This window comes from Thermoanaerobacter ethanolicus JW 200 (assembly GCF_003722315.1).
Taxonomy (GTDB): domain Bacteria; phylum Bacillota; class Thermoanaerobacteria; order Thermoanaerobacterales; family Thermoanaerobacteraceae; genus Thermoanaerobacter; species Thermoanaerobacter ethanolicus.
Genome location: NZ_CP033580.1, coordinates 2804346 through 2862016, shown reverse-complemented (window position 1 = coordinate 2862016; position 57671 = coordinate 2804346). Strand labels below are relative to the sequence as shown.

The following is a 57671-nucleotide window of genomic DNA, read 5'->3' as shown; positions in this document are numbered from 1 at the left end:
TGGGAGGTTAGCCAAGGCATCAATTACCTTATCTATATTTGCCCCTTCTGGTACTACAATCTCAGGAGTTTTATTTATGGTAAGATAAATACTTTTTTTGATATTTTCTGTATCATTATTATCCTTTTTTTCTTTTATATCAATATTTATAGATGTGCCAACATTTATTGTAATAGGTTTATTGTTGAGCTCTTTAGGGAAAAGATGTGTGCCGCCAAATGTTTTAATTAATTCATTTATTTTGTCAACATTAAGTTTAAACTCTAATCCATCACCCTTTGATACATATATATGGTTAATTTCAAAATTTTCGTCAGTTGGCAGCTTAAATTTATAATCTACATCGGACTTTAGTTTGTCAATTTCATTTATTGAAACTTCATATCCTTCATAACTTCCAGACCTTAATATTTCACCATATTCTTTTAAGTCAATGTTCTTTATGTTTCTATTATAGAACTCATTTTGAATTTGTGTAATGTCATCAGGTGTAATAGTTATAATCTGCATTTTGTTAAGTCTCAATAAATTTAGAATTTTAGCCTCTGCATTTTTAAGGGGCGGGAAAAGCATTGAGGAAACTACAAATGCCACTACGACTAAGGCGGCAATTGACTTTTTGTACTTTGTAAACATGGCAAACATTCCTCCTTTATTATTATTTTTGCTCAATTTTTCATTTAGAGTAGCCCAAGCTTCATTTAAATCTATATTGCTTGCTTTTAAAGCTTTTGAAGTGAATTCATTTATGGATTTTAGTTGTTCAAGTTTTTCTCTACATACATCGCAAGTTTTTAAATGTTCTTCTACATTTTTTGCAGTGATTTCATCCAGTTCACTGTCTAGATATGCTTGAAGAGTTCCTTCATCGTAGCACATACTTACACCTCCTTTTCATATAATTCTTTAAACTTTTTTTGTGCTCTTGCTATGGTTGTGCCGACGGAGGTTTTCTTAATTCCCAATGATATTGCTATTTCTTCGTAACTATATCCTGAATGTTTAAGTATTAGACACATCATATCTCTTTTACTCATTTTTAGGAGGACTTCTTTCACTTTAGCTCTTTCAAACCTTTTAATTGCTATTTCTTCAGGGTCTTCAAAAAATTCCTCTTGCGTGTTTTTAAAAACTTCCAGTTCTCTTGTTTTTGTGTTTTTTTCACTGCGGATATAATTTAAGGCATGATTTATTGCTACTTTGGATAACCAACCTCCTATATTTTCATTGTGACGGGGAGGATTTTTAAAATACTTTATAAAAACTTCTTGAGTAATGTCTTCCGCTTTGAATTCGTCTTTTATCATCCAAGAAATTTGATTTAAAACTTTTGGATAATATTTTTCAAAGATATCTTTGAAACTTTCCTCTATTTTGAACACCTCCCCTATGTCTTTTCACTAATAATAACACATCTAAAACCAATTTTGTGACAAAAACTTTTCAGACGAAGGGGACGGTTCCTCTTGTCTGAATTTTTCAGATGAAAAGAACCGTCCCCTTCGTCTGGTCCCCTTCGTCTGGATTTTATTTTTTGTGGGAAGTGCTATATAATTATATCGGTGTTTTTAAAAAGGTGCGGGGGTGTTAAATTTGGAGAGGATAAAGAGTTATTATCCTTATTTAGCAGGAATAGGAATGGCATCAATTTTTGGATTTTCTTTTATGTTTACCTCTATGGGGCTTGATGTAGCTTCTCCTATGGAGCTTATAGCCTATCGTTTTTTACTTGCAGCATTTATGATTACTCTTTTGTGGGTATTTGGAATTATTAAACTTAATTATAGAGGGAAAAATCTGTGGCCATTGTTTTTATTGTCTCTATCAGAGCCTGTTGTGTATTTTATATTTGAAACATATGGTGTAAAATATACATCCTCTTCTCTTTCTGGTTTGATGATAGCTTTAATTCCTGTTGCTGTTACCGCTTTGGCGGCGGTATTTTTAAAGGAAAGGCCTTCTTTGTATCAGCTTTTCTTTATTCTTTTGTCTGTTACAGGAGTTGCTTTTATAATTTTTATGACAGGTGTTGAAAGCCGTAATACGTCAATTATAGGTTTTGTATATCTTTTAGTAGCAGTCTTATCTGCAGCTTTTTACAGTATTTTAGCAAGAAAGTCTTCTTTAGAATTTTCACCTATTGAGATAACCTTTGTCATGATGTGGTTTGCCGCAATTTCTTTCAATTTTTTAAATTTAATTGATAGATTAGCAAAAGGCTATCCTATTTCTGACTATTTCAGGGATTTAACTGATTACAGAGTACTTATTCCTGTGCTATATCTAGGTGTTTTATCTTCTGTTGTAGCGTATTTTTTAAACAATTACGCTCTTTCAAAATTGCCTGCATCTCAAGCTTCAGTTTTTGCAAATTTGACCACAGTAATTTCGGTAATAGCGGGGATCACCATACGACGTGAAGCTTTTTATTGGTATCATATAATAGGAGCTATTATGATATTGATAGGAGTATGGGGGACAAATTATTTTGGAAAAGTGTCTCAACCGATTATTTCTTCAGAAGAAACACACTGAAATTCTGTATTTACATTACATAGAGAATGTGATATACTTTTAACGTAACCCTATACCATACGGGGGCATATATTAGTCCAAAAAGGATGCGGTATAAAAATACCGCATTTATTATAGAGGAGTGATTTTATTAGTACTTTAATTAGTATAGCATGTTTTTGCGTTTTATTAAAGTACAAAAAGAGAGATAATAAATATAAAAAGTTTTTGAGGTGAAACTATGGAGAGAGATGTAAAAGAAGCTGTGGAAATGTTAGGCAGAGGAAGTGGAAAAGCTCTTGATATTGGTACAGGACGGGGACGAATGGCAGCCGCTTTGGCTGAATACGGATATCAAGTCGTGTCTATTGATGAGAGTAAAGATGCTTTAAAAAGAGCAGAAGACCTTTTGAAAGAAAGTGTAACTTTGGAAAATATTTTGCTACTTCAGGGAGATGCTCACAATCTTCCATTTTTAGATGAAACCTTTGAGGTTGTGGCTACATACAATGCCATGCATCACATGAGGGATTATAAAAAGGTACTGGATGAGATGGTGAGGGTCTGTAAAAAAGGCGGTAGTATTCTTATATCCGAATTAAACGAATATGGGAGGAAAGTTGTTGCTGAAAGACACAAAGAAAGAGGAAGCTATCATGAAGCAAATATAAGCATTGAAGATATTGCAAAGTATTTAGAAGTCGAATATGCTTTAATAGGAGAAATAAAAAAGTCAGAAAGGACAGATATTTTTATATCCAAAAAATGACAATTATTAAGGAAAAATTTATCGTTGACAAGACATGAAAATATGATAAAATAAGTAATGTCTTTTGTGGCCCCGTGGTCAAGAGGTTAAGACACCGCCCTTTCACGGCGGCAACACGGGTTCGAATCCCGTCGGGGTCACCATTTAAGTTAAGAAATAAAATGTCGCACAAAGGTGCGACATTACAGTTTGTTGACAAAGTTAAAAAATATTCAAAGGAGATATTTTGCATCGTCGCTCCGATGTTCCAAAACGACAAAACTAAAGCTCGACCTTCGGGTTCCGGCAGGGTACCGGGCACAATCGGCATCCATGCCTTAAGGTACCCGCCTCCGCCATCCATGGCTTCGGCCCTGCCTCCACCCTCGGTCTTGCTAAGTTTTGTTACCGCTTTGTAACAAGTCGCTCCTTATGCAAAATATCTCCTTTACGAAAGTTTGTCTACAGTCTAAAATGTCGCACAAAGGTGCGACATTATTTTTTATGTCGAAAGAAAAATTACATATATAGCAAAAATTAACAAATAAAACCATCACCATGATGCTATAATTTAGAAAAAAACAAGAGGTGGTGGTTTTTTTATGCAAAATATAAATATTTTACCTTATAAAAGAGTTATAAAAACTCCCTTGACAGAAAATACTCAAAAAAATCTTTCTAAAAACATTCAACAGATTATATTATTGTCAGTTATAAGCTTTTTTATAGGGCGAGCTGTTATTTTCAATAGTCTTTTGCCTTTCGGCATTGCTTTTTTTGCAACTCTTTTAATGTATAAAAAGCGATATCTTTTAACAGGAATAGGAGTATGGTTGGGAATATTAACTTTACCCAATGTCAATAGTTTTAAATACCTTTTAGCGCTTGTTTTGATCTTTTCATTAGAAGGGCTTCTAAAAATTAAACCTCAAAATATTATTAAAACCTCTTTCATTACTTTTATTTCTCTTTTTAGCGCAGATCTTATATTCAGCTATATTTATGGCTTTTTGCTTTTTGACATTATGATGAGCCTATATGAGTCTGTCACTGCAATGTTAATGGTTTTTATTTTTAACCACGCTGTTTCATTTATTTTGAATATAAACAGAAAAATTGTTTCCAATGAAGAGTTGATATCTTTGAGTATATTTATAGGGCTATTTATTCTAGGAATGAATCATTTGAATGTGTGGAAATTTACTCTCAATGGGATATTAGGGATATTTATAATACTTTTAGCCTCTTATATAGGTGGGGCTGGAGTAGGAGCAAGTATCGGCACAACTATGGGGCTTCTTGGAAGCTTATCTTTTTTCCAAATGCCAGTCTCCATAGGGCTTTTTGGATTTGCAGGCTTGTTGGCCGGTAGTTTGAAAAAATTGCATAGAATTGGAGTTATTATAGGCTTTTTAACTGCCATTTTTATTATTACATTTTATGTAACTTCAACTGTGGATATGCTTGTAAATCCTTATGATATTGTGTTAGCTTCTTTAATGTTTGTAGCACTTCCTAAGAAGTACATAGTAAAGGCGGAGGAAATAGTAAAGGGTAATAAAAATTTAAACAACAGAAATTACAATGAAAAATTAAAAGAAGTAGTGACAGGCAAACTTAAAGAGTATTCTCAAGTATTTGAAGAGCTCTCTAAAAGTTTTAAACAAGTAAATGAAAAAGTATTAGACCACAAAGATATTTCTTATTTGTTTGAGGAAATTGCCAATAAGACCTGTACTCAATGTGTCATGTATAAAACTTGTTGGGACAAGGAGTTTTACAATACTTATAAAAGCATGTTTGAGTTGATAGAACATCTTGAAAAAAATAGTAGTATTGAGGACAATAAACTGTATAGAAAATGTATAAGATTTTCTGAACTTATGAGTACAACTAAATATTACTTAGGCATTTACAAAATAAGCATGCAGTGGAGAGAAAGGCTAAAAGATGCTAAAGGACTTATTGCTACTCAGTTAAAAGGAGTTGCTGATGCAATATCTAATATGGCTAGTGATATTAGCATGAATGTCACTTTTAAAGATGAATTAGAACAAATAATGATGGTGGAATTGGACAAAAAGGGCATACCTGTGGAAGATGTGCTAATTTATGACACAGGAGACGAAAATGTTAACGTAAAAATATATAAAAAGGCATGTTTTGCTAAGGAATGTGACAAAAAGATTGTCCCTATTGTATCTGAAATTATGGGGGAAAGATATGAGAGAAAAAGTAGGTTATGCTCTATAGACCACAATGGAAGATGTGTACTTACTCTTACAAAAGCAGAGAGCTTGCAAGTCTTAACGGGTATAAGCAGAGTTAGTAAGTCAAAAGCCAAGATTTCTGGAGATACTTATTCTTTTATGGACTTAGAAGATGGAAAATATATGGCAGCTTTAAGCGATGGAATGGGGATTGGATATAAAGCGGCTGCAGAGAGCACTACTACCATTTCTTTGCTGGAGAAATTTATAGAGGCAGGCTTTGATAAACATTTAGTTATTCAAACATTAAACTCTATTTTGGCTTTGCGGTCTGCAGAAGAAATGTTTTCTACTGTGGATATAATGTTTCTGGACAAGTTCACTGGAGAAGCAGAATTTATAAAAATTGGCTCTTGTGCTACCTTTATAAAAAGAGGGAATGAGGTTGAGATTATAGAATCCAGTTCTTTGCCCATTGGCATTTTGGAAGATATAGAGGCAGATATACATGAAAGAAAATTAAAAGATGGAGATTTTGTGATTTTAGTCACTGATGGAGTGTTGGAGTGTTTTGAGAAGGATAAAGAAGTAGAATTTTCAAGGTTAATTAGTGAAATCAACACGAGGAATCCTCAGGATATGGCAGATGCGTTAATGAAAAAATGTTTGGAATTGTGTAATAATACTCCAAAGGACGATATGACAATTTTGGTTTCAAAGGTATGGAAGAAAATATAAAAGTTAATAAATTGGAATAACCCTTCCACAATGTGGAGACAATATATCGAGGCGATTAAAGGAATACTTTTGTGGAGGGGTTTTTGTGTCTATAATTTTAAAAGAAATGGTCATTATTACTGACGGCGATATAACTGATTTGTCAGCAAAATGGGAGCAAATTATAGAGATGATGAGAAAAAGAGGTGTGATTGTAAATGTCATAAGTTTATTAGAAAAGGAAAGCTTTAATGAGAAGATGATGGAGACAATTGAAAAATTAGGGGGAATAAGATGTTATACATCTATTCAGCTTTTAGATAAAACTTTGTCCAAAGTGGTAGAAGAATCTGTGAAATTGACTTTAAAAAATGTTATTGACCAGAGTATAAAAAATATTAGTGGCAAAAGTTTAGAAAAAATGCATCCTTATATAAAAGTGCAAATTATAAATTATGTCGCAAATTTAAGTGAGTATGTAGATCTAAAACTTGCTCTTTTGTTAGAAATAAGCAAAGGAGAGGTAAATTATGTTATAAATAATAAAAGAAAACTTTTTAAATATCTTAACAAAAGAAAAGGTAAAATTGATTTGTACGTAGCTTATGCAAAAACGCTAATGGACTTTGAAATGGAAAAACTTATTCTTTTCTTTGAAGAAAAAGAGATAAATGCCGAAAATATAGTAGGAATATAAAAAGAGGTTTGATTTAAAAAGGAGGATATTATATAATCATTATATAACATGAGTATATATCGCTATAAGGGGTTAAGAAATGATTGATAAGGTTATTTCAACAATTAAAAGGTATAAAATGATTGAGGCAAATGATAAAATTGTAATGGGGGTTTCCGGCGGACCTGATTCTTTGTGTATGCTGGATATTTTATACAATTTAAAAGATTTATTTAATCTTAAGTTGTATGTAGTACATGTTAATCATATGATAAGAGGAGAAGAAGCTAAAAGGGATGCGCAATTTGTTGAAGATATGTGCCGCAAACTGAAACTCCCATTTTTTTTATTTGAAAAAGATGTAAAAAAAATAGCCAAAGAAATGGGATATTCGGAAGAAGAGGCTGGACGATATGTGAGGTATCAGGCTTTTGAGGAAGTATTAAGAGAAGTTAAGGGTAATAAAATAGCAGTAGCCCATAATAAGAACGACGTAGTGGAAACAGTTTTTTTAAATTTAATAAGAGGTTCTGGAATGGCTGGCCTCATTGGAATAAAACCGGTAAATGGAAATATAATAAGGCCTCTCATTGAAATAGAAAGGGAAGAAATAGAGAATTACATCAAGGAAAAAGATTTAAAGCCGATAATAGATTTTACAAATTATGAAGATTTATATAAGAGAAATAAAGTAAGACTTAAATTAATTCCCTATATAAATGAAACTTTTGAAGTAGATATAATAGAAAATATCTACAGGATGGCAAAAATTATTTTAGAGGAGAATGACTATTTAGAAAAAGAGTGTGAAAAGATTTTTAATGAGGTTTGCTATTTTAATCAAGAGGAAATTTTTGCTGATATAAAAAAACTGAGGGCACAGCATCCAGCTATTCAGCGACGCTTAGTTAGGCTTATGTACCAAAAATTAAAAGGAGATATTTATGGATTAGAATACATCCATGTAGAGGATGTTTTAAGCCTTTTAGACAAACCAACTTCCTCAAAAATTGATTTACCCTTTGAAATTGAGGCTTTAAAAAGCTATAATAATCTTATAATGAGAAAAGTAAAAGAAAAAGAGGCCAAGACTTTTTGGGCAAAATTAAATATTCCTGGAATTACTAAGATATGTGGTGTTGGGCAATTTAAAACTAGTGTTTTAGGGATTGAAGAAATAAAAAAACTTAACATAGGAAAATACACGAAATTTTTTGACTATGATAAAATACAGGAAGATGTGGTAGTTAGAAATAGGCAAGCAGGGGATATTTTTTCTCCTCTTAACCTGGGGGGGAGTAAAAAATTAAAAGAATTTTTTATTGACGAGAAAATACCCCGCGAAATAAGAGATAGCATTCCTTTATTAGCCATAGACAATGAAATTGTGTGGGTTGTAGGTTATAGAATGAGTGATAAATTTAAAGTAGATGAAAATACAAAAAATGTCCTTGTGATAGAGTATACCAAAGGATAAAATAAAAAAAGAGGAGGTTAAATTTATGTCGAGTCCAACACAAGATATACAGGAGATTTTGATTACGGAAGAGCAATTAAAAGAAAAAGTGAAAGAGTTAGGACAAATAATTACAAAAGACTACCAAGGGAAAGACCTTGTCCTCCTTGGGGTTTTAAAAGGAGCAATAATGTTTATGGCAGACTTATCTCGTGCGATAGATTTACCTTTATCAATAGATTTTATGGCAGTCTCCAGTTATGGTTCTTCTACTCAGTCTTCTGGAATAGTAAAAATAATTAAAGACCATGACATAAACATTGAAGGGAAAGATGTGCTCATAGTTGAGGATATTATAGATAGCGGTTTAACACTTTCTTATTTAAGAAAGACTTTATTAGAAAGAAAACCTAGAAGTTTAAAAATTTGCACTATTTTAGATAAACCTGAAAGAAGAGAAGCAGACGTTAAAGTAGATTATTGTGGATTTAAAATTCCTGACAAATTTGTAGTTGGTTATGGATTAGATTTTGATGAAAAATACAGAAATCTCCCATTTATAGGGGTTTTAAAGCCAGAGCTGTATAAATGATTTGGTTTTTTAAAGGAGATATGATATTATAGATTAAAGGTAGTTGGACTTGTTTGAAGGAGGGGCCTTATTTGAACGATAATAACAAGATAATTAGAAGCATGGTGCTCTATTTGCTAATCTTTATAGCTATTTATGCTATGGTACAGTTGTACTCTCAAAGTACACCACCGCTAGCAAATATAGATTATGGAGAGTTAATTAGGTATATTAACTCTAACCAAGTAAAAAGCATCACTCTTGCGGGAAATGAAGTTAAAGGAACTTTAAAAAATGGGACAGAGTTTAAGAGCAGTATTCCGGATGTGACAAATTTTATGAATTTTGTAAATCCATATATTTTAGAGGGAAAATTAGACTTTAAAAATGAACCGCAAGTAGGTCCACCTTGGTGGGTTCAGATGCTTCCTTCCTTGTTTTTGATTATTGTTTTGGTTATATTTTGGTATATTTTTATGCAACAGGCACAAGGTGGGGGAGGAAGCAAAGTGATGTCTTTTGGTAAAAGTAGAGCAAGGATGGTTACTGATAAAGACAAAAGAGTTACTTTTAATGATGTGGCAGGAGCGGATGAAGAAAAAGAAGAATTACAAGAAATTGTTGAATTTTTAAAATACCCTAAAAAATTTATTGAGTTAGGAGCCAGAATACCTAAAGGGGTTCTTTTAGTAGGGCCTCCAGGTACAGGAAAAACCCTTCTCGCAAAAGCTGTAGCAGGAGAAGCGGGGGTTCCATTTTTTAGCATAAGCGGTTCTGATTTTGTAGAAATGTTTGTTGGTGTAGGTGCTGCAAGAGTAAGAGATTTATTTGATCAAGCCAAAAAGAATGCGCCTTGTATTGTTTTTATTGATGAAATAGATGCAGTGGGAAGACAAAGAGGTGCAGGTTTAGGTGGCGGACATGATGAAAGAGAACAGACACTGAACCAATTGTTAGTTGAAATGGATGGTTTCAGTGTCAACGAAGGTATAATTGTGATTGCCGCAACAAACAGGCCAGATATATTAGACCCTGCTCTTTTAAGACCAGGAAGATTTGACAGGCATATTACTGTTGGTATTCCTGATATAAAAGGAAGAGAAGAAATTTTAAAAATACACGCGAGGAATAAGCCATTGGCTCCTGATGTATCTTTGCAAGTGCTAGCGAGAAGAACTCCAGGATTTACTGGAGCAGACCTTGAGAATCTCATGAATGAAGCAGCTTTATTGGCGGCGAGAAGAGGACTTAAGCAGATAACTATGGCAGAGCTGGAGGAGGCCATAACAAGAGTTATAGCAGGGCCTGAAAAAAGAAGTAGGATTATGTCTGAGAAAGACAAAAAATTGGTGGCATACCATGAGGCAGGCCATGCAGTTGTCGCTAAGCTTTTACCTAATACCCCACCTGTTCACGAGGTTACAATAATTCCAAGAGGAAGAGCTGGAGGATATACTATGCTTCTTCCGGAAGAAGATAAATACTATATGTCAAAGTCCGAGATGATGGATGAGATAGTTCACCTTTTAGGTGGGCGTGTGGCAGAGAGTTTAGTGCTAAATGATATAAGCACAGGAGCACAAAATGACATTGAGAGAGCTACAAATATTGCGAGAAAGATGGTTACAGAGTATGGCATGAGTGAAAGATTAGGGCCTATGACTTTTGGTACGAGAAGTGAAGAAGTATTTTTAGGGCGTGATTTAGGAAGAACGAGAAATTACAGTGAAGAAGTTGCTGCCGAGATAGATAGAGAAATAAAAAGGATAATTGAGGAGGCATATAAAAGAGCAGAAACCCTTTTAAAAGACAATATGGATAAGCTCCATAGAGTTGCAAAGGCTTTGATTGAGAAAGAGAAACTTAATGCAGAAGAGTTTGAAAAAGTTTTTCATGGAGAAGAGATAAATGGGGTGCAGTTTGCATAATAATGTATAAGTCGTAAGACTTATACATTATTTTTTTACAAAAGTTTTAGTTAACAATAAAAAAATTATTGAAAAGAAGAAGGATTTTTATAACTTTGTGTCTAATATATTAGTAAAAGGAAATTTTTAAACAAAAGATAAGGGAGAAAAAGGGGGGATACCGTGAAGTTATACAAACCTTCTGATTCTAGCAAAAATCCGTTGCAATGGATATGTAATCTTTTGGATAATGCCCATGATTTTTTTATATTGAAAGATTTAAGTGGCAAAGTGGTCTACATAAATAAGAGGCTTCTTGAGATATTGGGGTATAGTGTTGATGATGTAGAAAATTATGATTATTTTTTTTACCATATCTTAAAGTATAAGGAAATAGGGCCCTATGAGGATGGGCTTATTATAGAGCTTACAGCAAAATATAACATAAAAATGTCATTTAGCATAAGGTTGAGTTCTATAACTAACACTGCAGGGGATAAAATAGCCTATTTAGGTTTTGTAAAATTGAGAAATTATTTTAAAATAGAACCAGGACATTATTTTAATTTGTTTAAAAGTCCTACAGATGTTATGGATATTACAGAAGAAGGAGTTATAGTAGTTGACGGCAAATTCAACGTAGTTTATATAAATAACAAGGCTTGTGAATTATTTGGTATAAAATATACGAGATTTGTAAATGAAAAATTTTTCGAAATTATAAAAAAATACGATCTCAATGCATCAGAAGAAGGATTAGTCAAAGGTGAGAAAATTGTAATTCCTTCCAAAAATAATATTGAAGAAAGAGTGCTTTTACTAAAGTATGGTAAGCTAAATAATGACCATTGGAAAGTTATCACTGTAAAGAATATAACTGAGGATTTAAAATATAAAAAATTGATTGAGCAAACTGAGAAATACACAATTGCTGGGGAATTTGCGGCAACAACTATTCATGAGATAAAAAATTCTCTAACTTCTATAAAAGGTTTTATACAGCTTTTACAGGCTAAGCATCCAGATAGTTCTACTTATTATGAGACTATTTTAGATGAGGTAAATAGAGTATTGGGCTTAATAAAAAATTACCTTGGCATAGTGAGAAACAGTGAAGAAGAAGGGGAAGCTGAAATAGACATAAATACTGTTATAAATCAGTATTTGCTTCTTTTTGAAGCGGAAGCTACCAAAAAAGGGGTTAAAATAGAAAAGCGTTTTGGCGATGTTCCACTTGTGAAAATGAACAAAAATCATCTTAAACAGCTTATTTTAAATATTGTACAAAATTCCCTTCACGCTATTGAAGAGAATGGTAAAATAATATTGAATACAAAATATAATCATCACACAAAAAAGATAATAATAAGGGTTGCGGATAATGGAGGTGGTATAGAGAAAAAATATCTTAAACGAGTTCTTGAGCCACTTTTTACAACTAAGAAAGAAGGAACAGGATTAGGACTTGCGATTTGCAGAAGCATAGCAGAGATGTACAATGGAGATATTAAAATTTTTAGTAAAAAAGGTAAAGGTACACTTGTAAAAATAATTTTAGGTGATAAATGAAAAGCTGGAGGGGAAAATATGAAAACTGATATTGAAATAGCTCAAGAAGCGAAAATGCTTCATATAAGGGATGTTGCAAAAAAGTTAGACATTGATGAAGATTACTTAGAATACTACGGCAAGTATAAAGCAAAAATTTCTCCTGCGTTATGGGAGAAAATAAAGGACAGAAAAGATGGCAAGCTTATTCTTGTCACAGCGATAACTCCCACCCCTGCAGGCGAGGGTAAGACTACACTTACTGTAGGATTAGGACAGGCTCTTGCCAAAATAGGTAAAAAAGCCATGATAGCCTTGAGGGAGCCCTCATTAGGACCTTCTATGGGAATAAAAGGTGGAGCGGCTGGGGGAGGATATTCTCAAGTTGTACCTATGGAGGACATAAATTTACACTTTACAGGAGATTTACATGCGATTACTGCTGCTCATAATCTACTAGCTGCTATGATTGACAATCACATCCATCATGGAAATGAACTTAATATTGACATAAGGACTATTACATGGAAAAGAGCTATGGACATGAATGATAGGGCTTTAAGAGAAGTAATAGTAGGACTTGGAGGAAAAGCAAATGGATATCCAAGACAAGATGGTTTTATAATAACTGTGGCGTCGGAAATAATGGCAATTTTGTGTTTAGCTCGAGACCTGATGGATTTAAAAAGAAGAATTGGCGACATAATTGTAGCATATGATAAAGATGGCAATCCTGTAACTGCAAGAGACTTAAAGGCCGATGGAGCTATGACAGTCTTATTAAAAGATGCTATAAAGCCTAATTTAGTGCAGACGATTGAAAACGTTCCAGCATTTGTTCATGGAGGGCCTTTTGCAAATATTGCTCATGGATGTAATAGCTTAATTGCCACTAAATATGGTTTGAAATTGGCGGATTATCTTGTAACAGAGGCAGGCTTTGGTGCTGATTTAGGGGCTGAAAAATTCTTTGACATAAAGTCAAGGTTTGGAGGACTAACACCCAATGCAGCCGTCATAGTAGCGACTGTAAGAGCTTTAAAGATGCATGGAGGAGTTAAGAAGGAAGACTTACAAAAAGAAGATGTGGAAGCAGTAAGAAGAGGAATAGAAAATCTTGAAAAGCAAGTTGAAAATGTGAGGAAATTTGGGGTACCAGTGGTTGTAGCTCTCAACAGGTTTGTTTTTGATACTGAAAGGGAAATTGAAGAGGTAAGAAAGGCCTGCGAAGAAATGGGAGTAGATATGGCAGCAGCGGAAGTTTGGGAAAAAGGAGGAGAAGGCGGAATAGAGTTAGCTGAAAAAGTTGTGAAAGCTTGTGAGACACCTTCCAACTTCCACGTTTTGTATGATGAAACACTTCCAATTAAAGATAAATTGCACATAATTGCAACAGAAATATATGGAGCTGATGGAGTAGAATATACTGCTTCTGCTCTTAAAGATATAGCAAACCTTGAAAGACTAGGCTTTGACAAGATGCCAATAGTTGTGGCAAAAACTCAATATTCTCTTTCTGATGACCCTAAACTTTTAGGCCGTCCAAGAGGATTTAAGATAACAGTAAGAGAATTGAGAGTTTCAAGGGGTGCAGGATTTGTTGTGGTTTTCACAGGAGATATAATGACAATGCCAGGCCTTCCAAAGCATCCTGCAGCAGAAAACATAGACATTGATGAAAACGGAAGAATAACAGGACTGTTTTAAGGGAGTGTAGATGAAAGTAGATGAAAAAAGAAATATTAGATATACAAAATTTGTCACAGGCGAAAAAGGAACTTAGCCAAATAAAAGCTGAAGAAATTTCTGTAGATATTATGGCACCAAAAGCCGTTTTCAGGGTTGTCAAGCTCTTTGATGTACATCCAGCAGCTGCTAACATAATAAAACAGGAGATGCTAGCTATAGGAGGAGAAGCAGCTGTAGCAAGAGGTTGCGTAAATATGAGTGTTGAAAAATCTGACGTTATTATAATGGGAACATTAAGACAATATCAAAGGCTTTTGGCAAAACTTAAGATGCAAAAGGGCTATTTTGGGCTTAATGAAGTTGTAGAAGAATTAAAAAGTGTTATTGAGGAAATGTCTAGATAGGCGGCGAAGAGGTCTTCTCTTTGGCCGCTTTTTTGCTAAAAAAGAAACTTCTAATGAAAAGGTAAACATTTGTTAAAAATTTGTGTTATAATGTTAAGGGGAAAATTAAAGGAGGGTTTTTTATGGTTGACAAGGAAGAATTAGAAAAAATTAAGCGCAAGAAAGAAGAATGGGAAGTCAATCAAAGGCAAAAGGTGTTAACTAAGTTTCCTGAGAGGAAAAAGGAGTTCAAGACCTCGTCTGGGATAGAGATTAAGGAGATTTACACACCTTACGACATAAGTGATATAGATTATCTCGAAAAGATTGGTTTTCCAGGAGAATATCCTTATACAAGAGGCGTACAGCCTACTATGTATAGAGGCAAATTTTGGACTATGAGGCAATATGCAGGATTTGGAACTGCAGAAGAGTCGAATAAAAGGTTTAAATATCTTTTGTCTCAAGGGCAGACAGGTTTGAGCGTAGCTTTTGACTTACCTACACAGATAGGCTATGATTCTGACCATCCAATGGCTGAAGGAGAAGTTGGTAAAGTCGGTGTAGCCATAGATTCACTTTACGACATGGAAATTCTCTTTGACGGCATTCCTCTCGACAAAGTCAGTACTTCTATGACGATTAATGCACCTGCTGCAATACTTCTTGCAATGTACATTGCAGTTGCAGAAAAGCAAGGGGTATCTCCAGATAAGTTGAATGGGACTATTCAAAACGATATTTTAAAAGAATATGTGGCTCGTGGAACTTATATTTTCCCAACAGGTCCTTCTATGAGGCTTATCACTAACATTTTTGAGTATTGTTCCAAGTATGTTCCTAAGTGGAATACCATAAGTATAAGCGGTTATCACATAAGAGAAGCAGGAGCAACAGCAGTACAGGAAGTGGCCTTCACTTTGGCAAATGGGATAGCTTATGTAGAGGCAGCCATAAAAGCAGGTCTTGATGTGGATGAGTTTGCTCCAAGATTGTCCTTTTTCTTCAATGCCCACAACGACCTTTTCGAAGAAGTCGCTAAATTTAGGGCAGCAAGAAGAATGTGGGCAAAGATAATGAAAGAAAGATTTAACGCCAAAGACCCAAGGTCAATGATGATGAGATTCCACACACAAACGGCAGGTTCCACTCTTACTGCGCAACAACCAGACAACAATATTGTCAGAGTTACTATTCAAGCTTTGGCTGCGGTTTTAGGAGGTACTCAGTCACTACATACAAACAGTAGAGATGAAGCTCTTGCTCTTCCAACAGAAGATTCAGTGAGAATTGCCTTAAGGACGCAGCAGATTATTGCTTATGAAAGTGGTGTTTGTGAGACTCCAGATCCATTGGCCGGAAGTTACTATGTTGAAAAATTGACGGATGAAATTGAAAAGAGGGCTTTTGAATATATAAAGAAAATTGATGAATTAGGAGGAGCGGCAAGAGCTATTGATTTGGGATATATACAAAAAGAAATACAAGAAAGTGCATATAGATATCAAAAAGAAATAGAATCTGGTGAAAGAGTAATAGTAGGGCTTAACAAATTCCAAATTGAAGAGGAGCCGCCAAAAGGGCTTTTAAAAGTAGACCCTGCTGTAGAAGAATTGCAAAAACAAAAAATCGCTAAAGTAAAAGAAATGAGAAACAATGCCAGTGTGAAAAAGACTTTAGAGGCCTTGAAAAAAGCTGCAGAAGGAGACGACAACTTGATGCCTTGGATATTAGATGCAGTAAGGGAATATGCGACATTAGGTGAAATTACAGATGTGCTGCGTTCTGTTTTTGGAGAATATCAGCAGCAGATTATACTGTAAAGGAGGATAAATATGGACAGACCTATAAGAGTATTAGTGGCAAAGCCGGGATTAGACGGTCACGACAGGGGAGCAAAAGTAATTGCAAGAGCTTTAAGAGATGCGGGAATGGAAGTGATATACACAGGGCTTAGGCAAACTCCTGAGCAAATTGCAGAAGCTGCCATACAAGAAGACGTAGATGTTGTAGCTTTAAGCATTTTGTCAGGAGCTCACAACACTTTATTTCCCAAGATAACCAAGCTTTTAAAAGAAAGAGGAGCAGATGACATACTAGTAATAGGAGGAGGAATCATTCCCGAAGAAGACATACCTTTTTTGAAAGAGAATGGAATAGCGGAAATTTTTACACCCGGTACGCCTACCTCTGCAGTGATTGAATATATAAAACAACATGTCAATAGGGCGGTATAAAAATGGAGAACTTAGAAGAACTTTTGATAAAAGGGGATAAAAGGGCTATTGCCAGAACTATAACTTATGCGGAAAACTATGAGGATAAAGCCAAAGAGATAATAAAAAAGCTTTATGAAAGGTCTGGTAATGCTTATATTATAGGCATTACCGGGCCGCCGGGTGTTGGTAAGAGCACATTGACAGACAAATTAATTAAAAATTTAGTTGATGTAGGTAAAAAAATAGGAGTAATAGCAGTAGACCCCACTAGCCCTTTTACAGGGGGTTCACTTTTAGGAGACAGGATAAGAATGCAGGATTTATCTCAGCATCCTAATGTTTACATAAGGAGCATGGGCACAAGAGGTCATCTTGGTGGTCTTTCCAAAGGGACATATATGGCAGCGAGAATTTTAGATATAGCCGGCATGGATTACATTTTTATAGAGACAGTGGGAGTAGGCCAGTCAGAGATTGACATAGTAAAAATTGCCGATACAGTAGTGATGGTTTTAGCCCCAGGCTTGGGGGACGATGTACAAGCTATAAAAGCTGGAATCATGGAAATAGGGGATATTTTTGTCGTAAACAAATGTGACAAAGAGGGAGCAGACAAAACTGTAGTTGAACTTAATATGATGTTGGATTTGGATGAAAAAAAAGATTGGAGACCACCGGTAGTAAAAGTGGCTGCGCAAGAAAATAAAGGGATTGATGAACTTATTGATAAAATTGATGACCATAAAAGTTATTTGATAGAAAGTGGAACTTTTCAAGAAAGGAGAATTGAAAGATTAAAAATGGAAATAATTGAAAGCATAAAAAATAAATTGATGAAGAATATCTTTGACAAAATTCAAGAAAAGGAATTTTCATCTAGGCTGCAACAGGTGATAGATAAAAAAATAGACCCTTACACTTTTGCAGATGAATTGTACAAAGATGTTTTTAATTAGATTTTATGAGGAGGTATTAAAATGATAAAAAAAATTGACCACATAGGTATTGCGGTTAAAAGTATTGAAGAAGCATCAAAATTTTATAAAGATGTATTAGGTCTTGAAATAACAGGGGTAGAAGTAGTAGAAGAGCAAAAGGTAAAGACAGCTTTTATTCCAGTAGGAGATAGTGAGATAGAGCTTTTGGAGTCTACTTCCGATGATGGCCCTATAGCAAAGTTTATAGAAAAAAGGGGAGAGGGTATACAGCACATTGCCCTTCAAGTAGATGATATTGAAAAGACTTTGGAAGAATTAAAACAAAAGGGAATTAAACTTATAGATGAGGTACCGAGATATGGAGCTGGAGGTGCTAAAATAGCTTTTGTACATCCTAAAAGTACAAATGGAGTTCTTTTAGAGCTTTGCCAGAGGGATTAAATTTATTGTGTATTTGGAATGTATGTGGTATATTATTTTGGGAGGTACTAATAATAACTGCTACTATTAAGTTGCAGTAAGGCTATAAGGAGGAAATTGTATGAGCGTCCATGATATGATAGAAGAACTTAAAAGAAGGAAAGAAAAAGTTTTAGAAGGTGGAGGAGCTAAGAGAATAGCTGTTCAGCACGAAAAGGGAAAATTGACTGCAAGAGAGAGAATATATAAGCTTCTTGACAAGGACAGTTTTGTAGAAATAGACCCTTTTGTAGAGCATCGGTGTTATGACTTTGGGATGGAAAAGCAAAAATATCCTGGAGAAGGAGTTGTAACAGGTTACGGTACGATAGACGGAAGATTGGTATATGTATATGCGCAGGACTTTACTGTATTAGGTGGTTCATTAGGAGAATATCATGCAAAAAAAATAACTAAAGTGATGGACATGGCAATGAAGATGGGAGCACCTATAATAGGTCTTAACGACTCAGGAGGTGCTCGCATACAAGAGGGAGTAGATGCTCTTTCAGGTTATGGAAACATATTTTACAGAAATACCTTAGCCTCCGGCGTTATACCTCAAATTTCAGTGATAATGGGTCCAAGTGCGGGAGGGGCCGTCTATTCACCGGCATTGACAGATTTTATTTTTATGGTAGACAAAACTAGTCAAATGTTTATAACAGGTCCACAAGTTATAAAAGCTGTAACTGGAGAAGAAGTTACTCCTGAAGAATTGGGAGGATCAATAACTCACAATAGATTAAGCGGTGTTGCTCATTTTAGGGGTCCAAATGATGAAGAAGTTCTTAAGATGGTGAGGAATTTATTGAGTTATTTACCTTCTAACAACTTAGAAGACCCACCACAATACGAGACAGGGGATAATCCCAATAGAGTTTCTCAAAGACTTATGGAGATAATTCCAGACAATCCTAATAAGCCTTATGACATGAAAGAATTATTAAGAGAAATAGTCGACAATGGAGAATTTTTAGAGTCACAAGAGATGTACGCAGAAAATATCATCACAGCTTTTGCAAGACTTAATGGAAAGACAATAGGAATTGTGGCAAATCAACCAAGAGTATTAGCAGGAGTGCTTGACATAAACGCCTCTGATAAAGCAGCAAGATTTATTCGTTTTTGTGATGCTTTTAACATTCCCATACTAAGCATAGTTGACGTACCTGGATTTTTGCCTGGGACAAATCAGGAATATGGCGGGATAATAAGACATGGGGCAAAAATGCTTTACGCTTATTCTGAGGCTACTGTACCAAAAGTGACTTTAATTGTGAGAAAAGCTTATGGTGGTGCTTATCTTGCAATGTGCAGCAAAGACTTAGGGGCTGACATAGTATTTGCATGGCCTACGGCAGAGATTGCGGTTATGGGTCCAGAAGGAGCAGCAAACATTGTATTTAAAAATGAAATCAATGAGGCAGAAAATCCTGCAGAAGTGAGGCAGCAAAAGATAAATGAATACAGAGATAATTTTGCAAATCCATACAGGGCTGCAGCTCGTGGCTATGTAGATGATGTAATTATTCCTTCTGAGACAAGGCCAAGGCTTATATCAGCTTTTGATATGCTCTCTAGCAAAAGAGAGAGTCGTCTTCCTAAGAAACATGGCAATATACCTCTATAAGGTGGTGCTTTTATGGAAGGTTTTTTGGAGTTTTTAAAAAAAGTCTTTAGTGATGAGGAAAAAGAAGAAGTAAAAAGTATTGATAAGGAAGTAAATGAGGGAAAAGAAGAAGATACAGAGCTTATCGCTGCAATTACAGCGGCAATAGCTTTGTATCTACAAGCTGATACAAGTACTTTTTATGTAAAGTCTATAGTAAGATTTCCAGAGACTGCTCCAGTCTGGGCTAGAGTGGGGCGGCAGGAGCAAATGAGAACAAGATTGTAACTGAAGGAGGAATTTTTGTGAAGAAATTTAAAGTGACAGTAAATGGCAAAGTATATGAAGTTGAAGTAGAGGAGATAAAAGAGAAGGATGAAGTTTCTAACATAACACAAATGGCAACTGTTTCACAGCCTAAAGTAACTCAAACTCAGACGACTCTAGAGCCAGTTTCAAAAGCTGAAGCTCCTTCTCCGGCAGCTAAAGGCTCTAAAGTAATTTCTGCGCCTATGCCAGGCACAATTCTTGATGTAAAAGTTAAAGAAGGTGACAGGGTAAAGCGGGGAGATGTCGTAGTAATTTTAGAGGCTATGAAGATGGAAAATGAAATAATGGCGCCTGAAGAAGGAGTTATAGCAAGCATACATGTTTCTAAAGGCTCTTCCGTAAACACAGGAGATATTTTAGTGACTATGAATTAAAAAATTATTGATGAGTAAGACTTTTTTTGGTAAAATAGAGTTGCGGGTATTGTCTTCGAACCTGACAACCGATAAAAATTTAATATTGTTGGGCGTTCGGAACGGTATCCTGAAAAGGAACCGGAACGGGGGTGAGTAGGTTGCAAATTAAAGCAGTTAGAGAAAAGGAAAAAGGCAAGTTAACGAAGATTTCTTTAAGGCAGATCACTGTAGCAGGGATGTTGGCTGCAATATCTATTGTTTTATCTACCACTATTTTGGGCTACATTCCATTAGGGATTGCTAATGCTACTACAATGCATATCCCGGCAATTATAGGTGGAGTATTAGAAGGCCCTATTGTAGGAGCTTTTATAGGCTTGATTTTTGGCCTTACCAGCTTTATAAGGCAAAATACACCTCTTTTTGCTGACCCTATAATTGCCATATTGCCTAGAATTTTTATAGGAGTGGTAGCTTATTATACTTACAAATTAACTAAAAATGTTGGTATTGCAGCAGCATTAGGTACTTTAACAAATACCATCGGTGTTTTGGGTTTAGCAGTGCTTCTAAAATATATGCCACTTAAGGTTGCATTATTTGTAGCTTTAAAAAATGGCATATTTGAGATTATTGTAGCTGTGATATTGACAACAATGATAGTAAAGTCTTTGAAAAAAGTGTATAATAAATAACAAGCAGGCTTATGCCTGCTTAATTTTAATAAGAAGGTGATGGATTTGCTTTTAGCTTTTGATGTAGGAAATACAAATATTGTAATGGGGATTTTTAAAGGGAAGAAACTCTTGCATTCTTTTAGAATATCTACAGACAAGAATAAAACTTCTGACGAATATGGGATGTTGATAAATCAGCTTTTTGAATACAATGGTTTAAAGCTTAGAGATGTAGATGCAGTTATAATTTCTTCTGTTGTACCTCCTATTATGCACACACTTGAATCAATGACTATAAAATACTGCAATACCAAGCCTTTAATCGTGGGTCCTGGGATAAGGACAGGAATAAACATAAAATATGATAATCCAAAAGAAGTAGGGGCAGATAGGATTGTAAATGCTGTAGCTGCTTATGAAATATATGGAGGCCCTGTGATAGTAATAGATTTTGGTACAGCTACTACTTTTTGTGCAATTTCTAAAAATTGTGAGTATTTAGGTGGAATAATTGCTCCTGGATTGGCAATATCTGCTGATGCACTTTTTCAAAGAACTGCTAAACTTCCTAAAATTGAACTTACAAAACCGCCTACTGTTATTTGCAAAAATACAGTGGCCAGCATGCAATCAGGCATCATATATGGACATGTTGGAATGGTGGATTATATAGTAAGTAGAATGAAAGAAGAATTTGCACCAGATGCATATGTAGTAGCAACAGGCGGTTTTGCAAAAATGATTGCAGAGGAGTCAAAAACTATTAATACAGTAAATGATATGCTGACTTTAGAAGGGTTAAGAATAATATATGAGAGGAATGTAGACTAATTCCTCTCATTTTATTTTTCTAATTTTTGCGATTATATAAAGAAGTATAGGGAAAAACACTTCAAACCAAAAGACCTCAAAGGGAAAACATCTTTGAAAATAAGTGTACAATCCATCTAAACTTTCAGACACATTTTCGGAAAGTGGGATTAACAAAGTAGCAAGTGGCAGCAAAATAAAGCGGTAATCTGGGGATTTTATCGTTTCAGCCAATCCTTTTGCGAAGAGATAAGTAAATATTACAATTTTAAGATAAATTCCCATTAACCACATTGCCATTACCAATGAATCAAATCGCTGTATGTAATCGCTAATTCTTATATTTCTCACCATTTCCAAAGCTGTAAATTGGAAATTCGCTGCAGTTTTTGCTCCAAATATTCCTATTGCTAAAACTCCCAACATCATGCTAAGAGCTAATATTCCAAGGCTTAATATCCCTCCTTTTAAAGCCTTTTCTTTTTCTGAGATATGAGGGAATATAAGAAGTATTATTACCGTTTCAAGCATGAAGGAAGTAATGAGGATTGAACCTATTATTGGCGGTTTTATGCCGTCTTCAAGTATTGGGAGAAAATTTGTCATATCAACTTTTGGAAGGTCCAAAGTGATTACAAATGCCAATAGGAGCATTCCAAAAGGAAATAAAAACTCATTTAGTTTGACAATTGCTAAAAAACCTTTTGAGACGGTGTACATTACTGATATCATCAAGACTACATAGAAAACTATTGGGGGGGTGTGAGGCATAAAAGCATTGACCATGATCTCTATTAATTCTCTCATTACTAAAGAAATACCGTGTAAAATAAACAATAAATAAAGGAAAGCTATTATTTTGCCTATAAATTTTCCAACTATCTTGTCCACATAAGAAAAAAGTATTTCCTCTTTAAAGAGCATTGCTAGTTTATAATAAAAGACAAAGACAATACTGGAGGTTACAAAAGATATTAAGACTGAAATCCAAGAGTCTTGTTTTGCAGCTAATGCCACAAAAGAAGGCAAAAAAACGTCTGCTGTTGAGATCACAGTTGTGACCAATAAAAATATCATTTGTTTTGTAGAAATTTTCTTTTCTGAAGTCTTTTCATATTGTTCCATTCTTTTAAACATAACCGACTCCCAAACCCATTTTTTTTTATTATTTGTCCGACACTAACATAATATTCTAAAAAAAACTTGAAATAATAATATTTGGAGGTGTATAAAATGCCCCATAAATTGCCTGATCCACAGTATGTAAAAGAAAATTATCAATACATGACTCTTAGCAAAGAATTAGAAGAAAATATATATATATTTCAAGTGCTTTTAAAAGGGAATAATGACATGGTTTTTAGGCAAATTAGCATAGGAGATAAAAAAGTTAAAGCTTTTTTAGTATATGTAGATGGAATGGTAGATAAGTTGTTAATTACTCGAAATATTTTAGAGCCAATAATGATAGAGACAAGAAAGTTGAATAAAATCATATACACTAATGACCAACTCTTTAATTATATAAATGAATATTTTATAACAACTTCAGAAGTAAATGTAAAAGATAAAATTGGAGATATAATAGACGACTTACTTTCTGGAGAGACAATACTTTTAATTGATGGAGTGGAAAAAGCATTAATCATTTCTACAAAGGGATGGGAAGGAAGAAATATAGCTGAGTCTACTACAGAATCCTATGTAAGAGGTCCTAAAGAGGCTTTTGTAGAAACTTTAAGAATAAATACTTCTATGCTTAGAAGGAGAATAAAACACCCTGATTTTGTAATTGAAAATATGAAAATAGGTAAATATTCTAAAACTGATGTTTCTATTGCTTATATAAAGAGTATTGCAGAGGATAAAGTAGTTCAAGAAGTGAAAAAAAGATTAAAAAAAGTTCAAATTGATGGAGTAATTGACAGTGGCTATTTAGAAGAATTTATAGAAGATAATCCTTTTTCTCCTTTTCCCCAAATAGCTCATTCTGAAAAGCCGGATAGAGTAAGTGCAGAAATTTTAGAAGGGAAAGTAGCAATATTGGTAGATGGTTCACCTTTTGTGCTTACAGTTCCTGCAATTTTTGTACAATTTTTTCAAGCAGGGGAAGATTATTATGAGAGATATTTTTTATCTTCAGCTCTTAGAGTTTTGAGGATTATAGCTATGCTGACGGCTTTGTTATTTCCTTCAATATACATTGCAGAGACTACTTTTCATCAAGAAATGATACCTACGCAACTGGCTATTTCTGTAGCTGCACAGCGGGAGGGAGTACCTTTTCCTGCTCTTTTAGAGGCTTTATTCATGGAAGTCACTTTTGAAATACTTAGAGAAGCAGGAATTAGGCTTCCTATGCAAGTAGGTCAGGCTGTGAGCATTGTTGGAGGTCTTGTAATAGGACAAGCAGCTGTGCAAGCAGGACTTGTATCGCCTGCAATGGTTATTGTGGTGGCATTGACGGGAATAGCTTCCTTTGCAATTCCGGCTTTTAATATAGCCATAACTTTTAGGCTTTTAAGATTTATCATAATGATTGCGGCTGGGACTTTAGGGTTTTTTGGGATAATAATGGTGGTTATGATGATACTAGCTCATATGGCATCACTAGAATCTTTTGGAGTGCCATATCTTGCACCTATGGCACCAAGTAAGACTCAAGAGTTGTCTGATGTGCTTATAAGGATACCATGGTGGGCAAAGATATTAAGACCTCGAACTATACAGAGAAAAAATATTGTAAGGCAGGAGGATACAAGAGGATAGTGTGAAAGTAAAATAGTTAAATTTGGGCATGACAAAAAGGGCACCAAATAAAGCTGCCCAAAGCCAAATAATGGTAATATATAATGTTAAGTAATTTTTGGAGGGATAATAGTACAACCTTCTTTTTCTAAAAGTTTAATAGCTTTCTTAATATATTGTTGCTTATGCTTTTGATAAAGTTTTTCTGGCATATTAGTATAATCGGCGTCAGAAGGATTAAAAGGTTCCCTTTTCAAAAGCATATGATAGAGACAAGTGAGGATCATACGAGCAATAGCAACAATTGCCCGTTTATGACCGCGGCGCTTTTTAATACGTTCATATTTAAGCCTAAAATAAGGATTCTTTTTATCCCTAATTGCTGCATTGGCACACTGTATTAAGAGAGGTTTTAAATAAACACCTGCTCTTGAGACATGGACAGATTTTTTCTTACCTGCACTTTCGTTGTTTTGAGGAGTAAGACCAGCCCAAGAGCAAAGGTGCTTGTCAGATTTAAAAACTGTCATATCCGTGCCAATTTCAGCGATGATATAAGTTGCCGATTTTTCGGTTATGCCAGGAAGGGTAACAGAGATATCAATCAAGTCTTGATAAGGTTTGGCCAATTGAGAAATGGCTTTATCCAACTCAGAAACACAAAGATTGATAAAGTCATAGTGTTTTCTGCAAACCTTCATCTTGACTGATTGATCAACCCTCAATTCGTATCCAATAATCGACTGAATGACTTCGTCAGCCTTTTTATAAAGACTTTTGTGTAAAAGTGACTTGCAGTATTCAGGGTCAAAAGTATCGCAAGTTAAAATATATTCAATGATAGAAGAAGCAGATTTACCGAAAGAATCACTCACGACGGAGGCTAAAGCGATGTTGGATACGGTGGGGGCATTTTGAAGCCTGTTTTTTTTCACTGGAACGATGTCCAATAAGTTTAGAACGATAGCGAACAAGTTCACGTAACATGCGGATATCCTTAGGAGGGACGAAACTAGAAGGGACGATATCGAATTTAAATAAATCGGCAATCCAGGTAGCATCCTTATCATCGGTTTTTTGTCCTTTAATGGCACGGAGATACTTAGGATTAGCAATAACAACATGACAGGATTTTTCAAGGACATTAAAGATTGGAATCCAATACTTACCAGTGGATTCCATGCAGACTTCGAAACAATTGTAACTAAGAAGCCAATCCCTTAACTTAATAAGGTCAGAGTTAAAGGTAGAAAAGCGTCTTTTAACGTAAGTAGTAACATTATTAGAATCAGTAATAGCAATAGCAGCAACTAGGAATTTTTTGTGGACATCTATGCCGCAGCAGATAGGGTGAACAATTTTTAACATAAACAACCCTCCAAAAGAGATAAAAATTAAAATATATAGACATTGACTGAATATCCAGCACATGAACACTAAGGAATTGCTTATACAATGATTAGTGTACGTGATCAAAGTCACACTTATTTGTGCTTGAGAAGATATTCTACACATGTTAATATGCGGACTTGAGTCCAATGAGTGGTAGAAATAATTCCACTCCCTCCTCCGTGCTTTGTAGTATATCTATATATTTTAAAGAAATTATATCAAAAATATCGCTCAATAACACACTTTCATTACAATTTGTGCTTGAGCAAAGCGAAAGGATGTGGGTTAATATGAAAAGATTTATAATATTAATTTTGACAATTGCCATTTTACTGACGGGTTGCTGGGACAAGAGAGAAATAAATCAATTAGCATTTGTCCAGGGATTAGGTATTGAAAGAGGAAAAGACGACATGATACATCTCATTGTAGAAATTTTAAGACCGGGCCTTCTTACAGCAGGTGGAGGCGGTACCGGTGGGACTGGAGGAGGAAGTGCAGCTGGCAAACCTTATGCTGTCTTCCAAGCCAGTGGTGTAGATTTTGCGAAAGCTTTTGCTAATTTAAATGATGAGTTGCCAAGGAGCCTTTTTATGCAATATAACGAAATAATATTTTTAGATGAAAAATTTGCGCGCTCAGGGATATATCAAACTTTAGACTTTATGACGAGAAATCCTGAGTTTAGGAGGACTGCCTATATATTAGTTGTAACAGGGGGAAGCATACAAGAACTTTTTAATCTTCCCAGCTCTAATGAACTGGAAAGATATCCTTATAAAGAAGTTATGGGGCTTATATCAAATCAGGCAAATACGGCTTCTTCTTATGTTTCTGATTTAAATGAATTTATTGAAACATTGGAAATTCCTAAAAAAGCGCCTATTACAGGAAGACTCGTGATTGTAAAAAAAGATGGAAAAGCCACAGGGATTAGACTGTCTGGCTCTGCAGTGTTTGACAATGACAAATTAATTGGCTTTTTAGAAGAACAAGATACAAAAGCAGTTGCTACACTTATGAATAAATTAAAAAGAAGTACCTTGACTTTAGATAAAGGTCTAAAAGGAGAAAAGGCCCATATCTCTCTTGTAGTTACTAAAGCGCGCACACAAATTTCTCCTAAAATAAAAGATGGTGATATTTCTTTCGACATAAAAGTAAATGTAGAAGCTTATTTAAATGAGCAAGAAACAAAATATGAGTTAACTGAGCCAGAAAACCTGGAGAAATTGCAAACCATGGTAAGCAAAAAAATAAAAACTGCCATAGAACATGCCCTTTTTATACTTCAAAAGAAGTACAATGTTGATGTAGTAGGGTTTGTAGACATTTTGCACAAAAGAAATCCTGCATTATGGAAAGAAGTTGAAAAAGATTGGGATAAAATTTACCCTGATGTGAAATTTAACGTAGCAGTAAAATCAGTTATAAAAAGGTCAGGACTGTCTTCTAAGCCTATACATCCGAGGTGAGATAAATGATTTTTAAAGTGATTATGCTTACTCTTTTATTTGTCCTTTTTTCTTTTATTGAGGTGCCAAGACTTGTAAGAGAAAAAAAGGTCAAGGAGGTTGTTGTGTTTTTTGTCTTTTTAATTGCAGGATATGTATTTAATCTTCTTTACCTTTTAAATGTTCAAATTACTTCCACTAATAGAATAATTAATCATTTATTAAAACCTATTGAGAAGTTTTGGGGTCAATAGTCCAGAAAAGTTTCTGGATTATTTTTCTTTTTAGTATTGAAATTTTTTTAAAAAAGTATTAAAATTGTAATTAATGTGAGCACAAAATGTGCACACTGGAGGTTGTGCAAATGAAATTTATTAAAATTGGTGATAAGACTATAAATTTAGAGAAATTGCACGGCATAATAGATAAAATAATTGAAATGAGACAAAATGGTCTTTCACAGCAAGAGGTTGCCTCTCGCTTTAAAGTTGACAGAAGTTTTGTATCGAGACTAGAAAGTTTAGGTGAGGTTAGAAAAGGAGGAAATATTGCTGTAGTAGGTTTTCCTATAAAAAATAAAGAGGAATTGGAAGAGCTTTTAAGAGAGTGGGGAGTTAATTTTACACTTCTTTTGTCTGAGAAAGAGAGATTGAGCTTGGCTGAAAACATGAGTGGTGTGGAGCTTTTTAACATGGTAATGGACTTGATTGCTAAAATTCAATCTCACGACGTGATAATATTTTTAGGTTCAGACAAAAGGAGCCAATTGGTAGAAGCTATATTTGACAGAGATATCATAACTATAAATATTGGACATTCTCCTTTGACAGAAGATGTATATGTTGACCCTGAAGTAGTAAAAGAGATATTGAATTCATTGAAAGGGTGAAAATATGAAGAGGGTTGTAAGTATAAGCATAGGTTCTTCCACAAGAAATAAAACAGCAGAGGTAGAGATTTTAGGAGAAAAATTTATAATAGAAAGAATAGGAACTGATGGGGACTTGAAAAAAGCCATAGAACTTATTAAAGAGTTGGATGGAAAAGTTGACGCTTTTGGAATGGGAGGAATAGATTTATACCTTTCAGCAGGCAATAAAAGATATATCATAAAAGATGCATTGCCGTTAAAAAATGCAGCAAAGATTACGCCAATTGTGGACGGCTCGGGGCTTAAAAATACACTTGAAAGAAAAGTAATAAAATACATACAGAAAAAAGGAATAGTTGATTTAAAAGGGAAAAAAGTGCTTATGACAAGTGTTATGGACAGGTTTGGCATGGCACAAGCTTTTTATGAAGAGGGTGCACGACTTATTATAGGGGATTTGATGTTTGCTTTGAATATCCCTATACCCTTGCATTCCTTAAAGGTTGTGTATTTTCTTTCTTTTATCATTGTGCCGATTGTGGTACGTCTTCCCTTTGAAATGATTTATCCCACAGGAGACAAGCAATTGAAAATAGATAGTAAAAAATATGAAAGATTTTATAAAGAAGCAGACATAATTGCAGGGGATTTTCTTTTTATCAAAAAATACATGCCTGAAAGGCTTGATGGGAAGATAATTGTGACTAACACAGTTACACAGGAAGATGTGGAAATGATAAAAGAGAGGGGGGTGGAACTATTAATTACTACTACCCCCAACATAAATGGCAGGTCTTTTGGAACAAATGTGATGGAAGGAGTTCTTGTGGCAATAGCAGGTAAAAAACAAGAAGAAATGACGCCACAAGATTACGATGAACTTTTGGATAAAATAGGTTTTGAACCTAGAATAGAATATTTACAAAAATAGGGAGGTAATAAATATGCATAAATTTGGTTTTATAATACATCCTATAGAGTACGAAGATGTAAGCCGCAAGTTTAAAATAATGGAGAAGTTTCCCAAAAGAGTTGTGGAAGGTTTTACAAGACTTCTTCCTCCTATGAAAGTTTCCGAAATAACAGGGGTTAAAAGCGAATATGCTGAGACAGAAGGTTGGTTTGTGGCGGTTCCTTTGACCTCTGAACAAATGTTAAAATTGCCTGAGGACTATGTTTTAAATAAAATAATAAAAGCGGTAAAAATTGCAGAAAATTTAGGTGCAGAAGTTGTCGGCTTGGGGGCTATGACCTCTGTTGTAGGAGATGCAGGGATAACAATTGCTAAAAATTCAAACATCGCTGTAACTACTGGCAACAGTTATACAGTCGCTACAGCAATAGAAGGAGCAGTAAAAGCCGCAGAGATGATGGGTAAAGATGTAAGAGATTCTCATGTCGTTGTGATAGGAGCGACAGGCTCAATCGGCAAAGTCTGTGCAGAAATTTTGTCCCGAGATGCTAAATACATGACACTTGTAGCACGAAATAAAGAAAAATTGCAAAACTTTAGAGACTATCTTTTAACAAAAACGGGTATGTCTGCCCATATCACTTCAGATGTAAAAGAAGCCTTAGAAGACGCGGATATAATAATCACTGTTACAAGTGCAGTAGATACGGTGATAAAACCCGAATATCTAAAACCAGGGGCTGTTGTATGCGATGTAGCAAGACCGAGAGATGTGTCAAAGGAAGTTGCGGATAAAAGAGATGATGTTTTAGTCATAGAAGGTGGAGTAGTAGAGGTGCCTGGCGATGTAGACTTCCACTTTAACTTTGGTTTTCCACCTAAAACAAGTTATGCCTGTATGGCAGAGACAATGATTCTTGCTATGGAAGGACGAATTGAGAATTATTCTTTAGGGCGAGATTTGACTGTAGAACAAGTGGATGAGATATCAAAACTTGCTAAAAAGCATGGGTTTAAATTGGCGGGATTTAGAAGTTTCGAGCGAGAAGTTACAATGGAAAAGATAGAATCTGTGAGAAAAAACGCTAAAAAGAGATTACAAGAGTGGAAATTTGCATAATTTAGACTTGACTTTATTTGTTAACTGATTTATAATAATCCACATGGAAAATTACACAAGCACTGCTGAAGCAGTGCTTGTGTATTAATATTAACATAAATTTCATTATTGCTACATATGAATAAAATACAATTTTCAATTTTTATAAAAAGGAGAATCGTCTATGAGTAAGCCTGTAATTTTAACTTATGAGGGACTTAAAAAATTAGAGGAAGAATTAGAATATTTAAAGACGGTCAAAAGAGCTGAAGTAGCAGAAAAGATAAAACAAGCGAGAGCATTTGGAGATTTAAGTGAAAACTCAGAATACGACGAAGCAAAAAACGAGCAAGCATTTATAGAAGGAAGAATAGCTACCTTAGAAGCCATGCTTAAAAATGCAAAAGTGATTGACGAAGAAGACATAAAACTTGACCAGGTTAGCATTGGCTGTACTGTAAAAGTGTATGACGAATCCTATAATGAAGAAGTAGAGTATACAATTGTAGGTTCAGCAGAAGCTGACCCAATGAATAACAAGATATCTGACGAATCTCCAATAGGGAAAGCGCTTTTAGGGAAAAAAGTAGGAGATGTTGTCTCTGTTGAAGTTCCTGCTGGAATTATAAAGTTAAAAATATTAGAAATACGCAAATAAAGGGTGATGGAGGTATAGTGTGAAAGTAAAATAGTTAAATTTGGGCATGACAAAAAGGGCACCAAATAAAGCTGCCCAAAGCCAAATAATGGTAATATATAATGTTAAGTAATTTTTGGAGGGATAATAGTACAACCTTCTTTTTCTAAAAGTTTAATAGCTTTCTTAATATATTGTTGCTTATGCTTTTGATAAAGTTTTTCTGGCATATTAGTATAATCGGCGTCAGAAGGATTAAAAGGTTCCCTTTTCAAAAGCATATGATAGAGACAAGTGAGGATCATACGAGCAATAGCAACAATTGCCCGTTTATGACCGCGGCGCTTTTTAATACGTTCATATTTAAGCCTAAAATAAGGATTCTTTTTATCCCTAATTGCTGCATTGGCACACTGTATTAAGAGAGGTTTTAAATAAACACCTGCTCTTGAGACATGGACAGATTTTTTCTTACCTGCACTTTCGTTGTTTTGAGGAGTAAGACCAGCCCAAGAGCAAAGGTGCTTGTCAGATTTAAAAACTGTCATATCCGTGCCAATTTCAGCGATGATATAAGTTGCCGATTTTTCGGTTATGCCAGGAAGGGTAACAGAGATATCAATCAAGTCTTGATAAGGTTTGGCCAATTGAGAAATGGCTTTATCCAACTCAGAAACACAAAGATTGATAAAGTCATAGTGTTTTCTGCAAACCTTCATCTTGACTGATTGATCAACCCTCAATTCGTATCCAATAATCGACTGAATGACTTCGTCAGCCTTTTTATAAAGACTTTTGTGTAAAAGTGACTTGCAGTATTCAGGGTCAAAAGTATCGCAAGTTAAAATATATTCAATGATAGAAGAAGCAGATTTACCGAAAGAATCACTCACGACGGAGGCTAAAGCGATGTTGGATACGGTGGGGGCATTTTGAAGCCTGTTTTTTTCACTGGAACGATGTCCAATAAGTTTAGAACGATAGCGAACAAGTTCACGTAACATGCGGATATCCTTAGGAGGGACGAAACTAGAAGGGACGATATCGAATTTAAATAAATCGGCAATCCAGGTAGCATCCTTATCATCGGTTTTTTGTCCTTTAATGGCACGGAGATACTTAGGATTAGCAATAACAACATGACAGGATTTTTCAAGGACATTAAAGATTGGAATCCAATACTTACCAGTGGATTCCATGCAGACTTCGAAACAATTGTAACTAAGAAGCCAATCCCTTAACTTAATAAGGTCAGAGTTAAAGGTAGAAAAGCGTCTTTTAACGTAAGTAGTAACATTATTAGAATCAGTAATAGCAATAGCAGCAACTAGGAATTTTTTGTGGACATCTATGCCGCAGCAGATAGGGTGAACAATTTTTAACATAAACAACCCTCCAAAAGAGATAAAAATTAAAATATATAGACATTGACTGAATATCCAGCACATGAACACTAAGGAATTGCTTATACAATGATTAGTGTACGTGATCAAAGTCACACTTATTTGTGCTTGAGAAGATATTCTACACATGTTAATATGCGGACTTGAGTCCAATGAGTGGTAGAAATAATTCCACTCCCTCCTCCGTGCTTTGTAGTATATCTATATATTTTAAAGAAATTATATCAAAAATATCGCTCAATAACACACTTTCATTACAATTTGTGCTTGAGCAAAGCGAAAGGATGTGGGTTAATATGTCTAATTCAAATGATAACATTTGGAACAACACTGAAGAACTCAATGAACTTTTGCGAATAAGAAGAGAAAAATTAAATATTTTAAGAAGCATGGGAGTAGAACCTTACGGTATTGACAGGTTTGAAAGGACTAATGTATCCTCTGATATTAAAAACGATTACGAGAATTTTGAAGGCAAAGTAGTGACTCTTGCAGGACGAATTATGTCCAAAAGAGCCCATGGCAAAGCTTCTTTTGCAGATATTCAAGATAGGGATGGCAGGATACAGATTTACGTTAAGTATGATACAGTAGGAGAGAAGAATTATGAAATTTTTAAAATCCTCGACATTGGAGATATAATAGGGGTTACAGGCGAGGTATTTAAATCTAAAACTGGTGAAATAACTATTCGCGTAACAGACTTTAAGCTTTTGTCTAAATCTCTTCAAATACTTCCAGAGAAATGGCACGGTTTAAAAGACCCTGATTTGCGTTATAGACAGAGATATACGGATTTAATAATAAATCCCGAAGTAAAAGAGGTATTTTTAAAGAGGACGAAAATAATAAAGGCGATAAGAGAATTTCTTGACAATAGAGGATTTTTAGAAGTGGAGACTCCTATTCTTCATACTATTGCGGGTGGGGCTGCAGCACGACCTTTTATTACTCATCACAATGCTTTAGACATTGATATGTACTTGCGAATTGCTTTAGAGCTTCACTTAAAAAGACTTATTGTCGGTGGCCTGGAAAAAGTATATGAAATGGGCAGAGTTTTTAGAAATGAAGGAATGGATATAAGGCACAATCCGGAATTTACTTTGTTGGAACTTTACGAAGCCTATACGGATTATTACGGTATGATGGAACTTACAGAACAATTATTTGCCTATGTGGCCCAAAAGGTTAACGGTACTACGAAAATAGTTTATCAAGGGACAGAAATAGATTTGACACCTCCTTGGAAGAGAATTACTATGGTGGATGCAATAAAAGAATATGTAGGTGTAGACTTTAATGAAGTTAAGACAGATGCAGAAGCAGTAGAGATAGCGAAGAGATTAAACCTTGAGACAAAAGAAGGAATGCAAAAGGGAGAAGTAATAGCACTTGTTTTTGATGAGCTGGTAGAACAACATTTGATACAGCCAACTTTTGTTATGGATTATCCTGTAGAGATTTCTCCTTTAGCTAAGAGAAAACACGACAATCCAGCATTTACTTCTAGATTTGAAGCCTTTATTTACGGAAGAGAAGTGGCTAATGCCTTTTCAGAATTAAATGACCCTATAGACCAAAAAGAAAGGTTTTTAGAACAATTAAAACAAAGAGAAGCCGGTGACGAAGAAGCCCATATGATGGATGAAGATTTTATAAATGCTCTTGAGGTTGGTATGCCACCGACTGGAGGATTGGGCATAGGGGTAGACAGACTTGTGATGTTTATGACAGATGCTTATTCTATAAGAGATGTGATATTATTCCCGACAATGAAACCTAGAAATGATTAGAAAAGCAGTCGAAAGACTGCTTTTTAACTTTTTTGTAAGGACTGGCTTTTTAGAGATAAAAATAATATAATAAAGTTGTCGACTTTTTAAATAAAGGGGTATCACATATGATAGATAAAGAAAAGATTAAAAAAGCGGTAAGAGACATACTTGAAGCCATAGGTGAAGATCCGGATAGGGAGGGGCTCCTTGAAACTCCTGATAGAGTTGCAAGGATGTATGAAGAGATTTTTGCTGGCCTTCATACGGATGTAAAAGATGTTATAAAGATTTTTCAGGAGGATGAACATCAAGAAATAATACTTGTAAAAGATATTCCGCTTTATTCTATGTGCGAACATCATCTCTTGCCTTTTATAGGAGTTGCCCATGTGGCCTATTTGCCTAGAAAGGGTAAAATTTTAGGCCTTTCAAAATTAGCCCGTATAGTAGACATTTTAGCAAAAAGACCACAGCTTCAAGAGAGGTTGACAAGTGAAATTGCAGATACCATAATGGAAGCAGTGAATCCCTTAGGTGTTGCCGTTGTCATTGAGGCAGAACATTTGTGTATGACAATGAGAGGTATCAAAAAACCGGGGGCTAAGACTGTTACTTCTGCTTTGAGAGGAATATTTAGAACAGATGAAAAATCAAGGGCAGAGGTAATGTCTTTGATAAACTCTAAAAGATAAGGGAGGTAGATTATGCTATTTAGGTGCAGGGATAAAAGCTTGGAGATTGGAAAAAGAACTTACATAATGGGAATTTTAAATATGACTCCTGATTCTTTTTCAGATGGGGGAAAATATAATACTTTAGAAAAAGGCATAGAAAGAGCTCTTCAAATGATAGAAGAAGGAGCTGACATAATAGATGTAGGTGGAGAGTCTACAAGGCCAGGACATACTCCAGTGGATGAAGAAGAAGAAATGAGAAGAGTCATACCTGTCATTGAAAAGCTTTCAAAAATTTCAAATGTCATTATATCTGTGGATACTATGAAATCAAATGTGGCACTTCGAGCTTTAGAAGCAGGTGCTCACATAGTAAATGATGTATGGGGACTTCAAAGGGACCCCAAAATGGCGGAAGTAGTTGCAAAATACAATGCAGGTGTAATAATGATGCATAACAGCAATGTAGCAGAATATGAAGATGTTGTTCAGGATATAATAAAATTTTTACAAAAAAGCATAGAGATAGGAGAAAAAGCAGGAATTGATAAAAGTCAAATGGTAGTAGATCCAGGGATAGGTTTTGGAAAAACTTTAGATCATAATCTTGAGGTCATGAATCGATTAGAAGAATTAAAAGTTTTAGGACTTCCTGTGCTTTTAGGTACTTCTAGGAAATCCATGATTGGAAAAGTTTTAAACCTTGAAGTAGAGGATAGATTGGAAGGGACTGCTGCAACAGTTGCTGTTGGGATTGTAAAAGGGGTTGATATTGTACGCGTTCACGATGTAAAGCAGATGTTAAGAGTTGCTAAGATGACTGATGCGATGGTGAGAAGATGAGTGAAGTGTATTTATCTTTAGGTTCTAATTTAGGAGATAGGGAAGAAAATTTAAAAAGAGCCGTTTTTGAGTTAGAACACTGGGAAGGCATAATTTTAAAGAAGCTTTCTCCTATTTATGAAACAAAACCTGTAGGATATTTAAACCAGGATATGTTTTTAAATATTGCAGTTGAAGTGGAGACAAACATTGGGCCTTATGACTTATTAAAAGTTGTAAATGAAATTGAAAAAAAATTAAAAAGACAAAGACTCATAAGATGGGGTCCAAGGACTATTGATATTGACATACTGTTGTACGATGATATTGAATTAAACGATGAAGTGTTGACTATTCCTCATCCGAGAATGTGGGAGAGAGCTTTTGTGTTGATTCCTCTTTCGGATATAAACCCTTTTATAAAAAAAGGAGATGTGTATATTAAAGATTTAATAGCGGAGTTGCCTGATAAAGAAGGAGTTAAGCTGTATAAAGAGAATTGGTACAATGGGGTGTAAAAAATGAAAGTGACAAAAATATTTACTTTTGACAGTGCCCACAATCTTATAAATTACAATGGGAAGTGTGAAGAGCTTCATGGTCATACATATAAGCTGGAAGTCACAGTTGAGGGGAAGCCTGACGGAGAAGGAATGGTAATAGATTTTGTGAAGCTTAAAGAAATAGTAAATGAGAAAGTTGTAAAAAAGCTTGACCATAAGTATTTAAATGAAGTTTTAGGATTTAACACTACTTGCGAAAATATTCTTTTGTGGATATGGAAAGAATTAGAGCCCGTGCTAAAAGGAGATAACTATCATCTTTATAAATTGAGATTGTGGGAAACCCCCACAAGTTTTGCAGAAATTACTGAAAAAGATTTTGTATGAGGTTTTTAAAATGGTGATTACAAATCCAATTGTTTACGGGAAATTCATAAAGAGAATCAATAGATTTGAAGCTTATGTAGAGTTAAATAGCGGAGAAAAGACTTTAGTACATGTGCCTAATACGGGAAGGTGTAAAGAGATATTTGTCCCGGGAGCAGAGGTTATCCTTGAAGTAAGAGATAGGCAAGGCAGAAAAACACCCTTCGAGTTGGCTTTTGCTTATAAGGGGAAAAGACTTATATCTATCGATTCACAAGTGCCTAATAAAGTAGTTTTAGAGAGCATAAAGATGGGGCTTATTGAGGAATTTAAAGGCTATGACATTGTAGAAAAAGAAAAAACTTTTGGGAACAGTAAATTTGATATAAAGCTTACAAAAGGAAAAGAGATATGCTATGTAGAAGTCAAAGGAGTAACTCTGGAAGTAGAAGGTGTTGCAAAATTTCCTGATGCTCCCACAGAAAGAGGAAGGAAACATTTAAAAGAGCTTATAAAAGTAAAAAAAGAAGGTATGAGGGCAGCAGTAATTTTTTTAATTCAAATGGATGATATAAAATATTTTACCCCTAATGACGAGCAAGACCCGGAGTTTGGGAAGTTTCTAAGAGAGGCTGTAGGTAAAGGAGTAGAAGCCTATGCCTATACCTGTGATGTTGGAGAAAACTACGTGTTTTTAAAAGACAGGGTGGAAGTTGTGTTATGACCCTGCCTTTTTTAGCGTCTCTTGATGTAATTTTTTATTTTTAGATTTTTAGCAAATATATGTTATAATGAAGTTGTAAACATTTTTAATGGGGGCGATTTTAATGGAAAAATTACAGCTTGAGGACTTTACAAAGTTTAAATTTTTGTCTGGTTTGAAATACTCTCCAAATGGCGATTATGCAGCTTTTGTAGTACATAGAATGGATGTAGAAGAAAACAAATATCTTTCTAACATATGGCTCTTAGATATAAAAAGTAGGAAATACTTTCAATTAACTTCTTTTAATGAGGAAAGGGGTTTTGTGTGGCTAGATAATGAGAACATACTTTTTTCAGGTAGCAGGAATCCTAAAGATAAAGAAAAGGCAGAGAGTGGAGAGGAATTTACTAGGTATTATAAAATAAACATCCATGGAGGAGAGGCATTAGAGGCTTTTGTAATTCCTAAGGAGGTTATGAATATTGAACCAATTGATGAAAACACTTTTTTACTGACAGCAAGATATAACGTAAATGAAAAAGAGTTGGAAGGGTTAAGTGAGGAAGAAAAACAAAAAGAGCTAAAGAAAAGGAAAGAAGAAAAAGATTACAAAGTTTTAGATGAAATTCCCTATTGGGTAAATGGAGCAGGTTTTATAAATAAGGATAGAGAGAGGTTGTATTTATATCGTGCTAATGAAAATAAGTTACAACCTATTACTGACGAATACACAGATGTATCTTTGTTTAAGTTAAACAGAGATAAAAGTAAAGCAGTATTCATAGGGCGGACTTATAAAGATAAAATGGACCTTGTAAGCGATGTGTATATTTATGATGTTGCATCTAATGAAGTAAAGAAAATTAATAGAGACGAAGATTTTTCCTATAGATATGCTGACTTTTTAGGATACAAAATAATTTGCACAGGTACTGACATGAAGAAATATGGAATCAATGAAAATAGCAAGTTTTACCTTTTAGATGTTGATTCAGGTGAGAAAAAGTGCATAACTCCTGATTTGGATATGAGTTTAGGCAATTCTGTTGGATCTGATTCTAGATATGGTTCTGGCTATAGTTTTAAAGTAGAAGGAGATTATCTGTACTTTATATCTACAGAAAGGTATAATGCATACCTTAACAGGATAGATGTAAATGGGAAAATAGAAAAAGTGATAGCATCAGATGGGTCTGTTGACATGTTTGATGTAAAAGGGGAAAATATTCTCTTTATCGGTTTTAGGGGTTTAAAGCTTTTAGAGCTTTATGAGTATAAAAATGGAGAGGAAAAGCAATTAACAGATTTTAATGAATGGGTTCAAAAAGAGAGGAAGCTTTCCAAACCTGAGAGAGTGGAAGTAGAGACAAGAGCTGGTCATGTTATAGATGGATGGATTATGAGACCTATAGACTATGAAGAAGGCAAAAAATATCCTGCTATATTGGATATTCATGGAGGACCAAAAACTGTATATGGCGAAATTTATTTTCACGAAATGCAGTACTGGGCGACAGAAGGATACTTTGTATTTTTCTGCAATCCAAAAGGAAGCGATGGAAGGGGCAATGAGTTTGCTGATATAAGAGGTAAATACGGTACAGTAGATTATGAGGATATAATGAAATTCACAGATTATGTATTGGAAAATTACAAAGACATTGACCCTTCAAGAGTAGGAGTGACAGGTGGTTCTTATGGAGGATTTATGACAAATTGGATTATAGGTCATACAGATAGATTCAAAGCAGCCGTTTCTCAAAGAAGTATATCTAATTGGACAACAGAATTTGGGACTACAGATATAGGTTATTATTTTGTCCCTGACCAAATAGGAGGAACACCTTGGGATAATTTTGAAAAGTATTGGGAACATTCGCCTTTAAAATACGCTGATAGAGTAAAAACTCCTACTTTGTTTTTGCATTCAGATGAAGACTATAGATGTTGGATGGCAGAAGCCCTGCAAATGTTTAGCGCTCTTAAATATTTTGGCGTGGAATCAAGACTGGTACTTTTCCACGGTGAAAATCATGAGCTTTCAAGAAGTGGCAAGCCTAAACACAGAATAAGAAGGCTTAAAGAGATAACAGAGTGGTTTAATAAGTATTTAAAGTAAAATAAAAACACCCTACTTTCACAGTAGGGTGTTTTTTAAGCTAATAAAGCGGCTACTACACCTACTAAAAAGATTCCATCAAATATACCTGCGCCTCCTATACTTATGGCATGAGAGGTTAAATCTTTAAAGTGAGGCAAATTTAAAAGGTCTGCTCCAATTAATGTGCCTAAAACTCCCGAGATATATGCAACAGGTGCTGCATTGTGGGGAGATAATAAAATTGCAGAGGCAGCTGCCACAAGAGGCGGTATAAAGGCAGGGAGGGTAATGCCTACTCCTTGTACAGGTTTAGCTAGTGCTTTTGCTACAATTGTAACTATTATAGTAGCTATTATAGTTGGGAGTAGTGGTGCCCTCGGCAAAAGGTACAAACTGAGAATGACGGGAACTACAGCTCCCCCTACGTTTACTGCAATTACTTGCTCTTGCACTCGTGGGGGATAGTAAAAAAGGAATGGGGAAAAATACCGCTCTTCTTCATGGACAATAATTTTTTTTCGAGATATAGGAATGTTGATCACACTTCCTATTAAAGATAAACTAAAAACAAAAACTGCCATTTGGGGAGATAATCCCAATTTTGCAAAAGAAAAAGTTGTTGCCTGCACAAAAAATGTAAATATCAAAAAAGGAAACAACAATATTAGGGAAAGTATCCAAATTAAAGGCATTACAAAAACCTCCTTAAATATTTGCTACTATATTGTTATAATATCATAAAAGTGATGGTCATATCCATTACTTTATAAAAATTCTTTTGTTTTTTGGGAAAAAGGAATATAATATATTTGTCAAAATTTATTCGACGAGGTGAAGCAATGATAACAAAAGAGATGATAGATAGAATAAATTTCCTTTATCACAAATCACAAACAGAAGGACTGACTGAAGAAGAGAAGGAAGAGCAGAAGAGGTTAAGGCAAGAATATGTTAAGGAAATACGGGAAAGGGTTAAAAGAGAGTTGGATAGTATTAAATATGCTGAAAATAGTTGCAACCATTGTGGACATGACCATAATCACCATCATCACCACCACAGACATTAAAGATAAAGGAGAGATGAGAAATGTATGAAGTAACAAAGGGGAAAGTGAAAGACGACATTCCAGAATATATCACTTTAGAAGAGGCACTTACTTTGAACAAAAATCAAGTCAGAGAAAATTACAAAGAATACATAAATTCAGTGTTTGTCTCTATGCTTTCAATGCTTCAGTTTGATAAACTTTTTGTAAGAGCTAAGGGAGTTTCAGTATGGGACAATGAAGGAAATGAGTATTATGATTTTTTAGGAGGATATGGTGCTTTAAATTTGGGGCATAACCCTGATGAAGTCATTGAAGCTGTAGAAAAAGTAAAATATATGCCTAATATATTGCAAGCGGCTATTGGAAATTTGCCAGGAGTTCTTGCTCATAATCTTGCAAAAGTGACACCAGGGAATCTTAAAAGGAGCTTTTTCTGTAACAGCGGAGCTGAAGCAGTAGAAGGAGCTTTAAAACTTGCTAAAATTGCTTCAGGGAAACAAAAAATAGTTTACTGCCAAAACTCTTTTCACGGCAAATCCATGGGTGCCCTTTCAGTGACGGGACGAGAAAAATATCAAAAGTATTTTAAACCACTTGTGCCGGAGACAGTTCCTATTCCATTTGGAGATGAAAAAGCTTTGGAGGAAGCTTTGAAAGGTAGAGATGTTGCTGCTTTTATAGTAGAGCCTATCCAAGGGGAAGGCGGAGTTATCGTTCCTCCTGAGGGATATTTGAAAAAGGTAAGAGAGCTCTGTACTAAGTATGATGCTTATTTGATTTTAGATGAGGTGCAAACTGGGTTTGGAAGAACAGGAAAAATGTTTGCATGTGAGCACGAAGGAGTAGTTCCAGACATAATGTGCCTTGCGAAGTCTTTAGGTGGAGGAGTTATGCCTATCGGTGCCTATATAACCACAGAGGAAATATGGCAAAAAGCTTATGGGACTATGGAAAAAGCTCTTTTACATACTTCTACTTTTGGCGGTAATACCTATGCTTGTGCAGCTGCGATTGCTTCAATACAAGCTATTATAGAGAAAAAGCTTCCTGATGCTGCAAAAGAAAAAGGTGAATACTTTTTAGGTCGACTGAAAGAATTAAAAGAAAAACATCCAAAACTTATAAAAGATGTTAGAGGAAAGGGGCTTTTAATAGGAATAGAGTTTAATCAACCAGAAGGTGGACTTCTTGACAAGATTTCTGGAGGAGCTATTTCAAAGCTTTCAAGTGAATACCTCGGCTCTTTAATTGCTGGAGAGCTTCAAAATAAACACAGAATTATAACGGCTTACACTTTGAATAACCCAAATGTAATAAGATTAGAGCCACCTTTAATTGTGACAAAAGAACAAATTGACAAAGTTGTAGATGCTTTAGATGAAATTCTCACAAGAAATAGTAGCTTCTTAGGGATTACTGTCTCGGGAGCAAAAACTGTTTTAGGATCGTTATTTAAAAGGCAGTAAATTGAAAGAGGTGAATTAACTTTGAGAGAATTGTTTGAAAAAGGAATAACTTTTGAGGAATTTGTAAGAGAATCGGAGGAGAACATTGCTAAAAGAATAAAAGAGAGATATGAAAAGACAGTCTTAGATGAAGACTTGATAGTGAAAATAAAATTTAAAGATGAGATAAATATTTTGGCATTTGCTGAGAGTTGGTGTCCTGATTCTCAAGTTAATGTGCCTATAGTTGCAAAAATCGCAAGTTATAATAAAAATTTTAAACTGAGAATTTTAAAAAGAGAAGGTAACGAAGAGCACATGAAACCTTATTATATAGATGGTAAAGCTAAAATACCCACTTTTGTATTTATGAATAAAGATTTTAAAGAAATTGGTCATTGGATTGAAAGACCTGAAATAGTAAAAGAACTTGCAAAAAGTGGAGAAGGAGAGTGGAAAAGAGATTATCTTAAAGGGAAATATGATAAAAACATAATTGAGGAAATTGTTAATATTTTGTCCCGGTAATTGTGCCGGGTTTTTTAAATTCGTTTAATTTATTAAGCTTTTAAACGAAAATTAATAGTAAAGGGAGATAATAAAGTTAATCGGATAGTTTTGGAGGTTGCAGAATCCACAATAAAATGTATAATTTAATAAGTAACATACAAAATATTGTGGTTTTACATAAGAGGAGGAATTTCCTGTGAAAATTACTGAGAATGCGAGGAAGGTTCTGGAGAGAAGGTATTTAGCTAAAGATGAAAATGGCAAGCCTATTGAGACGGTTGAGGAAATGTTTGAAAGGGTTGCAAAGACTATCGCTGAAGTGGATTTAATCTATGACAAAAATGCTGATGTAGAAGCAGTAAAGAAGAGATTTTATGATATGATGGTAGCTCTGGACTTTTTACCTAATTCTCCTACGTTAATGAATGCCGGTAGGCCATTAGGTCAGCTTTCTGCCTGTTTTGTTCTTCCTGTGGGAGATTCTATGGAAGAGATTTTCGACGCGGTAAAGTACGCGGCAATTATTCACAAAAGTGGTGGGGGTACGGGATTTAGCTTTTCTCGCTTACGACCCAAGGGAGCTACAGTCAGATCCACTGGAGGCGTTGCATCAGGACCTGTTAGTTTTATGAAAGTTTTTAATGCAGCGACAGAAGCGGTGAAACAAGGTGGTACTCGTAGAGGAGCAAATATGGGCATTCTGCGTGTTGACCACCCTGATATATTGGAGTTTATACAGTGTAAAAAAGATAACAATGAAATAACAAATTTTAATATAAGCGTGGCTATTACAGAAGAATTTATGAAGGCTGTTGAGGAAGATAGGGAATACGATCTAATAGATCCTCATACGGGTAAGGTTGTAAATAGATTAAGAGCAAGAGAAGTCTTTGACCTGATTGTAGAAATGGCTTGGAGAAATGGGGAACCGGGTATTGTATTTTTAGACAGAATAAATGAGAAAAATCCTACCCCTGAAGTTGGAGAGATTGAGTCTACCAATCCCTGTGGTGAACAGCCACTTTTACCATATGAATCTTGTAACTTAGGTTCAATTAATCTTGAAAATATGTTAAAAAAGGTAGAAGGTAGATACGCAATAGATTATGACAAACTTAGAGAAACGGTCTATGATGCAGTACATTTTTTGGATAATGTAATAGATGCCAATAAATATCCTCTTCCACAAATTGAGGAGATGACAAAAGGGACAAGAAAAATAGGTCTTGGCGTAATGGGATTTGCTAACATGCTTTTGAGATTAGGCATTCCCTATGATTCTGAAGAGGCTGTAGAGTTAGGCGAAGAATTGATGGGGTTTATTGATGAAACTTCCAAAGAAGCATCGATTAAATTAGCAGAACAAAGAGGTACCTTTGGTTTCTATGATAAGAGTATTTACAAAAAAATGGGTATAAAAATTCGAAACGCTACAACTACTACTATTGCCCCGACTGGCACCATATCTATCATTGCAGGTACTTCTAGTGGCATAGAACCGGTGTTTGCAATAGCTATGACGCGAAATGTTATGGATAATACAGAACTGGTGGAAGTAAACCCTGTATTTAAAGAGGTTGCCATTGAAAGAGGATTTTATTCAGAAGAACTGATGCGAGAAATTGCTCGAAGGGGAAGTCTAAAAGACATAAAGGGTATACCAGAAGATGTTAAAAGAGTCTTTGTGATAGCTCATGATATTGACCCTGAGTGGCATGTTAAAATGCAAGCAGCTTTTCAAAAACATGTTGACAATGCAGTTTCTAAAACGGTGAACTTTAGAAATGAAGCTACAGTAGAGGATGTTAGAAGAACTTATCTTCTTGCCTATGAACTTGGTTGCAAAGGGGTTACTATATACAGAGATGGAAGTCGTGAATCGCAAGTATTGAATTTGGGCATAAAAGAGAAAAAAGAAGAAACAAAACCTAAAGAAGAGCAAACTAAAAATGAACCTTTAAGACCAAGGCCAAGACCTCCTGTGACAAGAGGAATAACTGAAAAAGTGAGAATAGGTTGTGGAAATCTTTATATAACAGTTAATTATGATGACCAAGGCATATGTGAGGTATTTACAAATCTTGGAAGAGCAGGTGGATGCCCTTCACAGTCAGAAGCTACAAGTAGGCTTATATCTATAGCATTGCGCTCAGGCATTGATGCGAAGACAATTGTAGAGCAATTAAAAGGTATAAGATGTCATTCTACTTTAAGGCAAATGGCTACAAACAAAGAAATAAAAGTGTTATCTTGCCCTGATGCTATTGGCAAGGTTATTGAGAAAGTGATGAAAATCCGGGTGGAAGAGGAGCAGCAATTTGCACCTATCGATGTACCTATATATGAAAATAATCATAATGGCGATGAAGATGATCCTAAAGAAGAAGTTGCATTGAGTGAAGCTGACTTATTAGACGAAGAAAAGTTTTGCCCTGAGTGTGGCAGCCCAATAGAGCATGAAGGCGGATGTGTGGTGTGTAAAAACTGTGGCTATTCTAAATGCGGTTGATATTTATAAAAAACCTTCTGTAGCAATTGCTACAGAAGGTTTTTTATAAATATTTAAAGGGAAGTACAAGATTCGACATATTATGATGGGGATTTGTGGTACAATTGGCTCTGATAAATAAATGTGATCAATTTTATAAACCTTATCAGCCCAAGAAGGATTTTTGAAATAAATGTAGAATACTAATATGATTCGGAAAAACGAGGGGATTAGTATGGGGAAGTACAGGGAACTGGTTTTTAATATAACCTTAATTACAATAGGAAGTATATTATTTGTGTGGGCACTTTACCGCTGTGGTATTGGAATTGATTGGAGAGTCTTTTTGATTTTATTAGCTTTCGCAATAATTTTGGATAATCTTGGCATAATGTATACAGATATAAAATTATCTTTAAGCCCTACAATAGGAATAACTACTTTTTTGATTTTTGGCACGGTTGGAGCGGCTACTCTCATGGTATCCTCTGTTATGTTTGATACTATTGTAGTAAGAAAAAAGATAAAAAATGGGCTTTTAAATGGAGGAATGTTTTCTATTGCATATTTAGTGGCAGGATGGTTTTATGAATTCATAGGTGGAAAAATTGGCATAGTTTCTTTTTCGCAAGTTAAATATATTTTAAGTTACGTCATAATAAGTTTCCTTTTGAATAATTTTATACTGTACTATGCTTTAAAAGTACAGGGGAAGATTTTGTTTAAAGAGTATTGGAATGAGAGTGTATTATTAGAGTTGGGTACTTATATAGTTATGATTCCTGTTTCATTACTTCTTGCATATATTTATTTTAAACATAGCCTTCTGTTTTTTGTGTTATCTTTAACTCCACTTATATTCATAGCATATGCTTTTAGGATGATTAGAGATTTGATTAAGGCAAATAAAAGGCTTAACGCCATATATGAGATGGTTAAAATGATAAATTCGAAGTTAGAGTTGGAGCAAATATTAGATACTATTATAGAAGTTATTTCTCAAGTTGTTTCAGTATCTGCAGCAGCAATATATTTGACAGATTCTAATGGGGTAGCTGCTTTAGTAAAATCGATAGGTAATAGAGAGGGAGAGGAAGGCTTTAAAGAAAATTACTTCAAAGATGAGGGAATAATAGGAAAGTGCATATCTTCTAACAAAACAATAGCAATTAAGGATTTAAAGCAGGATAAAAGATTTTTAAAAGAACAATTTTTAAATAACTATGGCAGTGTAGTAGTAGCTCCTTTAAGGTTTTCGGGATCTGTCGTTGGATGTCTTATGGTGTTGCATGTAGAGACAAATGTGTTTGATGAGGATTCTGTTAAAATCATAGAGATAATCGTAGATCAAGCTTCTGTTGCGATAACCAATGCTAAACGATATTATGAAGTCACCAAAAAATCTATTACTGATCCTTTAACAAAGACTTATAATAGAAGATATTTTAATGATGCATTAATGGAAAATATTATGAGGGCAGATGAGACTAGTGAGCCTGTGAGCCTTATAATGTTTGATTTGGATAATTTTAAACTGATAAATGATACTTATGGCCATTTAGTTGGAGATGAAGTACTTAAGGAAGTGGCAAAACGGATAAAAAACAATGTGAGAAGTGATGATATTGTAGCGCGATTTGGTGGAGAAGAATTTGCAGTGATTTTGCCGAAACTTACTGCAGAACAAGCCTATATGATTGCAGAGAGGATAAGAAATGAAGTATCATCAAGGCCAATTAGGACAGATAAAGGAGATATATATGTAACCATAACGGGTGGAGTAGCAGATTATCCGGAAAAGGCTGATTCTGCAGAAAAACTTATAAGCCATGCAGATAGAGCTTTATATGCAGGTGGCAAAAGTAAAGGAAGAAACAAAATTGCCATATATGAAGTGTGAAAAAGGCTTAAAGAAAAGACTGGGAGAATATTTTCCTGGTCTTTTTTTTGTTTTATCTCTTGATTTGAATAATTAATAAAGTTTTACCACATTAATAAGGCACAAAAAGTTACACTTAAATTCCTTGAAAATAAACGTTTTTTAGGTATAATATTAATCGAAAGCTGAAATAAATTTGTTAATATAGTTACCACATTAAATGTGGTAAAAGGGTGATTAATTATGGATAGGATACTTGAGATTATAAATATGCTTTTAAATAGCGAACAGCCACTTACGGTTGATTATATCGCAAATACACTGAAAGTATCGAATAAAACAATAAGGAATGATTTAAAAAAAGCTGAAGAATTTGTACAACAAAAAGGCGTAAAAATTATCAAAAAACCAAGAGTAGGTATTGTACTAGAGGGGCCTAGAAATAAAAAGCTTGAGCTTGCTGATGAGATTAAAAAGAGTTTAGACTTTGAAGAACCTTTTTCGCCTGAAGCAAGAAAAAACTACATTTTAAAGCGATTGTTTATGAGTAAAGGAAGTGTAACTACAAAAGAACTAGCGGAGGAACTTTATGTAAGTAGGGTTACAATACACAAAGACTTACAAAGTGTTGAAAAATGGCTTAACAAATTTAATCTAAAACTTCTAAAAAAACCTAACTATGGCATTGAAGTGGTAGGCGATGAAGAGAATTGGCGAAATGCAGTGGCAAGCTTAATTGTTTCAACTAAAGAACAAAAAGAATTAAAAGAATTTTTATATAATGATTACACTGGTAGGATAGATTATAGAACATTAATGCAATTAAGGGAACTTTTTGATATTGATTACAAGCAACTTGAAAAAATAGTTAGTAATGCTGAATCAAAACTCAAATTTAGATTTTCGGATGAGGCTTTTATAAGTTTGGTTATACATGTAGCTATTTCTATCGAAAGACTAAAGCATAAAAAAGATGTTAAATTATCAAAGGCGGTCTTAAATAATCTAAAGCAAAAAGATGAATATGTAATAGCTCAACAGATGGCGAAAGAGATAGAAGCGAAATTTAATGTAGTTCTTCCTGAATCAGAAATAGGATATATTGTATTGCATATCATTGGTACTAAAATGCAGCAAAATAAAATTGAAGATGTGAATTTAGAGTTGGAAGATGAAGAAAGTATTGAGCTAGCGGTTATTATGTCAAAAGAAATTATAAATATTGCTGAAAGGGCATTATCTCTTGATTTAAGCAATGATAAGCAATTGTTAAATGGTTTGATACTACATTTAAGACCAACTATAAATAGGCTCAAGTATGGTTTAACACTAAGAAATCCACTATTAAACGATATTAAAGAGAATTATCCTGAAATATATGGGGTTGCATGGATGACAAGTGTTGTGTTTGAGAAGTATTTAGGTAAAAAAGTTGCAGAAGAGGAAATAGGTTATATTGCACTACATTTAGGTGCTGCAGTTGAACGAGCTAAAAAACCACTTAAAGCCCTGGTTGTTTGTACAACTGGCATTGGAACAGCACAACTTCTTGCGGCAAGGCTTGAGAAATCTTTTAAACAGATAGAAATAAAAGACATAGTTTCTTCTGTTTCGCTACATGAGAGCATCTTAAATGACATAGATATAGTTATCTCTACTGTACCTATTGAGATAAATAAACCTTTTATAAATATAAGTCCTTTATTAACTCAAAATGATATAAAGCGGCTTGATGAATTTATACAGGCTCTAAATAAAAGATCTAATTTAATCGATACGCAGTTACTTGATGTTGACGGTATTTACCTAAAAAAAGAAGATTTATTAAGTAAGGTATGTATGGAGTTGCATAAAAAAGGATATGTAAAGGAGGAATATATTCAAGATGTTATAACCAGAGAAAAAATAGCTTCTACTGCTATAGGAAATGGTATTGCAATTCCACATGGTTTACCAGAACATGTTAATAAATCAGTATTTACAGTGGTAAGACTAAAAAATCCTATAGCTTGGGATGAAGAAAAGGTAGATATGTTATTTATGATATCTTTAACTCAAAGTGATATAGCAAAATCCAGGTATATATTTAGAAAATTATATAATAAACTTGAATCACCGGAATTTGTAGAAAATATAAAAAAAGCAAAAAACAGAGAAGAAATTATAAAGTTATTGGAGGTAATTTACGATGCTGATAAATAAAAATCTTGTTACACTAAATCTTGAGGCAAAAAACAAAGAAGAGGCAATTATAAAATTGGCGGAATTAGCGCAAAAAGAAGGGAAAATAACTTCTGTAGAGGAGTATGCGAGAAGTGTGCTTGATAGAGAAAAAGCATATACAACGGGGGTGGGGAATGGAATCGCGATACCACATGGAAAATCAAAAGCTGTAAAGGAGGCGATGATAGTATTTGGTAAAACAACTGATGGAATAGAATGGGATTCATTAGATGGCAAACCTGTCAATTTAATTTTTCTCTTAGGGGTGCCTGAAGAAAATGTGGATAATGTTCATCTTAAGATATTGTCACAGTTATCACGAAAATTAATGAATGATAGTTTTATTGAAATGCTAAAAAAAGCAGTAACTGTCGAGGAAATTTTAAATGCTTTAAGTGATATCCAAGTAAGTTAAAAATAAATAAAAATAAAATCGATAAGGAGGATAAAAATACGATGAAGGAAGAATTAAAAAGGATTAGAGAATATTTAATGACAGGCGTATCTTACATGATACCTATAGTTGTCATAGGTGGTGTTTTAATAGCTTTTTCAATTGCATTAAGTGGTGTGCAGGCTGGTAAAGGTGCAGTTGTTACAAATCCAGTGTTAAAAAGTATGATGGATATTGGTACAGCTTCTTTTTCAATGATGGTGCCAGTTCTTGCAGGATTTATAGCTTTTGGAATAGCTGATAGACCTGGACTTGCTCCTGGACTTGTTGGTGGAGTGCTTGCAAACCAGTTGAAGGCAGGTTTTTTAGGTGGAATTATTGCAGGTTTTATCGCAGGATATGTTGCAAGGTGGATAAAGAGTTGGAGAGTTCCTAAGAATTTAAGACCTATAATGCCAATTTTTGTAATCCCGTTGTTATCAGCACTTATTGTAGGTTTTCTTATGATATATGTACTCGGTAATCCTATAAGCAGTGCAATGACAGCTATGACAAATTGGTTAAAATCCATGAGTACAGGAAATGCTGTGATTTTAGCAATGATAATGGGTGCGATGATAGCTTTTGATATGGGGGGCCTGTAAACAAAGTTGCATTCTTATTTGCTGCAGCAATGATAGGAGAAGGCGTATATACAATTATGGGACCAGTAGCAGTAGCAATATGCATTCCCCCGCTTGGGATGGGTGTTGCTACATTGTTAGCACCCAACAAGTACACTAAAGCAGAAAAGGAAGCAGGGTATGGTGCACTTGCAATGGGGATGATTGGTATCACAGAAGGTGCTATACCTTTTGCTGCAGCCGATCCATTAAGAGTAATACCATCTATAATGGTAGGCTCATCTATAGGTGCTGCGATAGCAGCAATAGGGAAGGTTGGAGACCATGCACCACATGGTGGACCTATTGTGTTGCCGGTTGTAGATAATAAAATCATGTTTATAGTAGCTGTACTAATAGGTATTGCGGTTACTGCATTAATGGTAAATGCATTAAAAAAACCTGTTATTGAAGAAGTTGAAGATGAGAGTGAAGTTGCTGAGTAAAACTAAAAATAGTTTCAAGATTATGTAAATAATTTACAAAATTTTATAGAAAGAGGGATGGAATATGAAAATAGTTGCAGTTACAGCTTGTCCTACAGGTATTGCTCATACCTATATGGCGGCTGAAGCATTAGAGAATGCAGCAAAAAAACTTGGGCACAAAATTAAAGTTGAAACGCAAGGTTCAATTGGCATAGAGAATAAAATAACTCAGAAGGAAGTTGATGAAGCAGATCTTGTTATTTTCGCAGCAGATGTAGCAGTTAAAGAAGAATCTCGATTTAAAGATAAGCCCATCTATAAAGTTGAAGCTCAAAAAGCTATAAAAAACGCTAAAGCTGTTATTGAAGAAGCATTAAAATTGGTTAATAAATAAAGAACTGATTGTTGAGTCAGGAAAGGGATTGCCTTTCCTGATTTTGCTTTTGCGGCTATCTAAAAAATGATTTGTCAAATTTGCTTTATTTTTTTATTTTATTATTGTGCAAAAGTTTCACACTGGGACGAAAACTATGTTATAATAGACGTTAGAACTAATTTTAAGGAGGGTTAACAAATGCTAAAAGGAGTTGCGGCATCCCCAGGGATAGCGATTGGGAAGGTTTTCTTATATACTAAAGAAAAAGCAGAAATCAACATGAAAAACATAGATGAATCAAAAGTAGAGTACGAAATTGAAAGGTTTAAGAAAGCTTTAGAAGTGACGAAGGAGCAAATACAAAAAATTAAAGAAGATGCATTGAAATAATTTGGGAATGATAAGGCAGAAATTTTTGAGGCACATTTAATGCTAGCAAGTGACCCCGAACTTATTGAAGGGGTAGAAAACATGATAAAGACTGAACTTATAACTGCTGATAATGCGGTAAATAAAGTAATTGAACAAAATGCTTCTGTAATGGAAAGTTTAAATGATGAATATTTAAAAGAAAGAGCTGTAGATTTAAGGGATGTAGGAAGCCGTATAATAAATAATCTTTTAGGAGTAAAAAGCGTGAATCTTTCTGAACTTGATGAACAAGTGGTAGTTATAGCCAAAGACTTAACCCCTTCAGATACAGCTACCATGAAAAAAGAAATGGTTTTAGGATTTGCTACAGATGTAGGCGGAAGAACTTCTCATACAGCTATAATGGCACGTTCCTTAGAAATTCCTGCTGTAGTAGGATTGGGTAATGTTACCTCTCAAGTTAATAATGGAGATACCATAATAGTAGATGGGTTGGAAGGGGTTGTCATTGTAAATCCTGACGAAAATACAATAAACGAATATAAGGCTAAAAAAGAGAATTATGATAAAAAGGTGGAGAAATTAAAGAAATTAAAAGATTTGCCTGCAATAACTCCCGATGGCAAAAAAGTCATGTTAGCGGCAAATATAGGAACTCCAAAAGATGTAAAAAGTGCGCTGGCCAATGGAGCAGAAGGGGTTGGACTTTTTAGAACTGAATTCTTATACATGGATAGAACTACTCTTCCTACAGAAGAAGAGCAATTTGAAGCCTACAAAGAAGTTGCAGAAAAAATGGAAGGAAGGCCTGTTACCATAAGAACACTGGATATAGGAGGAGATAAGGAACTTCCTTATCTTGATATGCCTAAAGAGATGAATCCTTTTTTGGGATATAGGGCTATAAGGCTTTGCTTGGATAGGACAGACATATTTAAGACTCAATTAAGAGCAATTTTAAGAGCAAGTGCTTATGGAAATATTCACATAATGTATCCTATGATATCTTCTATAGAAGATGTGAGAAAAGCAAATATCGTTTTAAACGAAGTAAAAGCTGAGCTTGATAAAGAAGGCATAAAATATGACAAAAACATAAAAGTAGGTATAATGGTGGAAATACCTTCTGCTGCAGTGACTGCAGACATATTAGCTAAAGAAGTGGACTTCTTTAGCATAGGAACTAATGACCTGACGCAGTATACTCTTGCTGTTGACAGAATGAATGAACACGTAAAAGATTATTATCAGCCGTTTAATCCAGCTATTTTAAGGCTTATAAAGTTTGTGATCGATGCGGCTCACAAAGAAGGCAAATTTGCGGCTATGTGCGGTGAAATGGCGGGAGATCCTTTAGCTACAGTTATATTGTTAGGACTTGGCTTAGACGAATTTTCTATGAGTGCAACTTCTATACCTACAGTTAAAAATATCATCAGAAATGTGGAATATGAAAGAGCAAAAGAAATAGCGGAAAGGGTGCTAAATATTGCTGAGGCAGAAAAGATACAAAAAATGATGGAGGACATAATTAAAGACATTGAGTAAATCTCTGGCTTTTGCCAGAGATTTTTTATTAAAAAAATATCAAAAAAAATAAAGGAAAATTTCAAAATGTATAGAATAATAATATTAAAGATTATTTGCGATAAGATAGGGGGATATGTATGAAGGATTACAAAACTAATCAAATAAGAAATGTAGGATTGGTTTCCCACGGTGGAGCCGGTAAAACTACATTAACTGAGGCATTCCTTTTCAACACAAAAGTCATTGATAGAATGGGGCGCGTAGAAAATGGCACTACTGTATCTGACTATGACCCAGAGGAAATTGCCAGGCAGATATCTATTTCCACATCAGTAATTCCAGTGGAGTGGAGAGAGTGTAAAATTAATATATTAGATATGCCAGGGTATTTTGATTTCTTTGGAGAAGTTGTAAGTGGCTTGCGGGTTGTAGACAGTGTTATAATACCTGTGTGTGCTGCTTCTGGTGTAGAAGTTGGAACTGAAAAAGTGTTTAATATGGCTAAAAAGAATAAGTTGCCTATTATATTTTTTATTAACAAAATGGATAGAGAAAATGCAGATTATTTTAAGACATTAAATCAATTGATGGACAAATTTGGTAATAAGGTTATTCCTTTGACATTTCCTATTGGAAGCGAACAAAGTTTTAAAGGTTATGTAGATGTTCTTACTCAAAAAGCATACGTTTACGATGAAAAAGGGGTAAAGGAGACAGAAGTACCGGCAGATTTGATGGATAAAGTTTTATCGGCCAAAGAGGAATTGATTGAGAACATTGCTGAAAACGATGAAACTTTAATGGAAAAGTACTTTGGAGGAGAAGAATTTACACAAGAAGAAATGAAAGAAGGAATCAAAAACAGCATAAGAATTGGAGAGTTAATGCCTGTTTTATGCGGTTCAAGCCTTAAAAATATTGGAACAGATAAATTATTAGATGCTATTGTAGAATTTTTGCCATCACCTCTGGATATAGAACGAGAAAAAGCTAGTGAAAATGGACCAGTAGCCGCATTTGTATTTAAAACTATAGCAGATCCTTATGTGGGCAGACTATCTATTTTTAAGGTTGTATCAGGTACTCTAACTTCTGATTCTACACTACTTAATTCAAATAAGCAGATGCAAGAAAAAATAAGCCAGCTTTACATTTTAAGAGGGAAAAAGCAGATGCCTGTATCTAAGTTAGTAGCTGGAGATATAGGAGCAGTTGCAAAGCTTCAATATACAATGACAGGAGATACTTTATGTGACCTTTCTAAACCTGTGACATTAGCACCTATTGATTTCCCACAGCCTACACTTTCACTTGCTATTGAACCTAAATCCAAAGGGGATGAGGAAAAAATTAGCAATGGGCTCCAAAGGTTGCAAGAAGAAGATCCGACTTTTAAAGTAGAAAAGAATTTAGAGACTGGTCAAATGATAGTTTATGGAATGGGAGAGCAGCATATAGAAGTAATTTCTAAAAAGTTGATGAACAAGTTTGGAGTAGAATGCACCTTGACAGACCCAATCGTACCCTATAGAGAGACGATAAAGGGTAAAGTCAAAGTAGAAGGAAAGCATAAAAAGCAGACAGGTGGACATGGACAATATGGTCATGTGTGGATTGAATTTGAGCCAAATCCCAACAGTGAATTTGAGTTTGAAGATAAAATCTTTGGTGGAGCTGTTCCCAAACAATATATTCCAGCAGTAGAAAAAGGCTTGAGAGAAAGTATGAAAGAAGGTGTGCTTGCTCGTTATCCTGTTGTAAACATTAAAGCTACTTTGGTAGATGGTTCCTACCATCCTGTTGATTCTTCTGAAATGGCTTTCAAAATTGCTGCATCTCTTGCTTTTAAAAAGGGAATGGAACAAGCAAATCCAGTTCTTTTAGAACCCATTATGAGAGTAGAAGTGGTGGTACCTGAAGAATACATGGGAGATATCATTGGGGATTTGAATAAGAGAAGAGGAAGAATTTTAGGCATGGAGTCAAAAGACAATTTAGAAGTAATCACAGCAGAAGTGCCTTTGGCTGAAATGAATAGATATGCGACAGATTTAAGGTCTTTGACACAAGCAAGAGGAGACTTCAAAATGACTTTTGCAAGATATGAAGAAGCTCCACCTAATGTGGCACAAAAAATAATAGAAGAAAGGAAGAAATTAAAAGAAAAAGAAGAATAAGCCTGCTTTTGCAGGCTTTCAGTTTGTTGACAAAGTTAAAAAATATTCAAAGGAGATATTTTGCATCGTCGCTCCGATGTTCCAAAGCGACAAAACTAAAGCTCGACCTTCGGGCTCCGGCAGGGTACCGGGCACAATCGGCCTCCTTGCCTCAGGTGCCCGCCTTCGCCATCCATGGCTTCGGCCCTGCCTCCACCCTCGGTCTTGCTAAGTTTTGTTACCGCTTTGTAACAAGTCGCTCCTTATGCAAAATATCTCCTTTACGAAAGTTTGTCTACAGTCTGTAAGCCTGCTTTTGCAGGCTTTATTTTTAGTGCAGCTAATAACTTTTTTCTAAAAAATATTTAAGTTATAATATAAGAAAACACGGGTATTAGAGGAGGACTTTATGAAATGAATATAAGAGAAGAAACTTTAAAACTTCACAAAGAAAATAGAGGCAAACTTGAAATTATAAGCAAAGTAGAAGCGAAAAATGACAAAGATTTAGCTTTAACCTATACCCCAGGTGTTGCAGAGCCTTGTAAGGAGATACATAAAAATAGTGATTTAGTATATGAATATACTACAAAAAGCCACATGATTGCGGTTGTGACAGATGGTTCAGCTGTTTTAGGTTTAGGAAACATAGGGCCCTACGCAGCACTACCTGTTATGGAAGGAAAAGCAGTTTTATTTAAAGAATTTGGAGGCGTTGATGCAGTACCTATATGTCTTGCTACTCAAGATGTTGAAGAAATTATAAAAACTGTGGTGAATATTTCACCTGCTTTTGGAGGTATAAATCTTGAAGATATTTCTGCTCCTCGTTGTTTTGAAATAGAAAGAAAGTTGGACGAAATTTTGGATATACCTGTATTTCATGATGACCAGCATGGAACGGCAGTTGTAACTTTGGCTGCTTTAATAAATGCTTTAAAAATTGTAGAAAAGGAATTAAAAGAAGTTACTGCCGTTGTAAATGGAGCTGGAGCGGCAGGGATTGCTATTGCTAAATTTTTAATAAAGGCGGGTATAAAAGATGTAATAGTTTGCGATAGAAGTGGTATCATATATGAAGGAAGAGAAGATGAAGACTTCTCTAAAAAAGAGATTGCAAAAATATCAAATAAAGGAAGATTAAAAGGGCTTTTAAAAGATGCTTTAAAAGGAGCAGATGTGTTTATTGGAGTATCAGCACCTAATGTATTAAATAAAGAAATGATAAAAACAATGGCAAAAAAACCGATAGTTTTCGCATTAGCTAATCCAGTGCCTGAGATATATCCTGATGAAGCAAAAGAGGCAGGAGCTTATGTAGTAGGTACTGGCAGATCTGATTTTCCAAACCAAATAAATAATGTGTTAGCTTTTCCGGGTATATTTAGAGGGGCATTAGAAGTTAGGGCTACTACAATTAATGAAGAGATGAAAATTAGTGCTGCGTATTCTATTGCCCAGACTATTTTAGAAAATGAACTTACTCCGGAATATATAATTCCAAAGCCTTTTGATAAAAGAGTTCTTAAAAATGTAGCAATAGCAGTTGCGAAAGCAGCAATAGAGACTGGGGTAGCGAGAGTCAATTTAGATTTAAAAGAGTTTGAAAATAGCTTTAATAAATAATAAAGTGAGCAAGAGGTGGAGGATATGAATAAAAGTCAAAAATTTTTCAAAGGAAAGCTATATAAATCTGTAAGAGGGAATTTTTTTGAAGAAGAGACTTACCAAAATACAGATAGAAAGAATTTAAAGGGAAAAAGCAATTTTTCATCTCTTATAAATCAAGAAGACCGTCAAGAGTTGGCAGATGAAGAGGAAGAAAACTATGAAAATGAATGAAAAATGGTGAAAATTTTAGAATATGAGAGATATTTTTATTATTTGATGAAAATATTAGAAAAAATCACTTGCTTTAGCGTGAAAAAGCTATTGACGAGAGGACAAAAAAATGCAAAAATATATTCGAAGGTCAAAGAAAGTCAAAGTAAAAGTAAGAGACGTGGTGATGGCGATGGCAAGGCTTAGTGATTTGATTGAAAATTTTATAAAAGAGCTAATGGAAGAGGCTGGTAAGCATTATGTAGAAATTCAAAGAAATGAATTAGCAAATGTTTTTAATTGTGCGCCATCTCAAATAAACTATGTGTTAGAGACGCGTTTTACTATTGACAGAGGATACATCATAGAAAGTAAAAGAGGCGGCGGAGGTTATATAAAAATTTATAAAACTTCTATATCAAACAATTGGATAAATAAAATAATAGAAAACATAGGGGATAATATTTCTGAGAGTAAAGCTAGATACTACATTGATGCTCTTTTAGACCACAATATTATAACGTCCAGGGAAGCAGCTTTGATGAAAGCTGTAGTTAATGATAAAATTCTTCCTTTTTCTCAGGAAGATAAGAATATGTTGCGAGCATTACTACTTAAGGCAATGCTTATGGAAATTGCTCGCAACAAGTAAAGGAGGTAATTTTTATGATGTGTGATAAATGCAAAATAAGGCCTGCTACAGTTCATTACACTAAAATAGTAAACGGAGTAAAAACTGAAATGCATTTGTGTGACCAGTGCGCAGCAGAAGAGGGAATTTTAAATACAGAAGTTTTTTCAACTTTTACACCTTTTTCAGTTCAAAATTTATTGTCAGGGTTAATGGACTTTTTGCCTGGAGTAGATGACTTTACAAAAAAAACTTTGAAATGCAGTCACTGTGGTATGACTTACGAAGATTTCAAAAAAATTGGAAGATTAGGTTGTAGTTTCTGCTATGATGCTTTTGCTGAAGAATTAAATCCTCTTATGAGGAGAATACACGGCAGTACAGAACACAGAGGGAAAATTCCTAAAAAAGCTGGCGGTA

The 57671-nt window shown here is 34.7% G+C and carries 55 protein-coding genes, 1 tRNA gene and 1 pseudogene (2 of these 57 cut by a window edge); 50 read left to right on the top strand and 7 right to left on the bottom strand.

The window, feature by feature from the left end; genetic code table 11:
- Both EB239_RS14300 and EB239_RS14295 read right to left on the bottom strand, forming a co-directional pair.
- Positions 1-879: the 5' portion of a DUF2275 domain-containing protein gene (locus EB239_RS14300; RefSeq protein ID WP_003870726.1), read on the bottom strand. The gene continues 306 nt to the left of window position 1, outside the view; only the first 879 of its 1185 coding nucleotides appear in the window; it begins with the start codon at positions 877-879; its stop codon lies beyond the left edge, outside the window.
- A gap of 2 nt (positions 880-881) precedes the next feature.
- A complete protein-coding gene (locus EB239_RS14295) occupies positions 882-1382 on the bottom strand; it encodes an RNA polymerase sigma factor SigX (protein WP_003870725.1) in 501 nt (166 codons plus the stop codon).
- Between the two features lie 211 nt (positions 1383-1593).
- Here EB239_RS14295 and EB239_RS14290 point away from each other — a divergent pair, with 211 nt between their 5' ends.
- From EB239_RS14290 to EB239_RS14195, 20 genes are all read left to right on the top strand, one after another.
- Positions 1594-2535, top strand: a complete 942-nt coding sequence (locus EB239_RS14290) for a DMT family transporter (protein WP_003870724.1) — start codon at positions 1594-1596, stop codon at positions 2533-2535.
- A 220-nt stretch (positions 2536-2755) separates the two neighbouring features.
- Positions 2756-3283, top strand: a complete 528-nt coding sequence (locus tag EB239_RS14285) for a class I SAM-dependent methyltransferase (protein ID WP_003870723.1) — start codon at positions 2756-2758, stop codon at positions 3281-3283.
- Between the two features lie 68 nt (positions 3284-3351).
- Positions 3352-3426, top strand: a tRNA-Glu gene (locus EB239_RS14280).
- A 438-nt stretch (positions 3427-3864) separates the two neighbouring features.
- Positions 3865-6210, top strand: coding sequence for a stage II sporulation protein E (gene spoIIE / locus EB239_RS14275; RefSeq protein WP_003870722.1), 2346 nt, complete (start codon positions 3865-3867; stop codon positions 6208-6210).
- Between the two features lie 85 nt (positions 6211-6295).
- Positions 6296-6886, top strand: coding sequence for a vWA domain-containing protein (locus EB239_RS14270; protein WP_003870721.1), 591 nt, complete (start codon positions 6296-6298; stop codon positions 6884-6886).
- 79 nt (positions 6887-6965) lie between these two features.
- Positions 6966-8342 (top strand): tRNA lysidine(34) synthetase TilS, encoded by a 1377-nt coding sequence (tilS, locus tag EB239_RS14265; protein ID WP_003870720.1) that lies wholly within the window; start codon positions 6966-6968, stop codon positions 8340-8342.
- A 25-nt stretch (positions 8343-8367) separates the two neighbouring features.
- On the top strand, positions 8368-8913 hold the full coding sequence (hpt, locus tag EB239_RS14260) for a hypoxanthine phosphoribosyltransferase (protein ID WP_003867797.1): 546 nt from the start codon (positions 8368-8370) through the stop codon (positions 8911-8913).
- A gap of 71 nt (positions 8914-8984) precedes the next feature.
- Complete coding sequence (gene ftsH, locus EB239_RS14255) at positions 8985-10820, top strand: ATP-dependent zinc metalloprotease FtsH (RefSeq protein ID WP_003870719.1); 1836 nt, start codon at positions 8985-8987, stop codon at positions 10818-10820.
- 162 nt (positions 10821-10982) lie between these two features.
- Positions 10983-12368, top strand: coding sequence for an ATP-binding protein (locus EB239_RS14250; protein ID WP_003870718.1), 1386 nt, complete (start codon positions 10983-10985; stop codon positions 12366-12368).
- An 18-nt stretch (positions 12369-12386) separates the two neighbouring features.
- Positions 12387-14054: a formate--tetrahydrofolate ligase gene (locus EB239_RS14245; protein ID WP_003870717.1), complete on the top strand. Its 1668-nt coding sequence runs from the start codon at positions 12387-12389 to the stop codon at positions 14052-14054.
- Positions 14055-14074: 20 nt separating this feature from the next.
- Positions 14075-14440, top strand: a complete 366-nt coding sequence (locus EB239_RS14240; RefSeq protein ID WP_003867801.1) for a hypothetical protein — start codon at positions 14075-14077, stop codon at positions 14438-14440.
- A 122-nt stretch (positions 14441-14562) separates the two neighbouring features.
- The gene (locus EB239_RS14235; RefSeq protein ID WP_003870716.1) at positions 14563-16242 is read left to right on the top strand and encodes an acyl-CoA mutase large subunit family protein; all 1680 of its coding nucleotides are present in this window, start codon (positions 14563-14565) and stop codon (positions 16240-16242) included.
- Positions 16243-16254: 12 nt separating this feature from the next.
- The gene (locus EB239_RS14230) at positions 16255-16656 is read left to right on the top strand and encodes a cobalamin B12-binding domain-containing protein (protein WP_003870715.1); all 402 of its coding nucleotides are present in this window, start codon (positions 16255-16257) and stop codon (positions 16654-16656) included.
- Positions 16657-16658: 2 nt separating this feature from the next.
- Positions 16659-17594, top strand: coding sequence for a methylmalonyl Co-A mutase-associated GTPase MeaB (meaB, locus tag EB239_RS14225; RefSeq protein ID WP_003870714.1), 936 nt, complete (start codon positions 16659-16661; stop codon positions 17592-17594).
- Positions 17595-17615: 21 nt separating this feature from the next.
- Entirely contained in the window at positions 17616-18017 is a 402-nt protein-coding gene (mce, locus tag EB239_RS14220; protein ID WP_003870713.1) for a methylmalonyl-CoA epimerase, read from the top strand.
- Positions 18018-18117: 100 nt separating this feature from the next.
- The gene (locus EB239_RS14215; protein ID WP_003870712.1) at positions 18118-19668 is read left to right on the top strand and encodes an acyl-CoA carboxylase subunit beta; all 1551 of its coding nucleotides are present in this window, start codon (positions 18118-18120) and stop codon (positions 19666-19668) included.
- A gap of 12 nt (positions 19669-19680) precedes the next feature.
- Positions 19681-19935: a sodium pump decarboxylase subunit gamma gene (locus EB239_RS14210; RefSeq protein ID WP_003870711.1), complete on the top strand. Its 255-nt coding sequence runs from the start codon at positions 19681-19683 to the stop codon at positions 19933-19935.
- A 17-nt stretch (positions 19936-19952) separates the two neighbouring features.
- Positions 19953-20351, top strand: coding sequence for a DUF2118 domain-containing protein (locus EB239_RS14205; RefSeq protein WP_003870710.1), 399 nt, complete (start codon positions 19953-19955; stop codon positions 20349-20351).
- A 140-nt stretch (positions 20352-20491) separates the two neighbouring features.
- Positions 20492-21028 carry an ECF transporter S component gene (locus tag EB239_RS14200; protein WP_003870709.1) on the top strand — a complete coding sequence of 179 codons (537 nt, stop codon included), beginning with the start codon at positions 20492-20494 and terminating at the stop codon, positions 21026-21028.
- A 45-nt stretch (positions 21029-21073) separates the two neighbouring features.
- Complete coding sequence (locus EB239_RS14195) at positions 21074-21841, top strand: type III pantothenate kinase (protein WP_003870708.1); 768 nt, start codon at positions 21074-21076, stop codon at positions 21839-21841.
- Between the two features lie 6 nt (positions 21842-21847).
- Here EB239_RS14195 and EB239_RS14190 read toward each other — a convergent pair whose 3' ends face one another.
- Entirely contained in the window at positions 21848-22957 is a 1110-nt protein-coding gene (locus EB239_RS14190) for a GerAB/ArcD/ProY family transporter (protein WP_003870707.1), read from the bottom strand.
- Between the two features lie 96 nt (positions 22958-23053).
- Between EB239_RS14190 and EB239_RS14185 the strand changes: the two genes are divergently transcribed.
- A complete protein-coding gene (locus EB239_RS14185; RefSeq protein ID WP_003870706.1) occupies positions 23054-24589 on the top strand; it encodes a spore germination protein in 1536 nt (511 codons plus the stop codon).
- A gap of 86 nt (positions 24590-24675) precedes the next feature.
- Here EB239_RS14185 and EB239_RS15415 read toward each other — a convergent pair whose 3' ends face one another.
- Both EB239_RS15415 and EB239_RS15410 read right to left on the bottom strand, forming a co-directional pair.
- The gene (locus tag EB239_RS15415; RefSeq protein ID WP_208638260.1) at positions 24676-25443 is read right to left on the bottom strand and encodes a transposase; all 768 of its coding nucleotides are present in this window, start codon (positions 25441-25443) and stop codon (positions 24676-24678) included.
- Positions 25436-25936: an IS110 family transposase gene (locus EB239_RS15410; protein WP_208638259.1), complete on the bottom strand. Its 501-nt coding sequence runs from the start codon at positions 25934-25936 to the stop codon at positions 25436-25438. The genes EB239_RS15415 and EB239_RS15410 overlap by 8 nt, the downstream gene beginning before the upstream one ends.
- Before the next feature lie 314 nt (positions 25937-26250).
- Here EB239_RS15410 and EB239_RS14175 point away from each other — a divergent pair, with 314 nt between their 5' ends.
- The 6 genes from EB239_RS14175 to greA all read left to right on the top strand — a co-directional run bounded on the left by EB239_RS14175 (position 26251) and on the right by greA (position 30955).
- Positions 26251-27435, top strand: coding sequence for a Ger(x)C family spore germination protein (locus EB239_RS14175; RefSeq protein ID WP_042835670.1), 1185 nt, complete (start codon positions 26251-26253; stop codon positions 27433-27435).
- 5 nt (positions 27436-27440) lie between these two features.
- A complete protein-coding gene (locus tag EB239_RS14170; protein WP_003871473.1) occupies positions 27441-27668 on the top strand; it encodes a hypothetical protein in 228 nt (75 codons plus the stop codon).
- A 110-nt stretch (positions 27669-27778) separates the two neighbouring features.
- A complete protein-coding gene (locus EB239_RS14165) occupies positions 27779-28303 on the top strand; it encodes a helix-turn-helix domain-containing protein (RefSeq protein ID WP_003871472.1) in 525 nt (174 codons plus the stop codon).
- Between the two features lie 4 nt (positions 28304-28307).
- On the top strand, positions 28308-29216 hold the full coding sequence (locus EB239_RS14160) for a hypothetical protein (RefSeq protein ID WP_003871471.1): 909 nt from the start codon (positions 28308-28310) through the stop codon (positions 29214-29216).
- Positions 29217-29229: 13 nt separating this feature from the next.
- Positions 29230-30318: an NAD(P)H-binding protein gene (locus tag EB239_RS14155; protein ID WP_003871470.1), complete on the top strand. Its 1089-nt coding sequence runs from the start codon at positions 29230-29232 to the stop codon at positions 30316-30318.
- A 163-nt stretch (positions 30319-30481) separates the two neighbouring features.
- The gene (gene greA / locus EB239_RS14150) at positions 30482-30955 is read left to right on the top strand and encodes a transcription elongation factor GreA (protein WP_003867815.1); all 474 of its coding nucleotides are present in this window, start codon (positions 30482-30484) and stop codon (positions 30953-30955) included.
- 104 nt (positions 30956-31059) lie between these two features.
- Here the strand turns inward: greA and EB239_RS14145 are convergent, their stop codons facing one another.
- Positions 31060-32319, bottom strand: coding sequence for an IS110 family RNA-guided transposase (locus EB239_RS14145; protein WP_129545135.1), 1260 nt, complete (start codon positions 32317-32319; stop codon positions 31060-31062).
- A gap of 314 nt (positions 32320-32633) precedes the next feature.
- Between EB239_RS14145 and lysS the strand changes: the two genes are divergently transcribed.
- From lysS to EB239_RS14110, 7 genes are all read left to right on the top strand, one after another.
- Positions 32634-34133, top strand: coding sequence for a lysine--tRNA ligase (gene lysS / locus EB239_RS14140; RefSeq protein WP_042835642.1), 1500 nt, complete (start codon positions 32634-32636; stop codon positions 34131-34133).
- A 107-nt stretch (positions 34134-34240) separates the two neighbouring features.
- Positions 34241-34807: a GTP cyclohydrolase I FolE gene (folE, locus tag EB239_RS14135; protein WP_003871303.1), complete on the top strand. Its 567-nt coding sequence runs from the start codon at positions 34241-34243 to the stop codon at positions 34805-34807.
- Positions 34808-34819: 12 nt separating this feature from the next.
- Entirely contained in the window at positions 34820-35632 is an 813-nt protein-coding gene (gene folP, locus EB239_RS14130) for a dihydropteroate synthase (protein WP_003871304.1), read from the top strand.
- Positions 35629-36129 carry a 2-amino-4-hydroxy-6-hydroxymethyldihydropteridine diphosphokinase gene (folK, locus tag EB239_RS14125; protein ID WP_003871305.1) on the top strand — a complete coding sequence of 167 codons (501 nt, stop codon included), beginning with the start codon at positions 35629-35631 and terminating at the stop codon, positions 36127-36129. Before folP ends, folK begins: the two co-directional genes overlap by 4 nt.
- Positions 36130-36132: 3 nt before the next feature.
- Entirely contained in the window at positions 36133-36501 is a 369-nt protein-coding gene (queD, locus tag EB239_RS14120) for a 6-carboxytetrahydropterin synthase QueD (protein WP_003871306.1), read from the top strand.
- A 10-nt stretch (positions 36502-36511) separates the two neighbouring features.
- Positions 36512-37204 (top strand): DNA/RNA nuclease SfsA, encoded by a 693-nt coding sequence (sfsA, locus tag EB239_RS14115; protein WP_003867821.1) that lies wholly within the window; start codon positions 36512-36514, stop codon positions 37202-37204.
- Between the two features lie 103 nt (positions 37205-37307).
- Positions 37308-39305 carry a S9 family peptidase gene (locus tag EB239_RS14110; protein WP_003871307.1) on the top strand — a complete coding sequence of 666 codons (1998 nt, stop codon included), beginning with the start codon at positions 37308-37310 and terminating at the stop codon, positions 39303-39305.
- A 35-nt stretch (positions 39306-39340) separates the two neighbouring features.
- Here EB239_RS14110 and EB239_RS14105 read toward each other — a convergent pair whose 3' ends face one another.
- Positions 39341-39979 carry a DUF1614 domain-containing protein gene (locus tag EB239_RS14105; protein ID WP_003871308.1) on the bottom strand — a complete coding sequence of 213 codons (639 nt, stop codon included), beginning with the start codon at positions 39977-39979 and terminating at the stop codon, positions 39341-39343.
- Between the two features lie 147 nt (positions 39980-40126).
- On the opposite strand from EB239_RS14105, the gene EB239_RS14100 reads away from it, so the two are divergent.
- From EB239_RS14100 to EB239_RS14030, 16 genes and pseudogenes are all read left to right on the top strand, one after another.
- A complete protein-coding gene (locus EB239_RS14100; protein ID WP_003871309.1) occupies positions 40127-40354 on the top strand; it encodes a DUF896 domain-containing protein in 228 nt (75 codons plus the stop codon).
- Between the two features lie 20 nt (positions 40355-40374).
- Positions 40375-41802 carry an aspartate aminotransferase family protein gene (locus EB239_RS14095; RefSeq protein WP_003871310.1) on the top strand — a complete coding sequence of 476 codons (1428 nt, stop codon included), beginning with the start codon at positions 40375-40377 and terminating at the stop codon, positions 41800-41802.
- Positions 41803-41823: 21 nt separating this feature from the next.
- Positions 41824-42309, top strand: a complete 486-nt coding sequence (locus EB239_RS14090) for a thioredoxin family protein (RefSeq protein WP_003871311.1) — start codon at positions 41824-41826, stop codon at positions 42307-42309.
- A 178-nt stretch (positions 42310-42487) separates the two neighbouring features.
- Positions 42488-44800, top strand: a complete 2313-nt coding sequence (locus EB239_RS14085; protein WP_003871312.1) for a vitamin B12-dependent ribonucleotide reductase — start codon at positions 42488-42490, stop codon at positions 44798-44800.
- A gap of 214 nt (positions 44801-45014) precedes the next feature.
- Complete coding sequence (locus EB239_RS14080) at positions 45015-46679, top strand: sensor domain-containing diguanylate cyclase (protein WP_003870705.1); 1665 nt, start codon at positions 45015-45017, stop codon at positions 46677-46679.
- 222 nt (positions 46680-46901) lie between these two features.
- On the top strand, positions 46902-48860 hold the full coding sequence (locus EB239_RS14075) for a BglG family transcription antiterminator (RefSeq protein ID WP_003870704.1): 1959 nt from the start codon (positions 46902-46904) through the stop codon (positions 48858-48860).
- Entirely contained in the window at positions 48847-49296 is a 450-nt protein-coding gene (locus tag EB239_RS14070) for a PTS sugar transporter subunit IIA (RefSeq protein ID WP_003870703.1), read from the top strand. The genes EB239_RS14075 and EB239_RS14070 overlap by 14 nt, the downstream gene beginning before the upstream one ends.
- A gap of 41 nt (positions 49297-49337) precedes the next feature.
- Complete coding sequence (locus EB239_RS15405) at positions 49338-49919, top strand: PTS fructose transporter subunit IIC (protein ID WP_003870702.1); 582 nt, start codon at positions 49338-49340, stop codon at positions 49917-49919.
- Positions 49920-49948: 29 nt separating this feature from the next.
- Positions 49949-50383, top strand: coding sequence for a hypothetical protein (locus tag EB239_RS15400; RefSeq protein WP_003870701.1), 435 nt, complete (start codon positions 49949-49951; stop codon positions 50381-50383).
- A 64-nt stretch (positions 50384-50447) separates the two neighbouring features.
- A complete protein-coding gene (locus EB239_RS14060; protein ID WP_003868415.1) occupies positions 50448-50759 on the top strand; it encodes a PTS fructose transporter subunit IIB in 312 nt (103 codons plus the stop codon).
- Between the two features lie 180 nt (positions 50760-50939).
- Positions 50940-52661, top strand: a pseudogene (gene ptsP, locus EB239_RS14055) (phosphoenolpyruvate--protein phosphotransferase).
- 119 nt (positions 52662-52780) lie between these two features.
- Positions 52781-54820 carry an elongation factor G gene (gene fusA, locus EB239_RS14050; protein ID WP_003870699.1) on the top strand — a complete coding sequence of 680 codons (2040 nt, stop codon included), beginning with the start codon at positions 52781-52783 and terminating at the stop codon, positions 54818-54820.
- A gap of 393 nt (positions 54821-55213) precedes the next feature.
- Entirely contained in the window at positions 55214-56425 is a 1212-nt protein-coding gene (locus EB239_RS14045; RefSeq protein ID WP_003870698.1) for an NAD(P)-dependent malic enzyme, read from the top strand.
- A gap of 24 nt (positions 56426-56449) precedes the next feature.
- On the top strand, positions 56450-56641 hold the full coding sequence (locus EB239_RS14040) for a hypothetical protein (RefSeq protein ID WP_003868419.1): 192 nt from the start codon (positions 56450-56452) through the stop codon (positions 56639-56641).
- 166 nt (positions 56642-56807) lie between these two features.
- Complete coding sequence (locus EB239_RS14035; protein WP_004404897.1) at positions 56808-57272, top strand: CtsR family transcriptional regulator; 465 nt, start codon at positions 56808-56810, stop codon at positions 57270-57272.
- A gap of 14 nt (positions 57273-57286) precedes the next feature.
- Positions 57287-57671, top strand: partial view of a UvrB/UvrC motif-containing protein gene (locus EB239_RS14030; RefSeq protein WP_003868421.1) — the 5' portion only. The gene runs 131 nt beyond the window's last position; 385 of the gene's 516 nt are visible here — the first part of the coding sequence; it begins with the start codon at positions 57287-57289; its stop codon lies off the right edge, out of view.

Bases quoted from the DNA above. Each gene is read 5' to 3' on its own strand.
- EB239_RS14285 (WP_003870723.1), top strand. From the start codon at position 2,756: ATGGAGAGAGATGTAAAAGAAGCTGTGGAAATGTTAGGCAGAGGAAGT.
- spoIIE (WP_003870722.1), top strand. From the start codon at position 3,865: ATGCAAAATATAAATATTTTACCTTATAAAAGAGTTATAAAAACTCCC.
- tilS (WP_003870720.1), top strand. From the start codon at position 6,966: ATGATTGATAAGGTTATTTCAACAATTAAAAGGTATAAAATGATTGAG.
- hpt (WP_003867797.1), top strand. From the start codon at position 8,368: ATGTCGAGTCCAACACAAGATATACAGGAGATTTTGATTACGGAAGAG.
- EB239_RS14245 (WP_003870717.1), top strand. From the start codon at position 12,387: ATGAAAACTGATATTGAAATAGCTCAAGAAGCGAAAATGCTTCATATA.
- EB239_RS14240 (WP_003867801.1), top strand. From the start codon at position 14,075: ATGAAAAAAGAAATATTAGATATACAAAATTTGTCACAGGCGAAAAAG.
- EB239_RS14235 (WP_003870716.1), top strand. From the start codon at position 14,563: ATGGTTGACAAGGAAGAATTAGAAAAAATTAAGCGCAAGAAAGAAGAA.
- EB239_RS14230 (WP_003870715.1), top strand. From the start codon at position 16,255: ATGGACAGACCTATAAGAGTATTAGTGGCAAAGCCGGGATTAGACGGT.
- meaB (WP_003870714.1), top strand. From the start codon at position 16,659: ATGGAGAACTTAGAAGAACTTTTGATAAAAGGGGATAAAAGGGCTATT.
- mce (WP_003870713.1), top strand. From the start codon at position 17,616: ATGATAAAAAAAATTGACCACATAGGTATTGCGGTTAAAAGTATTGAA.
- EB239_RS14215 (WP_003870712.1), top strand. From the start codon at position 18,118: ATGAGCGTCCATGATATGATAGAAGAACTTAAAAGAAGGAAAGAAAAA.
- EB239_RS14210 (WP_003870711.1), top strand. From the start codon at position 19,681: ATGGAAGGTTTTTTGGAGTTTTTAAAAAAAGTCTTTAGTGATGAGGAA.
- EB239_RS14190 (WP_003870707.1), bottom strand. From the start codon at position 22,957: ATGTTTAAAAGAATGGAACAATATGAAAAGACTTCAGAAAAGAAAATT.
- EB239_RS14185 (WP_003870706.1), top strand. From the start codon at position 23,054: ATGCCCCATAAATTGCCTGATCCACAGTATGTAAAAGAAAATTATCAA.
- EB239_RS15410 (WP_208638259.1), bottom strand. From the start codon at position 25,936: ATGTTAAAAATTGTTCACCCTATCTGCTGCGGCATAGATGTCCACAAA.
- EB239_RS14175 (WP_042835670.1), top strand. From the start codon at position 26,251: ATGAAAAGATTTATAATATTAATTTTGACAATTGCCATTTTACTGACG.
- EB239_RS14170 (WP_003871473.1), top strand. From the start codon at position 27,441: ATGATTTTTAAAGTGATTATGCTTACTCTTTTATTTGTCCTTTTTTCT.
- EB239_RS14165 (WP_003871472.1), top strand. From the start codon at position 27,779: ATGAAATTTATTAAAATTGGTGATAAGACTATAAATTTAGAGAAATTG.
- EB239_RS14160 (WP_003871471.1), top strand. From the start codon at position 28,308: ATGAAGAGGGTTGTAAGTATAAGCATAGGTTCTTCCACAAGAAATAAA.
- EB239_RS14155 (WP_003871470.1), top strand. From the start codon at position 29,230: ATGCATAAATTTGGTTTTATAATACATCCTATAGAGTACGAAGATGTA.
- greA (WP_003867815.1), top strand. From the start codon at position 30,482: ATGAGTAAGCCTGTAATTTTAACTTATGAGGGACTTAAAAAATTAGAG.
- EB239_RS14145 (WP_129545135.1), bottom strand. From the start codon at position 32,319: ATGTTAAAAATTGTTCACCCTATCTGCTGCGGCATAGATGTCCACAAA.
- lysS (WP_042835642.1), top strand. From the start codon at position 32,634: ATGTCTAATTCAAATGATAACATTTGGAACAACACTGAAGAACTCAAT.
- folE (WP_003871303.1), top strand. From the start codon at position 34,241: ATGATAGATAAAGAAAAGATTAAAAAAGCGGTAAGAGACATACTTGAA.
- folP (WP_003871304.1), top strand. From the start codon at position 34,820: ATGCTATTTAGGTGCAGGGATAAAAGCTTGGAGATTGGAAAAAGAACT.
- folK (WP_003871305.1), top strand. From the start codon at position 35,629: ATGAGTGAAGTGTATTTATCTTTAGGTTCTAATTTAGGAGATAGGGAA.
- queD (WP_003871306.1), top strand. From the start codon at position 36,133: ATGAAAGTGACAAAAATATTTACTTTTGACAGTGCCCACAATCTTATA.
- sfsA (WP_003867821.1), top strand. From the start codon at position 36,512: ATGGTGATTACAAATCCAATTGTTTACGGGAAATTCATAAAGAGAATC.
- EB239_RS14110 (WP_003871307.1), top strand. From the start codon at position 37,308: ATGGAAAAATTACAGCTTGAGGACTTTACAAAGTTTAAATTTTTGTCT.
- EB239_RS14105 (WP_003871308.1), bottom strand. From the start codon at position 39,979: ATGCCTTTAATTTGGATACTTTCCCTAATATTGTTGTTTCCTTTTTTG.
- EB239_RS14100 (WP_003871309.1), top strand. From the start codon at position 40,127: ATGATAACAAAAGAGATGATAGATAGAATAAATTTCCTTTATCACAAA.
- EB239_RS14095 (WP_003871310.1), top strand. From the start codon at position 40,375: ATGTATGAAGTAACAAAGGGGAAAGTGAAAGACGACATTCCAGAATAT.
- EB239_RS14080 (WP_003870705.1), top strand. From the start codon at position 45,015: ATGGGGAAGTACAGGGAACTGGTTTTTAATATAACCTTAATTACAATA.
- EB239_RS14075 (WP_003870704.1), top strand. From the start codon at position 46,902: ATGGATAGGATACTTGAGATTATAAATATGCTTTTAAATAGCGAACAG.
- EB239_RS14070 (WP_003870703.1), top strand. From the start codon at position 48,847: ATGCTGATAAATAAAAATCTTGTTACACTAAATCTTGAGGCAAAAAAC.
- EB239_RS15405 (WP_003870702.1), top strand. From the start codon at position 49,338: ATGAAGGAAGAATTAAAAAGGATTAGAGAATATTTAATGACAGGCGTA.
- EB239_RS15400 (WP_003870701.1), top strand. From the start codon at position 49,949: ATGATAGGAGAAGGCGTATATACAATTATGGGACCAGTAGCAGTAGCA.
- EB239_RS14060 (WP_003868415.1), top strand. From the start codon at position 50,448: ATGAAAATAGTTGCAGTTACAGCTTGTCCTACAGGTATTGCTCATACC.
- fusA (WP_003870699.1), top strand. From the start codon at position 52,781: ATGAAGGATTACAAAACTAATCAAATAAGAAATGTAGGATTGGTTTCC.
- EB239_RS14045 (WP_003870698.1), top strand. From the start codon at position 55,214: ATGAATATAAGAGAAGAAACTTTAAAACTTCACAAAGAAAATAGAGGC.
- EB239_RS14040 (WP_003868419.1), top strand. From the start codon at position 56,450: ATGAATAAAAGTCAAAAATTTTTCAAAGGAAAGCTATATAAATCTGTA.
- EB239_RS14035 (WP_004404897.1), top strand. From the start codon at position 56,808: ATGGCGATGGCAAGGCTTAGTGATTTGATTGAAAATTTTATAAAAGAG.